This window comes from Pseudomonas citri (genome assembly GCF_025336485.1).
In the GTDB taxonomy this organism is placed as follows: domain Bacteria; phylum Pseudomonadota; class Gammaproteobacteria; order Pseudomonadales; family Pseudomonadaceae; genus Aquipseudomonas; species Aquipseudomonas citri.
This window is the reverse complement of sequence record NZ_JAODAB010000030.1, coordinates 1-54,743: the sequence shown is the minus strand read 5'-3', so window position 1 is coordinate 54,743 and position 54,743 is coordinate 1. Positions and strand designations below refer to the sequence as shown.

At 60.4% G+C, this 54,743-nt stretch carries 54 protein-coding genes, 2 tRNA genes, 1 pseudogene and 1 riboswitch (1 of these 58 running past the window's edge); of the genes and pseudogenes, 34 read left to right on the top strand and 23 right to left on the bottom strand.

Annotated features, from left to right (window positions below):
* From N4Q37_RS24315 to metG, 5 genes are all read right to left on the bottom strand, one after another.
* A protein-coding gene (locus tag N4Q37_RS24315; RefSeq protein WP_260962420.1) for an RnfABCDGE type electron transport complex subunit G crosses the window boundary here: on the bottom strand, nucleotides 1-187 show its beginning. It extends 419 nt beyond the left edge of the window; the window shows 187 of its 606 coding nt (coding positions 1-187); its start codon is at nucleotides 185-187; its stop codon lies beyond the left edge, outside the window.
* A complete protein-coding gene (locus N4Q37_RS24310) occupies nucleotides 184-1,170 on the bottom strand; it encodes an RnfABCDGE type electron transport complex subunit D (protein WP_260962418.1) in 987 nt (328 codons plus the stop codon). Before N4Q37_RS24310 ends, N4Q37_RS24315 begins: the two co-directional genes overlap by 4 nt.
* Nucleotides 1,157-2,170 carry an electron transport complex subunit RsxB gene (gene rsxB / locus N4Q37_RS24305; RefSeq protein ID WP_260962416.1) on the bottom strand — a complete coding sequence of 338 codons (1,014 nt, stop codon included), beginning with the start codon at nucleotides 2,168-2,170 and terminating at the stop codon, nucleotides 1,157-1,159. The genes N4Q37_RS24310 and rsxB overlap by 14 nt, the downstream gene beginning before the upstream one ends.
* A complete protein-coding gene (locus tag N4Q37_RS24300; RefSeq protein ID WP_260962443.1) occupies nucleotides 2,167-2,739 on the bottom strand; it encodes an Rnf-Nqr domain containing protein in 573 nt (190 codons plus the stop codon). Before N4Q37_RS24300 ends, rsxB begins: the two co-directional genes overlap by 4 nt.
* Nucleotides 2,740-2,869: 130 nt before the next feature.
* Nucleotides 2,870-4,915 (bottom strand): methionine--tRNA ligase, encoded by a 2,046-nt coding sequence (gene metG / locus N4Q37_RS24295; protein WP_260962414.1) that lies wholly within the window; start codon nucleotides 4,913-4,915, stop codon nucleotides 2,870-2,872.
* A 314-nt stretch (nucleotides 4,916-5,229) separates the two neighbouring features.
* On the opposite strand from metG, the gene apbC reads away from it, so the two are divergent.
* Nucleotides 5,230-6,324: an iron-sulfur cluster carrier protein ApbC gene (gene apbC, locus N4Q37_RS24290; RefSeq protein WP_260962412.1), complete on the top strand. Its 1,095-nt coding sequence runs from the start codon at nucleotides 5,230-5,232 to the stop codon at nucleotides 6,322-6,324.
* Nucleotides 6,325-6,483: 159 nt separating this feature from the next.
* Here apbC and N4Q37_RS24285 read toward each other — a convergent pair whose 3' ends face one another.
* Nucleotides 6,484-7,242 (bottom strand): SDR family oxidoreductase, encoded by a 759-nt coding sequence (locus tag N4Q37_RS24285; protein ID WP_260962410.1) that lies wholly within the window; start codon nucleotides 7,240-7,242, stop codon nucleotides 6,484-6,486.
* 57 nt (nucleotides 7,243-7,299) lie between these two features.
* Between N4Q37_RS24285 and N4Q37_RS24280 the strand changes: the two genes are divergently transcribed.
* From N4Q37_RS24280 to groL, 4 genes are all read left to right on the top strand, one after another.
* Complete coding sequence (locus N4Q37_RS24280) at nucleotides 7,300-8,031, top strand: HugZ family pyridoxamine 5'-phosphate oxidase (protein ID WP_260962409.1); 732 nt, start codon at nucleotides 7,300-7,302, stop codon at nucleotides 8,029-8,031.
* 66 nt (nucleotides 8,032-8,097) lie between these two features.
* Nucleotides 8,098-8,574: an FxsA family protein gene (locus N4Q37_RS24275; protein ID WP_260962406.1), complete on the top strand. Its 477-nt coding sequence runs from the start codon at nucleotides 8,098-8,100 to the stop codon at nucleotides 8,572-8,574.
* A 243-nt stretch (nucleotides 8,575-8,817) separates the two neighbouring features.
* Nucleotides 8,818-9,111, top strand: a complete 294-nt coding sequence (locus N4Q37_RS24270) for a co-chaperone GroES (protein ID WP_260962404.1) — start codon at nucleotides 8,818-8,820, stop codon at nucleotides 9,109-9,111.
* Between the two features lie 51 nt (nucleotides 9,112-9,162).
* Nucleotides 9,163-10,806: a chaperonin GroEL gene (groL, locus tag N4Q37_RS24265; RefSeq protein WP_260962402.1), complete on the top strand. Its 1,644-nt coding sequence runs from the start codon at nucleotides 9,163-9,165 to the stop codon at nucleotides 10,804-10,806.
* A gap of 103 nt (nucleotides 10,807-10,909) precedes the next feature.
* Here groL and N4Q37_RS24260 read toward each other — a convergent pair whose 3' ends face one another.
* Together N4Q37_RS24260 and N4Q37_RS24255 are read right to left on the bottom strand one after the other, a co-directional pair.
* Nucleotides 10,910-11,875, bottom strand: a complete 966-nt coding sequence (locus N4Q37_RS24260; protein WP_260962400.1) for a leucyl aminopeptidase — start codon at nucleotides 11,873-11,875, stop codon at nucleotides 10,910-10,912.
* A gap of 90 nt (nucleotides 11,876-11,965) precedes the next feature.
* A complete protein-coding gene (locus N4Q37_RS24255; RefSeq protein WP_260962445.1) occupies nucleotides 11,966-12,298 on the bottom strand; it encodes a hypothetical protein in 333 nt (110 codons plus the stop codon).
* A 630-nt stretch (nucleotides 12,299-12,928) separates the two neighbouring features.
* On the opposite strand from N4Q37_RS24255, the gene N4Q37_RS24250 reads away from it, so the two are divergent.
* Complete coding sequence (locus N4Q37_RS24250) at nucleotides 12,929-14,350, top strand: amino acid permease (protein ID WP_260962398.1); 1,422 nt, start codon at nucleotides 12,929-12,931, stop codon at nucleotides 14,348-14,350.
* A gap of 115 nt (nucleotides 14,351-14,465) precedes the next feature.
* Entirely contained in the window at nucleotides 14,466-14,879 is a 414-nt protein-coding gene (gene arfB / locus N4Q37_RS24245; protein WP_260962396.1) for an alternative ribosome rescue aminoacyl-tRNA hydrolase ArfB, read from the top strand.
* On the opposite strand, the gene N4Q37_RS24240 is transcribed toward arfB, so the two are convergent.
* From N4Q37_RS24240 to N4Q37_RS24230, 3 genes are all read right to left on the bottom strand, one after another.
* Complete coding sequence (locus N4Q37_RS24240) at nucleotides 14,876-16,069, bottom strand: MFS transporter (protein WP_260962394.1); 1,194 nt, start codon at nucleotides 16,067-16,069, stop codon at nucleotides 14,876-14,878. The genes arfB and N4Q37_RS24240 overlap by 4 nt on opposite strands.
* Nucleotides 16,070-16,171: 102 nt before the next feature.
* Complete coding sequence (locus N4Q37_RS24235; RefSeq protein WP_260962393.1) at nucleotides 16,172-16,369, bottom strand: hypothetical protein; 198 nt, start codon at nucleotides 16,367-16,369, stop codon at nucleotides 16,172-16,174.
* 74 nt (nucleotides 16,370-16,443) lie between these two features.
* Nucleotides 16,444-16,587 carry a hypothetical protein gene (locus tag N4Q37_RS24230; protein WP_260962391.1) on the bottom strand — a complete coding sequence of 48 codons (144 nt, stop codon included), beginning with the start codon at nucleotides 16,585-16,587 and terminating at the stop codon, nucleotides 16,444-16,446.
* Nucleotides 16,588-16,704: 117 nt separating this feature from the next.
* Between N4Q37_RS24230 and N4Q37_RS27980 the strand changes: the two are divergent.
* Nucleotides 16,705-17,598 (top strand): annotated as a pseudogene (locus N4Q37_RS27980) (hypothetical protein); the annotation flags it as partial.
* 165 nt (nucleotides 17,599-17,763) lie between these two features.
* Nucleotides 17,764-18,531 (top strand): methyl-accepting chemotaxis protein, encoded by a 768-nt coding sequence (locus N4Q37_RS27975; protein WP_390897958.1) that lies wholly within the window; start codon nucleotides 17,764-17,766, stop codon nucleotides 18,529-18,531.
* A 106-nt stretch (nucleotides 18,532-18,637) separates the two neighbouring features.
* On the opposite strand, the gene N4Q37_RS24220 is transcribed toward N4Q37_RS27975, so the two are convergent.
* Complete coding sequence (locus tag N4Q37_RS24220) at nucleotides 18,638-18,943, bottom strand: PepSY domain-containing protein (RefSeq protein WP_236177857.1); 306 nt, start codon at nucleotides 18,941-18,943, stop codon at nucleotides 18,638-18,640.
* A gap of 121 nt (nucleotides 18,944-19,064) precedes the next feature.
* Entirely contained in the window at nucleotides 19,065-20,192 is a 1,128-nt protein-coding gene (locus N4Q37_RS24215) for a glycerophosphodiester phosphodiesterase (protein ID WP_260962387.1), read from the bottom strand.
* 229 nt (nucleotides 20,193-20,421) lie between these two features.
* Between N4Q37_RS24215 and N4Q37_RS24210 the strand changes: the two genes are divergently transcribed.
* Nucleotides 20,422-20,748 carry a DUF2025 family protein gene (locus N4Q37_RS24210; protein ID WP_260962385.1) on the top strand — a complete coding sequence of 109 codons (327 nt, stop codon included), beginning with the start codon at nucleotides 20,422-20,424 and terminating at the stop codon, nucleotides 20,746-20,748.
* 122 nt (nucleotides 20,749-20,870) lie between these two features.
* Here N4Q37_RS24210 and N4Q37_RS24205 read toward each other — a convergent pair whose 3' ends face one another.
* The gene (locus tag N4Q37_RS24205) at nucleotides 20,871-21,581 is read right to left on the bottom strand and encodes a CTP synthase C-terminal region-related (seleno)protein (RefSeq protein WP_260962383.1); all 711 of its coding nucleotides are present in this window, start codon (nucleotides 21,579-21,581) and stop codon (nucleotides 20,871-20,873) included.
* A gap of 14 nt (nucleotides 21,582-21,595) precedes the next feature.
* Here N4Q37_RS24205 and N4Q37_RS24200 point away from each other — a divergent pair, with 14 nt between their 5' ends.
* Together N4Q37_RS24200 and N4Q37_RS24195 are read left to right on the top strand one after the other, a co-directional pair.
* The gene (locus N4Q37_RS24200) at nucleotides 21,596-22,543 is read left to right on the top strand and encodes a LysR family transcriptional regulator (RefSeq protein WP_260962381.1); all 948 of its coding nucleotides are present in this window, start codon (nucleotides 21,596-21,598) and stop codon (nucleotides 22,541-22,543) included.
* Between the two features lie 84 nt (nucleotides 22,544-22,627).
* Nucleotides 22,628-23,161 (top strand): DUF1003 domain-containing protein, encoded by a 534-nt coding sequence (locus N4Q37_RS24195; protein ID WP_260962379.1) that lies wholly within the window; start codon nucleotides 22,628-22,630, stop codon nucleotides 23,159-23,161.
* An 8-nt stretch (nucleotides 23,162-23,169) separates the two neighbouring features.
* On the opposite strand, the gene N4Q37_RS24190 is transcribed toward N4Q37_RS24195, so the two are convergent.
* On the bottom strand, nucleotides 23,170-23,778 hold the full coding sequence (locus N4Q37_RS24190; protein WP_260962377.1) for a TetR/AcrR family transcriptional regulator: 609 nt from the start codon (nucleotides 23,776-23,778) through the stop codon (nucleotides 23,170-23,172).
* 140 nt (nucleotides 23,779-23,918) lie between these two features.
* Between N4Q37_RS24190 and N4Q37_RS24185 the strand changes: the two genes are divergently transcribed.
* Nucleotides 23,919-24,977: an MBL fold metallo-hydrolase gene (locus tag N4Q37_RS24185; protein WP_260962375.1), complete on the top strand. Its 1,059-nt coding sequence runs from the start codon at nucleotides 23,919-23,921 to the stop codon at nucleotides 24,975-24,977.
* Nucleotides 24,978-24,997: 20 nt separating this feature from the next.
* On the opposite strand, the gene N4Q37_RS24180 is transcribed toward N4Q37_RS24185, so the two are convergent.
* A complete protein-coding gene (locus N4Q37_RS24180; RefSeq protein ID WP_260962374.1) occupies nucleotides 24,998-25,315 on the bottom strand; it encodes a helix-turn-helix domain-containing protein in 318 nt (105 codons plus the stop codon).
* A 249-nt stretch (nucleotides 25,316-25,564) separates the two neighbouring features.
* Between N4Q37_RS24180 and N4Q37_RS24175 the strand changes: the two genes are divergently transcribed.
* Entirely contained in the window at nucleotides 25,565-26,737 is a 1,173-nt protein-coding gene (locus N4Q37_RS24175; protein ID WP_260962372.1) for a hypothetical protein, read from the top strand.
* On the opposite strand, the gene N4Q37_RS24170 is transcribed toward N4Q37_RS24175, so the two are convergent.
* Nucleotides 26,734-27,732 carry a hypothetical protein gene (locus tag N4Q37_RS24170; RefSeq protein WP_260962370.1) on the bottom strand — a complete coding sequence of 333 codons (999 nt, stop codon included), beginning with the start codon at nucleotides 27,730-27,732 and terminating at the stop codon, nucleotides 26,734-26,736. The genes N4Q37_RS24175 and N4Q37_RS24170 overlap by 4 nt on opposite strands.
* A gap of 167 nt (nucleotides 27,733-27,899) precedes the next feature.
* Here N4Q37_RS24170 and N4Q37_RS24165 point away from each other — a divergent pair, with 167 nt between their 5' ends.
* Nucleotides 27,900-28,124 carry a type II toxin-antitoxin system Phd/YefM family antitoxin gene (locus tag N4Q37_RS24165; RefSeq protein WP_260962367.1) on the top strand — a complete coding sequence of 75 codons (225 nt, stop codon included), beginning with the start codon at nucleotides 27,900-27,902 and terminating at the stop codon, nucleotides 28,122-28,124.
* A gap of 172 nt (nucleotides 28,125-28,296) precedes the next feature.
* Here N4Q37_RS24165 and N4Q37_RS24160 read toward each other — a convergent pair whose 3' ends face one another.
* From N4Q37_RS24160 to N4Q37_RS24140, 5 genes are all read right to left on the bottom strand, one after another.
* Nucleotides 28,297-29,010 carry an HNH endonuclease gene (locus N4Q37_RS24160; RefSeq protein ID WP_260962365.1) on the bottom strand — a complete coding sequence of 238 codons (714 nt, stop codon included), beginning with the start codon at nucleotides 29,008-29,010 and terminating at the stop codon, nucleotides 28,297-28,299.
* A 102-nt stretch (nucleotides 29,011-29,112) separates the two neighbouring features.
* Complete coding sequence (locus N4Q37_RS24155) at nucleotides 29,113-29,646, bottom strand: BRO-N domain-containing protein (protein ID WP_260962363.1); 534 nt, start codon at nucleotides 29,644-29,646, stop codon at nucleotides 29,113-29,115.
* Between the two features lie 387 nt (nucleotides 29,647-30,033).
* Nucleotides 30,034-31,281, bottom strand: a complete 1,248-nt coding sequence (locus N4Q37_RS24150; RefSeq protein ID WP_260962362.1) for a ribonucleotide-diphosphate reductase subunit beta — start codon at nucleotides 31,279-31,281, stop codon at nucleotides 30,034-30,036.
* 484 nt (nucleotides 31,282-31,765) lie between these two features.
* Nucleotides 31,766-31,981 (bottom strand): hypothetical protein, encoded by a 216-nt coding sequence (locus N4Q37_RS24145; protein ID WP_260962360.1) that lies wholly within the window; start codon nucleotides 31,979-31,981, stop codon nucleotides 31,766-31,768.
* A 31-nt stretch (nucleotides 31,982-32,012) separates the two neighbouring features.
* Nucleotides 32,013-32,276 carry a DUF2790 domain-containing protein gene (locus tag N4Q37_RS24140; protein WP_260962358.1) on the bottom strand — a complete coding sequence of 88 codons (264 nt, stop codon included), beginning with the start codon at nucleotides 32,274-32,276 and terminating at the stop codon, nucleotides 32,013-32,015.
* 446 nt (nucleotides 32,277-32,722) lie between these two features.
* On the opposite strand from N4Q37_RS24140, the gene acs reads away from it, so the two are divergent.
* From acs to astE, 13 genes are all read left to right on the top strand, one after another.
* Nucleotides 32,723-34,678, top strand: coding sequence for an acetate--CoA ligase (acs, locus tag N4Q37_RS24135; RefSeq protein WP_260962356.1), 1,956 nt, complete (start codon nucleotides 32,723-32,725; stop codon nucleotides 34,676-34,678).
* Between the two features lie 733 nt (nucleotides 34,679-35,411).
* On the top strand, nucleotides 35,412-36,185 hold the full coding sequence (locus tag N4Q37_RS24130) for an ABC transporter substrate-binding protein (RefSeq protein WP_260962354.1): 774 nt from the start codon (nucleotides 35,412-35,414) through the stop codon (nucleotides 36,183-36,185).
* 90 nt (nucleotides 36,186-36,275) lie between these two features.
* Nucleotides 36,276-36,965, top strand: coding sequence for an ABC transporter permease (locus tag N4Q37_RS24125; RefSeq protein ID WP_260962352.1), 690 nt, complete (start codon nucleotides 36,276-36,278; stop codon nucleotides 36,963-36,965).
* Nucleotides 36,962-37,660 carry an ABC transporter permease gene (locus tag N4Q37_RS24120; RefSeq protein ID WP_260962350.1) on the top strand — a complete coding sequence of 233 codons (699 nt, stop codon included), beginning with the start codon at nucleotides 36,962-36,964 and terminating at the stop codon, nucleotides 37,658-37,660. The genes N4Q37_RS24125 and N4Q37_RS24120 overlap by 4 nt, the downstream gene beginning before the upstream one ends.
* Nucleotides 37,661-37,716: 56 nt before the next feature.
* The gene (locus N4Q37_RS24115) at nucleotides 37,717-38,481 is read left to right on the top strand and encodes an ABC transporter ATP-binding protein (RefSeq protein ID WP_260962348.1); all 765 of its coding nucleotides are present in this window, start codon (nucleotides 37,717-37,719) and stop codon (nucleotides 38,479-38,481) included.
* A 112-nt stretch (nucleotides 38,482-38,593) separates the two neighbouring features.
* Entirely contained in the window at nucleotides 38,594-39,574 is a 981-nt protein-coding gene (gene argR / locus N4Q37_RS24110) for a transcriptional regulator ArgR (RefSeq protein WP_260962346.1), read from the top strand.
* A gap of 311 nt (nucleotides 39,575-39,885) precedes the next feature.
* The gene (locus N4Q37_RS24105; RefSeq protein WP_260962345.1) at nucleotides 39,886-41,106 is read left to right on the top strand and encodes an aspartate aminotransferase family protein; all 1,221 of its coding nucleotides are present in this window, start codon (nucleotides 39,886-39,888) and stop codon (nucleotides 41,104-41,106) included.
* Between the two features lie 203 nt (nucleotides 41,107-41,309).
* Entirely contained in the window at nucleotides 41,310-42,329 is a 1,020-nt protein-coding gene (gene aruF / locus N4Q37_RS24100) for an arginine/ornithine succinyltransferase subunit alpha (RefSeq protein WP_260962343.1), read from the top strand.
* Nucleotides 42,330-42,389: 60 nt separating this feature from the next.
* On the top strand, nucleotides 42,390-43,415 hold the full coding sequence (gene astA / locus N4Q37_RS24095) for an arginine N-succinyltransferase (RefSeq protein WP_260962341.1): 1,026 nt from the start codon (nucleotides 42,390-42,392) through the stop codon (nucleotides 43,413-43,415).
* Nucleotides 43,412-44,881, top strand: a complete 1,470-nt coding sequence (astD, locus tag N4Q37_RS24090) for a succinylglutamate-semialdehyde dehydrogenase (RefSeq protein ID WP_260962442.1) — start codon at nucleotides 43,412-43,414, stop codon at nucleotides 44,879-44,881. Before astA ends, astD begins: the two co-directional genes overlap by 4 nt.
* A 228-nt stretch (nucleotides 44,882-45,109) precedes the next feature.
* Nucleotides 45,110-46,456, top strand: coding sequence for an N-succinylarginine dihydrolase (astB, locus tag N4Q37_RS24085; RefSeq protein WP_260962339.1), 1,347 nt, complete (start codon nucleotides 45,110-45,112; stop codon nucleotides 46,454-46,456).
* Nucleotides 46,457-46,525: 69 nt separating this feature from the next.
* The gene (locus N4Q37_RS24080) at nucleotides 46,526-46,813 is read left to right on the top strand and encodes a topoisomerase II (protein WP_260962337.1); all 288 of its coding nucleotides are present in this window, start codon (nucleotides 46,526-46,528) and stop codon (nucleotides 46,811-46,813) included.
* A gap of 11 nt (nucleotides 46,814-46,824) precedes the next feature.
* A complete protein-coding gene (gene astE, locus N4Q37_RS24075; RefSeq protein ID WP_260962335.1) occupies nucleotides 46,825-47,832 on the top strand; it encodes a succinylglutamate desuccinylase in 1,008 nt (335 codons plus the stop codon).
* Nucleotides 47,833-47,883: 51 nt separating this feature from the next.
* On the opposite strand, the gene N4Q37_RS24070 is transcribed toward astE, so the two are convergent.
* The gene (locus N4Q37_RS24070; RefSeq protein WP_260962333.1) at nucleotides 47,884-48,393 is read right to left on the bottom strand and encodes a 6,7-dimethyl-8-ribityllumazine synthase; all 510 of its coding nucleotides are present in this window, start codon (nucleotides 48,391-48,393) and stop codon (nucleotides 47,884-47,886) included.
* 101 nt (nucleotides 48,394-48,494) lie between these two features.
* Nucleotides 48,495-48,662: riboswitch (FMN riboswitch) on the bottom strand.
* A gap of 270 nt (nucleotides 48,663-48,932) precedes the next feature.
* Between N4Q37_RS24070 and ltaE the strand changes: the two genes are divergently transcribed.
* The 6 genes from ltaE (at nucleotide 48,933) to N4Q37_RS24040 (ending at nucleotide 54,741) form a co-directional block, all read left to right on the top strand.
* Nucleotides 48,933-49,937: a low-specificity L-threonine aldolase gene (gene ltaE, locus N4Q37_RS24065; protein WP_260962331.1), complete on the top strand. Its 1,005-nt coding sequence runs from the start codon at nucleotides 48,933-48,935 to the stop codon at nucleotides 49,935-49,937.
* Between the two features lie 145 nt (nucleotides 49,938-50,082).
* Entirely contained in the window at nucleotides 50,083-52,704 is a 2,622-nt protein-coding gene (alaS, locus tag N4Q37_RS24060) for an alanine--tRNA ligase (protein WP_260962329.1), read from the top strand.
* An 89-nt stretch (nucleotides 52,705-52,793) separates the two neighbouring features.
* Nucleotides 52,794-54,035, top strand: a complete 1,242-nt coding sequence (locus N4Q37_RS24055; RefSeq protein ID WP_260962327.1) for an aspartate kinase — start codon at nucleotides 52,794-52,796, stop codon at nucleotides 54,033-54,035.
* Nucleotides 54,036-54,219: 184 nt separating this feature from the next.
* Nucleotides 54,220-54,408 carry a carbon storage regulator CsrA gene (gene csrA, locus N4Q37_RS24050; RefSeq protein WP_003178872.1) on the top strand — a complete coding sequence of 63 codons (189 nt, stop codon included), beginning with the start codon at nucleotides 54,220-54,222 and terminating at the stop codon, nucleotides 54,406-54,408.
* Nucleotides 54,409-54,470: 62 nt separating this feature from the next.
* Nucleotides 54,471-54,561 (top strand) — tRNA-Ser (locus N4Q37_RS24045).
* Nucleotides 54,562-54,667: 106 nt separating this feature from the next.
* A tRNA-Arg gene (locus N4Q37_RS24040) sits at nucleotides 54,668-54,741 on the top strand.
* Nucleotides 54,742-54,743 lie beyond the last annotated feature (2 nt).

The following is a 54,743-nucleotide window of genomic DNA, read 5'->3' as shown; positions in this document are numbered from 1 at the left end:
CGGTCGGTTGTGCCAGCGGCTGGTTATCGTAGAGATCGACGGGCAGCACTTCGAGCAAGGCCCGGTTGGCGAGCGCCTGGCGCTGAGCCTCGATGCGCTCGGCCGTACCGAGGTACGTGAAGCAGGTGGCAGCGGTACCGAGGCCGATCAACAGGATCAGGATTGCAACGCCACGAGGATTATTCATGGTGCTTGCCGCCTTTGCCGTGCTTCGGCGAATCGCTCCAGCGCCGGTACACCGAGGTTCATGAGCAACACCGCAAACGCAACGCCGTCCGGGTAACCGCCCCAGGTTCGGATCAGATAGACCAGCAGGCCCACGCCGACACCGAACAGCAGGCGGGCGAGCGGGGCCCTGGCGCCTGACACCGGTTCGGTCACGATAAAAAACGCGCCGAGCATGGTCGCGCCGGTGAACAGGTGAAACAGCGGCGAGCCGTGGGAATCAGAACCTGAGCCGTTCCAGCACAACAGACTGGCTAGGAACAGGCCGGCCAGCATGCCGGCAGGGGCATGCCAACTGAAAACACGTTGTTGTAGCAGGAACAGGCCGCCGGCCAAAAAGGCCAGGTTGATCCATTCCGTGGCACGCCCCCCCACCTGCCCGAACGCCGGGTTGCTGGCGAACAGCTCATCGATGGTCAGGCTCTTGTTGATTCGCAGGCTATCCAGCGCGGTCGCCCCGGCCCAGGCATCGGGCGCGGGATGAACACCGAAGACACGTTGCAGGCCATCAAGTATCTCGACGCCCTGAGGTACGGGCCATTGGCTCATGTGGGAGGGGAACGCCACCAGCATCAGGGCGTAGCCGAGCATCGCCGGGTTGAACGGGTTGCTGCCCACCCCGCCCCACAGGTGCTTGCCCAGCAACAGGGCGCTGGCCGCCGCCGTGACGGTCAGCCACCAGGGACAGTATGCCGGCAAGGCCAGGGCCAACAGTGTGGCGCTGACCAGCGCGCTGCCGTCGTTCAGTCCGGCGGTGAGGGAGCGGCCGCGCGAGCGCAGCGCCAGGGCTTCGACCGCCAGTGCGGTGAGGCCGGATAACAACAGGTTGAGCACTACCCCCCAGCCATAGAACCACAGCGACGCCAGCACGCCAGGCAATGTCGCCAGCAGCACTCGCGTCATCGCCAGTCGCAGCCGGTCGTCCACGGGCTCAAGGCGCGGCATGGGCGTCCACCTGGCGTTCGGCGTCTTTCACCGCTTGTTCCAGGGCTTGCAGTTGTTCGTCCGTAGCGCTGGCGTTGCGGGCTTTGCTGAGCTCGGCCCGGCGCATCGCCAATTGGATCTTGGCCCGCTTCAGTTCGGCATCCTGGGCCGGTGCGGGGGCCGGCGTGGTGGGGGCAGCGCTGCTTTCCAGTTGCGCCAGGACCTGCTCTGCCGCTTCGAACTGGCGTTGCAGTACGATCAACTGCGACTGCTGTTCAAAGGTCGGCGGATGCCCGAACGCCTTCAAGGACTTGTTCAATTGTGCCCGGCTCATGGCCAGGTCAATCTTGGCTTTTTTCAGCGCTGCATCGGCGCTGGCGGCTTTTTGCGCGCGCACCCGCTCCAGCGCGGCTTGCACAGGGTCGAGGGCCTGGGTCTGTGGCTGGGTCTGGGCGGTTCGTTGGCTGCGGGCCAGGCGCTCCGCCTGACGCTGCTCCTCTTCCCGGCGCAGGCGCGCGTTGCGCTGCTCGAAACGTTGCCGGGCGTGATTGCGCTTGGCGGTGCGTGCTTGCAGTTGCTCGACGCTGGCGGCCAGTCCACCCACGACCGGAACAACCGTGGCCGTTGGCAAGGGGCGCATTTCGATGCAATCGACCGGGCAAGGGGCCACACAAAGATCGCAGCCCGTGCATTCCTCGACGAGCACGGTGTGCATCAGCTTCGCCGCACCGACAATGGCGTCCACCGGGCAGGCCTGGATGCACTTGGTGCAACCGATGCACTCGGCTTCGCGGATAAAGGCGAGTTGCGCCGGGGCCTGGCCGCGGCTGGTGTCCAGTTGCAATACCGGTACTTTCATCAGTTCGGCCAGGGCCGCGATGGTTTCGCGGCCGCCCGGCGGGCACTTGTTGATCGGCTCGCCCTGGGCGATGCCTTCGGCGTAGGGCTTGCAACCGGGGTGGCCGCATTTGCCGCATTGGGTTTGTGGCAGCAGGGCGTCGATACGTTGAATAAGCGTCATGTTTTGACCAGCCCGCGCAATCCGAGAAAGGCCACGGCCATCAGTCCGGCACTGATCAACTGAATCGGCAGGCCCCGAAAGGGCAGGGGAATATCGTTATTGAAGGTGCGCTGGCGCAGATCGTCGAACAGGCTCAGCACCAGCCAGAAACCCAGCCCTGCACCCAGGCTTGCAGCGATGGCGTGGCCGAGACCTTGGGCTTGCTGGCTGTTGAGCAGCACGATGCCCAGTACACCGGCATTACCGAGCAACAGTGGCCACAGACCGTCGAACGACTGCCCTGGCAGCAGGCGCGCCAGCAGACGCAGCAACGGCCCGCTCAGCAGCACGCACAAGGGCAGCCACACCAGCAGGCGCAGTGATGCCAGGCTCGCCGTTACCAGTAGCCACTGGTCGATGGCATACCCCAGGCTACCGACGATCAGCATCAAGCTTGCGGTCGCCAAGCCAAGGGCGTGTACCTGTTTCCTGGACTTATTCGCCAGCAGGGGATCGATACCCAGGGGCCAATGCAACACCAGGTTGTTGATCAAGGCTGCACTGAACAGTGTGAGGACGAACTCGGGCATGGGCGTGTGGGTTACAAAGGGGCCTGTTACAAGATTAGGCATTATCCGGCACGCCGGGAGCACGGACCAGATATGAAAATCCCACAGTCACCGGGCAGGCGACTGTGGGATCGGTGCAGCACATGACCGTTTACTTGATCCGCTGACCCGGCTTGGCGCCGCTGTCGGGGCTCAGCAGGTAGATTTCCTCGCCGCCGGGGCCCGCCGCCATCACCATGCCTTCAGAGATACCAAAGCGCATTTTGCGCGGCTTGAGGTTGGCGATCATCATCGTCAACCGGCCTTCGAGCTTGGCTGGGTCCGGGTAGGCACTCTTGATACCGGAGAACACGTTGCGTTGCTCATCGCCGATGTCCAGGGTCAGGCGCAGCAGCTTGTCAGCACCCTCGACGGCCTCGGCCTTGACGATCAGCGCCACGCGCAGGTCGACGGCGGCAAAGGCATCGAATTCGATTTCCGGCGACAGCGGGTCCTTGGTCAGCTCGCCATTACCGGCCGGTGCACCGGTATCGGTCTGGCTGGCGGCCAGGTCTTCCTTGGAGGCGTCGGTCATGGCTTGCACCTTGGCGGCGTCGATGCGGGTCATCAACGGCTTGAACGCGTTCAGTTGATGGTTGCTCAGCAGGGTCTGGTGATCGTTCCAGGTCAGCGGCGCGACGTTGAGGAACGCTTCGGCATCGGCGGCCAGCAGCGGCAGCACCGGTTTGAGGAAAATCACCAGTTGGCGGAACAGGTTGACGCCCAGGGCGCAGATTGCCTGGACTTCCTCCTGCTTGCCTTCCTGCTTGGCCAGCGACCAAGGGGCCTTGTCGGCGATCCAGGCATTGGCGCGGTCGGCCAGGGCCATGATCTCGCGCATGGCTCGGGCAAAGTCGCGGGTCTCGTAAGCTTCGGCGATGCTTGGCGCGGCGGCCAGGAACGCATCGGTCAGTTCCGGCGCGGCGTTGCCTGCCACCAGCACACCGGCGTTGCCTTTATGGATGAAACCGGCGCAACGGCTGGCAATGTTGACGACCTTGCCTACCAGGTCGGAGTTGACCTTCTGCACGAAGTCTTCGAGGTTCAGGTCCAGGTCGTCGACGCCGCGGCTCAGCTTGGCGGCGTAGTAGTAGCGCAGGTATTCCGGCGATAGGTGGTCCAGGTAGGTCCGGGCCTTGATGAACGTGCCACGGGACTTGGACATCTTCTGGCCGTTGACGGTCAGGTAGCCGTGGACGTTGATGCCGGTCGGCTTGCGGAAACCCGCGCCTTCGAGCATGGCGGGCCAGAACAGGGCGTGGAAGTTGACGATGTCCTTGCCGATGAAGTGGTACAGCTCGGCGGTGGAGTCCTTGCCCCAGAACGCGTCGAAGTCCAGATCCGGCGTGCGGTTGCACAGGTTCTTGAAGCTGGCCATGTAGCCGATCGGTGCGTCCAGCCACACGTAGAAATACTTGCCGGGCTCGTCGGGGATCTCGAAGCCGAAGTACGGCGCATCACGGGAAATGTCCCACTGTTGCAGGCCGGCATCGAGCCATTCGGCGATCTTGTTGGCGACGGCGTCCTGCAGGGTGCCGCTGCGGGTCCAGGTTTGCAGCATCTGCTGGAAGTCCGGCAACTTGAAGAAGAAATGCTGGGAGTCCTTGAGCACTGGAGTCGCACCGGAGATCGCCGATTTCGGGTCTTTCAGGTCGGTCGGTGCATAGGTAGCGCCGCATTTCTCGCAGTTATCACCGTACTGGTCCTCGGTGCCGCATTTCGGGCAGGTGCCCTTGATGAAGCGGTCGGCCAGGAACATTTTCTTTTCCGGGTCGAAATACTGGGTGATCGAACGCGTGGCGATGTGCCCGGCGTCACGCAGCTTGAGGTAGATCTGGCTCGACAGCTCACGGTTTTCTTCGGCGTGAGTGGAGTGGAAGTTGTCGAAGTCCACCAGGAACTCGGCAAAGTCGGCGCTGTGTTCGGCCTGGACGTTGGCGATCAGTTGTTCCGGGGTGATGCTTTCCTTTTCCGCACGCAGCATGATGGCCGAGCCGTGGGCGTCATCGGCGCAGACGTAAATGCATTGGTTGCCGCGATGTTTCTGGAAGCGCACCCACATATCGGTCTGGATGTATTCCAGCATATGGCCGAGGTGGATCGAACCATTGGCATAGGGCAGGGCGCTGGTAACGAGGATCTTGCGTGGCTCGGACATGGGGCTCGGCTACTTGATGAAACGGAGGTCGGCCACTATAAAGCGCCGGCGGCTTTTTTTCACCCTTCGGGCCTGTTTCGGGGCTGCGAAAGTATTGCGTCATGCGCGAACCGTGGCGAGGGGATTTATCCCCGCTGGGCTGCGAAGCGGCCCTGAAATTGTCAAACTTGGTGTGCCAGGCTGACCTGCGTTGGCAGGCTTGGGGCGCTTCGCACCCAGCGGGGATAAATCCCCTCGCCACAAAAGTATTCACATATTGGTAATCGGGTCTAGGATAGCGGCCTGTTTTCCAAGCCTTGCTATCGGAGTTGCCCATGAGCGCCGTCAATCGCGCAGCGGTGGAAGCCGTCCTTCGCCAGTACACCGACCCTTACCTGAACCAGGACCCGGTCAGCGCCGGATGCGTGCGCGCCATCGACATCCAGGGCGATCGCGTCAGCGTCCAGTTGGAAATCGGCTACGCCGCCGATCTGTTCAAGAATGGCTGGGCGCAGATGTTGCAGATGGCGATCGAAGGTCTGGACGGCGTGACCGCCGCGACGGTCCAGGTCAGCAGCGTGATCGCCGCCCACAAGGCCCAGGTACAGGTGCCGGGGCTGGCGAACGTCAAGAACGTGATCGCCGTGGCTTCAGGCAAGGGTGGCGTGGGCAAGTCCACCACCGCCGCCAACCTGGCGTTGGCCCTGGCGCGTGAAGGCGCCAAGGTCGGGATCCTCGATGCCGACATCTATGGCCCCAGCCAAGGCATCATGTTCGGCATTGCCGAGGGCACCCGGCCACAAGTCAAGGACCAGAAATGGTTCGTGCCGCTGAAGTCGCATGGTGTGGAAGTCATGTCCATGGCGTTCCTGACCGACGACAACACGCCGATGGTCTGGCGTGGGCCGATGGTCTCCGGTGCCTTGCTGCAACTGGTCACGCAGACCGCCTGGGGCGACCTGGATTACCTGGTGATCGACATGCCGCCGGGCACTGGCGATATCCAACTGACCCTGGCGCAGAAAGTCCCGGTGGCCGGCTCGGTGATCGTCACCACACCTCAGGACCTGGCCCTGCTGGACGCGCGCAAAGGCGTGGAGATGTTCCGCAAGGTGAACATCCCGGTGCTGGGTGTGGTGGAAAACATGGCCGTGCACATCTGCTCGAACTGCGGCCATGCCGAGCACCTGTTCGGTGAAGGCGGCGGGGAAAAACTGGCGTCCCAGTACGGCGTCGAACTGCTGGCCTCGCTGCCGCTGTCGATGCTGATCCGCGAGCAGGCCGATGGCGGCAAGCCGACGGTCATCGCCGAGCCGGACAGCCAGATCGCCATGGTCTACCAGGAACTGGCTCGCCAAGTGGGCGCGCGGATCGTGTTGCAGGAAGCTGCGTCACCTGCGATGCCGAACATCACCATGAGCGACGATTGATCGGCTGAGGGGCAAGCGGATATGAGGGCGAGCCTGTAAGAGCAAAGCTTGCTCGCGATAGCGGTTTCAAAGCCAGCATAGGTGTTGTATGTGGCGATGCCATCGCGAGCAAGCTTTGCTCCCACAGGCCTTGCTCCCACATCTTGTCTGGCGGTGGGTTCAGATCCGCAACCCGCCGTCCAGCTCCAGGATCCGCCCGGTGTAATAGTCGTTCTCGAAGATGTACGCCGCCGAATGAGCGATCTCCTCGGGCTTGCCCATGCGCTTGAGTGGGATGCCCGAGGTCATTTTCTCCAGGGCCTCGGGTTTCATGCCCAGGGTCATCTCGGTTTCGATGAAGCCCGGTGCGATGCCAGCGACACGGATGCCGTAGCGCGCCAGTTCCTTGGCCCAGGTCACGGTGGCTGCTGCCACGCCGGCCTTGGCGGCGGAATAGTTGGTCTGGCCGATATTGCCGGCGCGGGAGATCGAGGAAATATTGATGATGGCGCCGCTGTTCTGCAGCTCGACCATCTTCGCCGCCACTTCGCGGGTGCACAGGAACACGCCGGTAAGGTTGACGTCGATCACCGCTTGCCACTGGGCCAGGCTCATCTTGGTCATTTCACCGTCCTTGACCTTGAGCAGCAGGCCATCGCGCAGGATCCCGGCGTTGTTGATCAGCCCGTTGATCGCGCCGAAATCCCCGGCCACCCGGGCGACCATGTCGATCACCTGATCTTCATTGGCGACGTTGCACAAGTAGGCGCGGGCCTCGACGCCCTTGACCGTGCAAGCGGCCACGGCCTGATCGAGTTTTTCCTGGTTGAGGTCCACCAGGGCAAGCTTCGCGCCTTTCCCTGCCAAGTGCTCGGCCATGGCGCGGCCCAGGCCCTGGCAACCGCCGGTGATAATGATTACTTTGTCTGTGAGTTGCATGTTATGTCCCCAGCTGCCTGACCGTTTTTAGACGAAGCTTACCAAAGGAGTCATAAATTGAGCGTAGCCGCTGCCAAGCATGCCCGAGAATTACTGCTCAAGGAATACCGTGGAGTGCTCTCCACCCATTCCCGATCCATGCCTGGCTTTCCGTTCGGTTCCGTGGTGCCTTATTGCCTGGACGAGCAGGGCCGGCCGTTGATCCTGATCAGCCGCATCGCCCAACACACGCACAACCTGCAAAAAGATCCCAAGTGCTCGATGCTGGTGGGCGAGCGGGGCGCCGAGGACGTACAGGCCGTGGGGCGCCTGACCTACCTGGCCGAGGCGCAGAGGCTGGAAGACAGCGCCGCCATCGAGGCCGCCGCCGAGCGTTATTACCGTTATTTCCCCGACTCGCGGAATTATCACAAGGCCCACGATTTCGATTTCTGGGTGCTCAACCCCGTGCGGCATCGCTACATCGGTGGCTTTGGCGCCATCCACTGGGTTGACCAGCTCACTCTGCCCAATCCCTTCGTCGGCGCGGCCGAAACCAGCATGGTCGACCACATGAACACCGACCACGCCAAGGCCATCGCTCATTACGTGGAACTGACCGGCCTGCCGAAAACCGAACCGGCGCAACTGGTCGGGATCGACAGCGAGGGCATGCACCTGCGCGTTGGCCAAGGGCTATACTGGCTGGCCTTCCAGGCGCCTTGTAACACCCCGACACAAGTGCGCGAGGCCTTGGTTTTCCTGGCCCGCACTGAACAATGGCCGAAAAATACCGACGCCGACGCTTGAATTCACGAAAGGGCGACGTCATTTAAGGTTTCATAGCAAGGCATTCTTGCGTTGAGGAACCCTTTGATGCGCCCTTTTTTGTTGCTCTTTCTGCTGTTCCCGGTGTTGGAGCTGTTCGTATTCGTCAAGGTCAGCGGTGCGATCGGGTTTTTCCCGGCGCTGTTGCTGATCATCCTGGGGTCGATGCTCGGCGTGTTCGTGCTGCGCATCGCCGGGCTCGCCACGGCATTGCGAGCCCGTGACAGCCTGAACCGTGGCGAGCTGCCGGCCCAGACCATGCTCGAAGGTCTGATGCTGGCCTTGGGCGGCGGCCTGTTGATCCTGCCAGGTTTCGTCAGCGACGTGCTGGGCCTGGTCATGTTGTTGCCGTTCACCCGCCGCCTGCTGGCCAACAAGATGCGCCAGCGCGCCGAAGAACAGGCGATGCGCCAACGCGCATTCGCCGATGATCTCCAGCCCCGTGGCGGTCCGGCTCCGCGCCAACCCGTGGGCCGCGAACCCACGGTCATCGAGGGCGAGTTCGAACACCGCGACTCCAAGTGATCCCATCGACACGGCACCTTCGGGTGCCGTGTTCGTTTCTGGCCGCGCGAAGTAAAAAATTTTCTACTCCACCCTTGTAATCGGCTTGCACGCCCCTATGTAACGGTCACCGCAAGGTTTCCGGTGGCGACACCGGACAGACTTCCGCGGTTCGACTGACGAACCGCACCCGGCTCTGCCGGCTTTGTTAAACCCGCCGGGACTACACCGGCCGATGAAAACCAAAATTAGGAGAGATCGACAATGAAGCTTCGTCCTCTGCATGACCGCGTCGTCATCCGTCGCAGCGAAGAAGAGAAGAAAACCGCTGGCGGTATCGTCCTGCCAGGTTCGGCTACCGAGAAAGCCAACAATGGTGAAGTGATCGCTGTAGGTACCGGCCGTGTGCTGGACAACGGTGAAGTCCGTGCGCTGGCCGTGAAAGTGGGTGACAAGGTTGTGTTCGGCCCTTACTCCGGCAGCAACACAGTGAAAGTCGACGGCGAAGACCTGTTGGTAATGAGCGAGAACGAGATCCTCGCTGTTATCGAAGGCTGATTTCCCTCGCGTATTTTCCCGCTACTACAAAGTATTTAAGGAATATCGATCATGGCTGCTAAAGAAGTTAAATTCGGCGATTCCGCCCGCAAGAAAATGCTCGCCGGTGTCAACGTCCTGGCTGACGCAGTAAAAGCGACCCTGGGCCCGAAAGGCCGTAACGTGATCATCGAGAAGAGCTTCGGCGCTCCGACTATCACCAAGGACGGCGTTTCCGTAGCCAAGGAAATCGAGCTGAAGGACCGCTTCGAAAACATGGGCGCGCAACTGGTCAAGGACGTTGCCTCCCGTGCCAACGACGACGCCGGTGACGGCACCACCACCGCCACCGTCCTGGCTCAATCGATCGTCAACGAAGGCCTGAAAGCCGTCGCTGCCGGCATGAACCCGATGGACCTCAAGCGCGGCATCGACAAGGCGACCATCGCCATCGTCAAGGAACTCAAGGGCCTGTCCAAGCCATGCGCCGACTCCAAGGCCATTGCTCAGGTGGGTACCATCTCGGCCAACTCCGACAGCTCCATCGGCGACATCATTGCCGAAGCCATGGAAAAAGTCGGTAAAGAAGGCGTGATCACCGTTGAAGAAGGCTCGGGCCTGGAAAACGAACTGTCGGTCGTGGAAGGCATGCAGTTCGACCGTGGCTACCTGTCCCCATACTTCGTCAACAAGCCGGACACCATGGTCGCCGAGCTCGACGGCCCGCTGATCCTGCTGGTTGACAAGAAGATCTCCAACATCCGCGAAATGCTGCCAGTGCTGGAAGCCGTTGCCAAAGCCGGCCGCCCACTGCTGATCGTGGCTGAAGACGTCGAAGGCGAAGCGCTGGCGACCCTGGTCGTGAACAACATGCGCGGTATCGTCAAGGTTGCAGCCGTCAAGGCTCCTGGCTTCGGCGACCGTCGCAAGGCCATGCTGCAGGACATCGCCGTTCTGACCGGCGGTACCGTCATCTCCGAAGAGATCGGCCTGAGCCTGGAAAGCACCACCCTGGAGCACCTGGGTAACGCCAAGCGCGTGATCCTGTCCAAGGAAAACACCACCGTGATCGACGGTGCTGGCGTTGAGTCCGATATCCAGGCTCGCGTTGCCCAGATCCGCGCACAAGTGGCCGAGACTTCGTCCGACTACGACCGTGAAAAACTGCAAGAGCGTCTGGCCAAGCTGTCGGGCGGCGTTGCGGTGATCAAGGTAGGTGCCGGTTCCGAAGTTGAAATGAAAGAGAAGAAAGCCCGCGTTGAAGACGCCCTGCACGCTACCCGCGCAGCCGTCGAAGAAGGCGTGGTGCCTGGCGGCGGCGTGGCCCTGGTTCGTGCCCTGCAGGCTATCAGCGAGCTGAAAGGCGACAACGCTGACCAGAACGTCGGTATCACCCTGCTGCGTCGCGCTGTTGAAGCACCGCTGCGCCAGATCGTTGCCAACTCCGGCGACGAGCCAAGCGTAGTGGTCGACAAGGTCAAGCAGGGTTCGGGTAACTACGGTTACAACGCTGCCACCGGCGAATACGGCGACATGATCGAAATGGGTATCCTGGACCCAGCCAAAGTGACTCGTTCGGCCCTGCAAGCGGCGGCTTCCGTTGCCAGCCTGATGATCACCACCGAGGCGATGATCGCTGAAATCAAGGAAGACGCTCCAGCGGCTGGCGGCATGCCAGACATGGGCGGCATGGGTGGCATGGGCGGCATGATGTAAGCCAGCCTTACCCCTGTAACGAAAAACCCGCGGGCGAAAGCCGGCGGGTTTTTTTTTGCGGGCTGCTTTACCGGGCTGTGGAACGGCAGCTTCACCGCTATCCCTAAAGCACAAACCGCCCATCGAACATCGGCTTGTGATCCAACGCCAGCACGCCGCCTTCGAATATCAGGTCCAGATGATGGCTGCCTTTGGCCCCGCCCCCCAGTCCCAGGTGCAGGCCACAATGACGCTCCTCGAAACCGGCATTGCGTGCATAGAGGCTCTTGACCCCTTCGTTGGTGCCGATCCCCAGTTCCTCGATACGCCGGTTTGACGGGTTGGCATCCAGGTATTTGGTGAAGTCCTGTTCCAGGCCCGGCACGTCGGTGGCGATTTTCTGGATGGTGGAGTCCTCGATCCACAACTCCAACGGTGACTGCAGCACGCCATATTTGCGCGCGAACGGAATGGTGCCGAGGAAAGTGCCGACGAATTTCACGTGGCCATTGATGGTATCGCTGTGGGTAGCGATTTCGCCGGGGGCCAGGTCGTAGTTGCCGATCCCGTTGATGTCGGTCCACTTCTTGACATTGTCCAGCGTGGTATCGAAGTACGAACCGTGCTCATCCTGAAAGCTTAGCGTCGTCGCCTGGGACATGCGCTGGATCAAGTGGCTGTTGAGCCCGGCGATACGTTGGGGGATGACGCTGAAGGTGTCGTAGAAATAATCCCCATAGTCTTTGAACAGCAGCGATTTCTTCCAGTTCTCTGCCATTACGCTTTGCAGCGCGCGGACAAATTCCGGGCCGTCGGGACGTGGGTTGGGCAGGGTGGAAGAGTCGTAGAAGAAAATATACAGGTCACAGTCGGCAATCGCCTGGGACAGGCGTTGCGTCGGTTCAAGGTCCAGGCGCATGGCGCTGAACCGGAAAGGTGAGCCGCTGCTGGCCTGTTCGGCGATGGCGCCGGCCAATGCTTCGTAGTCAGCGGTATGGCCGAGCAACACCTTGGCGGGCTGGACACCGACCAGGGCGGGATGATGTTCGAGGTAGTAAAGGAAATGCGAGATGGCTCGTTGTGTGTCCATGCTTGTTCTTCCCTGAAAAAAGGTGGTTTCCCTGAAGACCTGCGACGGTGGCGGAGACGACCGGCCGGATCGCCTCCGCCGGGGTGGTGCTTACACAGGCCACATCGCCGTGCCGAATGGAACGACGGCGTCGGCTTGCATCATTTCAACGGCGGCTTCATGGGTTGGCGCTTCAAACCACTCGTCCAGTTGCAGTTCGGTTTCCAAGTCTTTGTCCAGTGTTTGCATAGTGAATCTCCTGATGACTTTTCGACGGATAGCGTTTTCACAAGCGCGCAGCGATCCGGCGGGCGAAAGCTGGCCAGAAGCAGCGCCGCAGAACTTGCCAGCGTGACGCATGGCAAGTCGGTGAAAACCTAGTCGAGGTTGTTTTGCTGTGCAAAAAAATAATTTCATTTTTTCAGCTTGAACTTTTTGTTCCATTTTTAGCGGCCCATTTACTTATTTAAAAACAGCCGCCTGGGGGATTTTTTTAATAGGTAGCTATCTACCGTCAATTTGCAGTCAGCCTACGGAAAATTCCTACATGGAAACTCTACGTGACGGGGTGTAACGAGATGTTGACGATTTCGTGCGGTCTGCAAGGTTGCGCAGCCTGTCAGCGGCAATTGTAAGAAAAAACTTCCGCCGACCCCGTTCCAGCGGGCGTTCGAGGGCTCTGGCATGCTTGTTTCCAATCGGCTGGAAGGGTGAGATGCGCTCCACGCCTGTGTGCAGGTGAATAACAAGAAGGAGGCGCAATGCACGCCGTAACTCAACTCCATTTCTCCTGTGGTGGCGTTTTTCGCGCTATCCACGCCTGGGGCTCGCAAGGGCCTGAACATGTCTTTGCAGCCGCCCGAGACGCTCGAGGCGGCCCCGTGCGATCCCGGCAAACGACACGCTGATCTGGTGGTGTCTGGCAGCAGGGGGGCGGCGGTGTACAATGCGCCGCGTTTTACTGTGACCCTTTGCGTATCCACGCACCTTCAAGGTTATCCGCCTTGTTCACTCCGCCACGCCATAAGCGTGTCGGGTTCGATTTCGTCACAGATAAAAACAAACAGGTGACGCATGACCGTTGTAGATAACACGCTGCCAGGCGAGCTTAAGCGCGGCCTGAAGAATCGACATATTCAATTGATCGCCCTCGGTGGCGCCATCGGCACCGGTCTGTTCCTCGGCTCGGCCGGGGTGCTGAAGTCTGCCGGTCCATCGATGATCCTCGGCTACGCCATTTGCGGCTTCATCGCCTTCATGATCATGCGCCAACTGGGCGAGATGATCGTCGAGGAGCCGGTGGCCGGTTCCTTCAGCCACTTCGCCCACAAGTACTGGGGCGGTTTCGCCGGCTTCCTGTCGGGCTGGAACTGCTGGATCCTCTACATCCTGGTGGGCATGTCCGAGCTGACGGCGGTGGGCAAGTACATCCACTACTGGGCGCCAGACATCCCGACCTGGGTGTCGGCCGCCGCGTTCTTCATCCTGATCAACGCCATCAACCTGGCCAACGTCAAAGTCTTCGGCGAAGCCGAGTTCTGGTTCGCGATCATCAAGGTGGCGGCGATTGTCGGCATGATTGCCCTGGGCAGCTACCTGCTGGTCAGCGGTCATGGCGGGCCGCAAGCGTCGCTGACCAACCTGTGGTCCCACGGTGGCTTCTTCCCCAACGGCGTGAGCGGCCTGGTGATGGCCATGGCGATCATCATGTTCTCCTTCGGCGGCCTGGAAATGCTCGGCTTCACTGCTGCCGAGGCCGACAAACCGAAAACCGTGATTCCCAAGGCCATCAACCAGGTGATCTACCGGATCCTGATTTTCTACATCGGCGCCCTCGTGGTGTTGTTGTCCCTGACCCCGTGGGACAGCCTGCTGACCAGCCTCAATGCCTCCGGCGATGCCTACAGCGGCAGCCCGTTCGTGCAGGTGTTCTCGATGCTGGGCAGCGATACCGCCGCACATATCCTCAACTTCGTGGTGCTGACCGCCGCGCTGTCGGTCTATAACAGCGGCACCTACTGCAACAGCCGCATGTTGCTGGGCATGGCCGAACAGGGCGACGCCCCCAGTGCCTTGGCCAAGATCGACAAGCGTGGCGTGCCAGTGCGTTCGATCCTGGCCTCGGCCGCGGTCACGCTGGTGGCGGTGTTGCTGAACTACCTGATGCCGCAGCATGCGCTGGAGCTGCTGATGTCGCTGGTGGTCGCCACCCTGGTGATCAACTGGGCGATGATCAGCTACTCGCACTTCAAGTTCCGCCAGCACATGAACCAGAGCCGCCAGACCCCGCTGTTCAAGGCCTTGTGGTATCCGTATGGCAACTACGTCTGCCTGGCGTTCGTAGTGTTCATCCTCGGCGTGATGCTGCTGATCCCCGGGATCCAGGTCTCGGTCTATGCGATTCCGGTGTGGGTGGTGTTCATGTGGGTGTGCTACCTGATCAAGAACAAGCGCAGCGCCCGGCATGAACTGGCTGTGGTGGCGACTGCCAAGTAAGTCGTCCTGAAATACCGCAAACCCGGCCAAGTGCCGGGTTTGTTGTTTTAAGACCCCGTGGCTTTTGTCCGGGGGATTCGCGGTATCCTGTGGATCCTGATACCGGACACCTTCCATGCTGGTCATTTCCAACACCGTGCACATTCCGGACGCCGAGATCGAACTGACGGCCATCCGCGCCCAGGGCGCCGGGGGGCAGAATGTCAACAAGGTTTCCAGCGCCGTGCACCTGCGCTTCGACATCCCGGCCTCGTCCTTGCCCGAGTTCTACAAGGAGCGGCTGCTGGCCCTGCGCGACAGCCGCATCACCAGCGACGGCGTGCTGATCATTAAGGCCCAGCAATACCGCACGCAGGAGCAGAACCGCGCCGATGCTTTGGAGCGCCTGGTCGAATTGATCCTCGGCGCCATCAAGGTGGAGAAGAAGCGCCGCCCGACCAAGCCGACCCTGGGTTCGAAAAAGCGTCGTCTGGAGACCAAGGCCAAGCGCGGCTCGATCAAGGCGGGACGTGGCAAGGTGGACTTCTAATCCCGCGCCTGGCGTTGTCTTGGCGCCTGTCGGTACAGGTAGAGGCTCAAGGCCAATCCGCCCAGCGCCGCCAGCGCCGCGAACAGGAAGATCGAGGCAAAACCGAAGCTTGCGGCAACGGCCCCGGCCAGTGGTCCGGTGATCCCCAGCGACAAATCGATGAACAACGAATAGGCACCCACCGCCGCCCCACGGCTGGAGGCCGGCACCAGGTTGACCGCTTCCACGCCCAGGGCCGGGAACACCAGGGAAAAGCCAAAACCGCTCAACGCCGCACCCGCCAGGGCCCAATGGGCATCCGGTGCCAGCCACAACAGCAACAGGCCCAGGGTTTCCACCGACAGGCAGGCGATGGCCACCCGGAAGCCCCCTAGACGATTGATCAGGTTGGCGAACAGCAGGCGGGCGCCGATGAAGCTGCTGCCGAACAGGCTCAGGCACAGCACGGCGTTGTCCCAGTGTTGCGTGGCGTAGTACAGCGTGATGAACGTGGCGATGGTGCCAAAGCCGATGGAGCCCAGGGCCAGGCCGCAGCCGTGGGGCAGGACGCGGCCCAACACGTGCATGAACGGTAACCGTTCGCCAGCGACGATGGGCGCGGCGGTTTTCGGCCATGCCAGGGCCAGGCCGAACAAGCCCAGCAGGATGATGCTGGCGCCCATGCTCCACAGCCCCAGGTGATTGACCAACCACACGCCCAACGGTGCGCCGATCGCCAACGCGCCGTAGCTGGCGATGCCGTTCCAGGAAATCACCTTGGCGGTATTGATCGCGCCGACCCGGCCGATGCCCCAGCCAATCGAGCCCGAGCCCACCAGGCTTTCGGCGCTGCCCAGCACCAGGCGACCGATGAACAGGCTGGTCAGGCTGACGTAGGGCAAATGGGGCGTCCAGGCCGCCAATAGCATGAACACGCCGCTGAGTCCGCAGCCGGCGAGGCCGAACATGACCGCGCGCTTGCTTCCCAGGTTATCGATGATGCGCCCGGCGTAAGGGCGGCTGAGGAGCGTGGCCAGATACTGGACGCTGATCACCAACCCGGCGATCACCGCACCGAAGCCCAGGTCGCCGTGGACGTAGCCGGGCAACACGGCCAGGGGAATGCCGACGTTCAGGTAGCCGATGAATGTGAAAAGGACGATGGAAACGACTTGCAGCGTGACCGCCAGAGGGCGCTCGGAATGTGACATGGGGAGAGGGTCCACGGAACAGCAGGATAGATAGGCTGCTTATGATACCGACGACCGTGGCGGCAGGGTGTGAAAAAGTAAAACTATTTGCCCGGCGGTGGCTCAGCTATCGCTGTTCCCGGCAACCAGTTGCGTGGTGACCAACGCGGCGATGGCGTTTTCTTCGCTGCCGAAACGTGCCAGCAGGGCGGCGCGTTTTTCCGCAGGAAGGCGTGTCCAGACATCAACCATTCTTTCGGCGGTGCCAATGAGCACGCCAGCCTGGGCTTCGCTGAAGGGAGGTGGGGTGTCGTCGGTCATGGTCTGGCTCGGAATTCAGGCGGTGTGGAAAGCGCATATTAGCGCTTTCCACACGGTCTGGTGGTGCGGCTGTATCAGTCTTCGCTGTCGGCCTGGCGGCGTTCAGTGGCTTCTTTGGGCTCGGGTTTGTGGGGCTCAGGTTGCCCGGCGGCCTGTAGCGTGGTCGTCTGCTCAGTGTCGTGCAGGCTTGGGAAGGGGAGATTCGGGATCTCGTGCATTTCGCGCTCCTCGCAAAGTCTGTGGATAGATCTGGTAGATCCGCGCTTTTACAAAGCCTGGGCAGGATACAGCAGGAGAAATGACAAAAAGACGTTTAAATCCCGCCGGGCCGACAGATGGGGTTGTCTGGACAGGTCATGCTAGCTGCCCGACCGAAAGCCGACCGTTCGTCGCGAAGGCTCAAGAGCGGGCTTTTTGCGCCGATGGCGTGGACATATCCCCTGCATTCGGTCGCGACACGGTGCATCACGGACATGGAGGTCGGAACGTGTCGTTCCGTGAGCTTGGCTTTTTTTCTTCCTGAGAGAGCTCCGTCCGTGTTTCTACAAAAGTCCTTGAGAGCCCAGATTCTTGCCTTGTTGAGCGGCAGCCTGCTGGCCATGCTGCTGATCGCACTGGCGTCCTTCCACTTTCTTTCCAATGGTGTGCAGAACTACCGCAACCTGATCGATGGGCCCGTGCAAGCTTCGCAATTGATTGACGAGGCCAACTTGCAATTCAAGGTGCAAGTCCAGGAATGGAAGAACGTCCTGCTGCGTGGCAAGCAGCCGGCGGACCTGGAAAAGTATTGGAAGCAGTTCGAGGAGCGCCAGCACGAGGTTCAGGGCATTCTCGGCGAGTTGGTGGGGCGCAAGGACCTTTCGGCCGGGATCAAGGCGCGCATCGAACGTCTGCGCGACGAGCATCGTCAGTTGGGTTCGGCCTACCAGAAAGGCCGTGACGCGTTCGTGGCTGCCGGTGGCGACGCTGCGGCGGGGGACGCGGCGGTCAAAGGCGTGGACCGCGCGGCCAGTGAGCAGATGAGCGAGCTGGTGGTCGATTTGCACAAATTGGCCAGTGAACAGTCGGTGCTGATCAGTGCCGATGCCGATCGCACTGTCCTGCTGGGTATCGCGGTGATGCTGGTGTCGGGCCTGTTGATCGGCCTGTTCAGCCTGTGGCTGGTCAATCGCAGCCTGGTGCAGCCGATTCGTAACCTGATCGAATACGTGACGCGCCTGAGCCACGGCCGTTTTGCCGAGCGCGTGGTCAGCCACCGTCAGGACGAGTTGGGCGATTTGGCCCTGGCTGCCAATACCCTGCGTGATTTCCTCGCTGAAACCTTCGCGCGTCTGCAACGCAGTGCCACGGAACTGGACAGCGCCAGTGGCGAACTCAACGCCATCGCTGGCTTGATGAGCCAGGGCACCAACGAACAGTTCGAACGTACCGATCAGGTGGCAACGGCGATGAACGAAATGTCCGCCACCGCCCAGGAAGTGGCGCGTCATGCCGCCGATGCGGCGCAGGCGGCTGACGATGCCGATCACTCCGCCCAACAGGGTGAAAAGGTCATGCAAGGGACCATCCACACCATCACCCGCATGCGCGGCGAGATCGCCAATACGGCCACGGTGATCCGTCGGCTGGAAACCGACAGCGGACGCATCGGCAAGGTCCTGGAGGTGATCCGCGGAATCGCCGAGCAGACCAACCTGCTGGCGCTCAACGCGGCTATTGAAGCGGCACGGGCCGGTGAGGCCGGGCGCGGTTTCGCGGTGGTCGCCGATGAAGTGCGCAGCCTGGCCCAGCGCACGGCGTCGTCGATCATCGAGATCAACCAGATCATCCAGACCGTGCAGACTGGTGCGGTGGACGCGGCCCAGGCCATCGAAAGCGGGCAGTCGCGCAGCGAGGAAAGCGTGGAACAGGTCACCCAGGCCGGCGCCATGCTCGAACGCATCACCCAGGCTGTCGAAGCGATTCGTGACATGAACCGTCAGATCGCCACGGCGGCAGAAGAGCAGACCTCCGTCGCCGAAGACATTTCGCGCAACCTCACCGAAATCACCTGCATCGCCAGCACCAACCTGGAAAACGTGCAGCGCACCGAAGCCGCCAGTCGGGACCTGCATGGCTTGTCGGGGCAGTTGAATGACGTGACGGCGCGGTTGAGCGCTTGACGATAGGTAGCGAGGGAGCAGGGACTCCCATGCCTGAAGCCGGGTAATCATGTTAAAAGCCGCGCGACTCGAAAGTTGCGCGGCTTTTATTTAGCTATTTAGCGAATCAAGTGTCTTGCTTGTTGGAGAGCACTTTGCCGGTGGTTGCGTCGAAATCAACATCGAACTCTTTGCCGTCGGCGGTTTTCAGTTCCACTTCATATTCATAACCGTTGAAGTGATTGTCCAGGTCGGTGTCGGTGATGGTCGCACCCGGGTGCAACTTCAGGGCTTGTTCGTTCATCGATTCCAAGGACTTGATCTTGCCTTCCTTGACCAGTTGAGGAATCTGATCGACTCGTACATCGGCCTGGGCCAGGCCAGCGGTAAGGGTCAGGGCGGCAGCGGTAAACAGGGCAGTCAGCGTTTTCATGAGTATTTTCCTTGTCTGATTAAGGGTGAGTCGTTCAAGTGGCCTCAGATTAAATGTGGCAACTTAATTCACCCTTAATTCGCAAAAACCTGAAACACCTGCCCTGTCAGCTGCCTGCGGTTCAATAGCCGTTCTTTACTAATAGTTGTGTCACGCTGCCTGTCTCGGGGCGCTTGAAGTACTTGAGCAGTTCACTGGCGCGGTTGGTGAAGATGCCATCGACGCCGGCATCCATCACTTTCTTGAAGTCCACCGCTTCATCCACGGTGTAGACATGCACCAGCAGGCCCTGGTCATGGGTGTACCGGTTCATCCATGGCTGCACCAGGTCCGAGTAACTCTGGCTGCCGCCGTGGGTCAGGGCCGCGGACGGTCCGGTGCCGATGGCGCCCTGGGCCTTGGCATACTGGACCCATTGTTCGAACGCAGCCTTGTCCTTGGGCTCCTGCTTGGCGTAATAGGCCGCCTTGTCCGTTTCGCCAGACTCGGCAAAAGACACCTTCGACTTGGGCTCGATGTTGCCTTCGCCCACCCACAACAGCAGGACTTTCGGGACACTCGGCATCTCTTTGTGCAGCAATTCCAGGCTGCTCTTTTCGAAGGTCTGCAAGACCACTTTGCCCTTGCCCTGGCCCACACCGGTGGCGCGCTTGGCCAGCTTGGACCCGGCGGGGCTCAGCCAGCCACGGTCCTGCAACTTGTCCTTGAGGTCACGTTCGATGCCGGGAAACAGCTTCGGCTCCTTGGTTTCGATGTAAAGCCCCGGTTTGTGCGATGGGTTGCCTTCGGCAATGTCGATGACTTCATCCAGCGTCAGGATCTTCAAGCCCACGAAGGAAGGGCGCGCGCGGTCCGGGTAGGCGGTGTTGAACCAACTGCCTGCGTCGAGGGTTTTGAGTTCTGCCATGGTGAAGGCGTTGGCGCTGCTGTCCTTGCGCTCGGGAAACTTGACCGCGACATCCGTGGTGCGCAGCAGGCTGTCGTCATGCAGGACGAACAATACGCCGTCCTTGCTGCGTTGCAGGTCCAGTTCCAGGTAATCGGCGCCCAGGTCGCGGGCCAGCCTGTAGGCGGCGGCGGTGGACTCCGGTGCGTCGAACGAGGCGCCCCGGTGGGCGATGACCGCCGGGTGCGGAATGCCCTGGAGGGCTGCCAGGGCCTTGGAACTCGGGGCCTCGGAGGCTTGTGTCTGGCCGAAACCGAGCAACAGGCTCAGCATCAGGGCACTGCGGGTAAAGGTGACAGGCATGCTCGAAATCCTTTCATGGGTGTGTGCAACGCCCTATCTTTTAGCAACTGAACGCTGTCGGCGCTATCGCCAAGCCGACATAAATCTGTGCAAAGAAGATTTTTCCCACGCACCTCCACGCCGCTTTGCAGTACCCTTGGGCGCACCAGTTTCTCCGGCAGAGGGAAACGCTTGCCCTGCGTGTAAACCACTATCAGACGTCCCGAGGGACGCATCCATGAGGTTTACCATGAGCACCACTTCGACATTCATCTGCCAGGCCGCCGACCAGCTCAAGGGTTTCGTTGGCTTGAATCGCAAGACCGGCCAGTACATCGTGCGGTTCAGCGAAGACGCCTTCGGCATGGACGTGGCCGACGACGGCATCATCCCCACCTGCGAATTCGTCTGGACCCCGGCGGCAAACGGCACCATGGCCCTCAAGCGCGAGCGCATCCAGCTGTTGCTGGACCAGAACATCGACGACCGCCTCAACCTCACCGAACCTTTGCGGGTGTACATGGCGCGCAATGACTTGCCGGAAATTCTGGCGGTGCGGCAGTTGGTGGCAGGCTGAGTCCTGCGCAATTGCACACAAAACCCTGTGGGAGCAAGGCTTGCCCGCGATGACGGCGGCACATTCAGCACTGATGCAAGCTGACCCACCGCTATCGCGAGCAAGCTTTGCTCCCACAGGTTTTAGGCCATGGACCTCGCACAGGCTTGGGCAAAGGCGTTGACCAGCGGCGGCACACGACCTTCCAACGCCGCGCGTTCAGGCTGGAATAGCGTGGCGACAAAGAACGGATGATCACGCAACTCCACGGCCCGCAGGTCGCCGGCCGAGTCCCGGGCGACGGCGTGCAGGCGCTGGTTCAGCAAATCCCTCTCAAAATCCGGATTGACCCCAAAGCGGCAATGGTAGCCCTCGAACGCGGTCTGCCGGCCATAGGCCTTGGCAATCAACGAATCCGCATCGAACTGAAGGCTGTCGAAGGTCTCGATCAAGGCACAGCTCAACGGCGTCAGCAGTGCACGTTCGGCGTCGGGGCTCGTCTCGCCATGGGCGGCATCGGTCCAGCCCATCACATTGCGGGCATATTCCAGCAGCGCATGTTGAAAACCGCCGCAGGTGCCCAGGAAAGGGCGACGCTGTTCGCGGGCAAAACGAATGGCTCGCAAGGCGCCGTCTTCATTTCGATAAGGGCTGCCCGGTACACACCAGATGCCATCGAAAGCATTCAGCGCCGTGTCATCGATGATGAGGTCCGTTGCCAGCCATTGAAAATGAATGTCCAGGCCTGTTTGCCTGCCGACCCGCTCGAGGGCGATGGGAATCGCTCGATGGGCGGTGATGTGTGGGTCCTGATCGCCGACCAGGGCGATGCGCAAGGCACGCTGATTTTCCATGTGAGACTCGCCGCTTGTTGATTCCTGGTCGCCACTATAGATTGGCGTTCACGCAAGCCATATGGGCGTTTATCCAAGTGATCAATGCAGCGACGCACTATCGTCTGGACTACTCCGATCTGTCCCTGATCCTCGCGCTGGTTCGTGGCGGTTCGCTGGCCCGGGCTGCGCGACTGCTGCACGTGGACGTGTCCACGGTCTTTCGTTCGGTACGCCGGCTGGAGTCGGCCTTGGGCCTGCCCTTGTTCGAAAAAAGCCGTTCCGGCTACTTGCCCACCAGCCTGGCCCAGGCACTGGCCGAACAGGCCGAGCGCGCCGAGCAAGCCTTGGAGGCAGCGCGGGTGGGGGTGGAGCAGGGCGGTGCGGTCATCAGCGGGACGGTTCGCCTGACGTGCTCCGACTCAGTCCTGCAAGCGTTGTTGTTGCCGGCGCTGGCGCGCTTCATGCCCGCTTATCCGGCGTTGACCCTCGAGCTGAGCACCTCGAACGATTTCGCCAACCTGAGCCGCCGAGATGCCGACATCGCCTTGCGCTTGACCCGCACGCCGCCGGAGCACCTGGTTGGGCGAAACCTGGGCAATGTGGCTTACCGGGTATGTGCCAGCGCCACGTACCTGCATTCGACGAAAGCGGATGACCTGGCTGCCATGAGCTGGATCGCCCCGGACGATTTTCTCCCCGACCACCCCTCCGTGGCCTGGCGCCGTCAGCATCTTCCCGGAGTGATGCCGGCTTACCGCTGTAACAGCATGCTCTCGGTCACCGAACTGGTGCGGGCTGGTTTGGGTGTGGCGGCGCTGCCGGACTTTCTGCTCGGCGACAACCAGGGGCTTGTGCCGCTGGGCGAGCCGTTGGTGGGGTATGACACGGCACTTTGGCTCCTGACCCGGCCGGATTGCCGGGCCTTGCGCTCGGTGGTGACCTTGTTCGATGAACTGGGACGCAACCTGCAGTTGCGCTAACTCTAATCAAGCATCGCTAGATGGGGGATGACTTTCCAGCGGTTATAGTGAGCGTCAGCTCCAGTCCAGGCAGAGAACATTACGATGACGAACTCCTCCCAATCTATCCCCGACGCTCCAGTGGATCACCTGCGTTTTCATCGCCCTCACGCGCATCTGGCACCGACCTTTGGCAATGATCGCTTCGCGTTGCGCGCGGAGGCGTTCGCCCGGTTCTTCGGGACGCCGACATTCCTTGGCGCGCAAACCCTGATCGTGCTGGTGTGGATGGGGTTGAACCTGGCAGGGGTCGTTCATTTCGACGCGTACCCGTTCATTTTGCTCAATCTGGCGTTCAGCCTGCAGGCGGCCTATGCCGCCCCGCTGATCCTGTTGGCGCAAACCCGCCAGGCTGCCCGAGACAAGGCCCAGATGGAAGCCGATGCCCAGCACCGCGAAGCCTTGGCCGTCGCCAACAGTGAGCGCCAGGCCCAAGCGGCGCACAACACGGCGCAGTTGCTCGAATTGTTGGAGCAGAACACTCGCCTGACGGAAATGACCAAGGCATTGACCGAACGGATCGACACCTTGACCACTGAAATGCACCAGAAATTTGTCAGCAAGTCATCATTGCAGTGACGCTTTTCTCAGGCCTGGTAACGGGCCAGAAACATGTCGAGGGCCGATTCGATCACCTGCGCCTGCTCATCCTGAGTCAGGCTCGGTTGGCCCATGGAAACCTGGGGCCAGAACGCGAACGTCTTGAGCAGCCCGTGCACCTGCTGCGCGGCAAACGCCGGGTCCACGGGTTTCAAGCGGCCATCGGCCTGGGCCTGGCGGATCCAGACCGTCAGCCCCTCTTCGCGCTGCCCCATGCGCGCCACCATGTCCTGGGCCCGCTCAGGAGAATGAATCGTTGCGGCGATGGCAATGCGCGCCAGGTCGAGGAAATTTTCGTCTGCCAGCATGTGCAGCTTGGCCTGCAGTAAGGCCTGCAATTGCTCGCGTAAGGGCGTCTGTGAACTGTAGGCCTTGTCCTGCTCCGCGGTAATGCTGTTCCACAACCGGTTCAAGATCTCGGCAAACAGCTCTTCCTTGCTCGGGAAGTGGTTGTACACCGTGCGTTTGGAAACCCCGGCAGTCGCGGCGATCTTGTCCATGCTGGTGATCTCGAAGCCGCTGCTGCGAAATTCGGCAATGGCGGCCTGGAGAATGGCTTCGCGTTTTCGCTCGGTAAGGCGCTGCGGTACGGTCATGGGCATTCGTCGGATGAGAAAGATGAAATTACACTAGGTAGTTTACTTGCTCCGGGCATTGATGCAATCTAGAAACTACACCGTGCGGTGTAGTTTATCCGTCCAGCGGCTTAGCGTGACGTCCTTGGAGTTATCGCACCATGACCATTCCCTCTCTTGCGACCGACAGCTCGCCTGTACCTCGTTCATCCCGGCATGAACAGGGCAAGTATCACAACCATGCCTTTACCCCGCGGGAAAGCTTTGGCGCCACCCTGCGGATCATCTGGAACATGATTTTCCACAAACCGCGCACCACCCGGCCAGCGGGCGTCATCGACGTCCAGCCACTGACTCGCGCCGCGTTGCTGGCGGCGCCCGACCACAGTGTTTTCCGCCTCGGCCATTCCACGGTGTTGCTCAAGCTGCGGGGCAAGTTCTGGCTGACCGACCCGGTTTTTTCCGAGCGTGCGTCACCCGTGCAATGGGCAGGTCCGAAGCGTTTTCATCAGCCGCCCATCAGCCTGGACGACTTGCCGCCCATCGAAGCGGTGATTCTTTCTCACGATCATTACGATCACCTCGACTACCAGGCCATCCTCACGCTCGCCGCCAAGACCCATCACTTCCTGACCCCTCTGGGCGTGGGTGACACCCTGATCAAGTGGGGTGTCGACGCCAGCAAGGTGCGTCAACTGGACTGGTGGCAGGGCACCGAGGTAGACGGCATCGAGTTCATCGCCACCCCGTCCCAGCACTTTTCCGGCCGTGGCCTGTTCGACAGCAACAGCACTTTGTGGGCCTCCTGGGTGATGATCGACGGGGCCACTCGAATTTTCTTCAGCGGCGACACCGGTTACTTCGACGGTTTCAAACGCATCGGTGAGCGACATGGGCCCTTTGACCTGACGCTGATGGAAACCGGTGCCTATAACGTCGATTGGCCCCACGTCCACATGCAGCCGGAGCAAACCCTGCAAGCCCACATCGATCTCAAGGGCCGTTGGCTGCTGCCGATCCACAACGGTACGTTCGACCTGGCGATGCATGCCTGGTACGAACCTTTCGATCGCATCCTGGCCCTGGCCTGGGAGCGCAACGTTTGCATCACCACACCGCAGATGGGCGAAGCGTTCACGCTGGCGCAACCACAACGCGGACGTGCCTGGTGGCTGGATGTGGAGCCCTCGGCTTATCAGAACCAGACCGGCGTGGCCTGACGCCGCAGGTGCGAAAACGCTTACTCGATCATCGCGTAATCGGCCCGCTCCATCGGATTTGGCGTCGCTCCCTTGATGTTCATGCCGCGCCCCGGTGCAAAGCCGGGGAAGAACACCAGGCCTTCGGCTTCCAGGCGAAAAGCGAGGGCCAGGCGGGTTACGTCGCGCAGCTCGCCACCTGCTTCGAAGCGCTGGATGGCCTGGACCGACACGCCGGATTGGTGGGACAACTCCTCGACACTCCAGCCCAGCATGGCGCGGGCCTGTGCGCTGTGGGCAGGGGTGAATTGATAGACAGCGATGCGTTCCAGGGTGGTTTTGATTGCGAGAGAGGCCATGGGGATGCTCCAAAGCTGTTGGGTTCAAAAGTACTGTGTTTTTGTACAGTTGTTTTGAGCCTGGATCAATCGCATTTTTTGGGTCGGTGACCAGTGGTCGTTGCTGGCCATTCACGAGGGGGGGCAGACAGGCGTCAGCGTCATGGCCGCTTCGGTCTATAGTGAAATGTTGGTGATCGTGATGTGACTCGTCATGTTTCGAACCGTTAGTTTCGTGGGCAGATGCTCGCTCTGTTCAAGGATGATTCTATGTTCAAAGGACTGCTACACCTCGTACCCAGTGCCACTTTACTGCTCGCGCTCTGTTCGACAGCTGACGCCGAGGACAGCAAACGTGTCTTCACCGGCACCCTGGGCAAGATACCGATTGTGCTGGAACTCAGTACCCAGCCGGTGAACAGCGTCACGGGTCGCTACTTCTACGAGAAATATCATCGGGATTTGGAGCTCAGTGGCTCGCGGCAAGAGGACACGCTGACACTGACCGAAGGCAATACCCGCTACGGCGACGACAAACCCCAGCCAACCCTGATGTTGCAAGAGACGGGCAATGGCTGGCAGGGTGAATGGAAAAGCCCCGAGGGCAAAGTCCTGCCAATACAGCTGAACGAGGCAAGGCCCCCGGTGCCGGCGGCTGATGCTTTACCCTTTATAGCTGCGTTGGCGCAGAGCGACCCATATGAATATCTCCGCTTGCGAGGCTTGAAGCTCAAGCCGGGCAAGAAAGACTCGTTCATGGGCCATGACCTGCAATGGTGGACACAACCGGAATCCAGCCTCTCCATGTTCAGCATTGAGTCTGGCTACCCACCCGCCTCCCAGCAACGGATCAACCAGCAATTGCTGGGGCGGCTCTGGAGTGAAGTCATCAGCTACCACGAATGTTTACTGCAAAGTAGCGAAAACTCAGAGTTCGATCAGGATGTCAGTCCCCAATTCCTGTCGCCCGAGGTGGTCAGCCTGAACATCTCCACCCGTTACTACTGCGGCGGAGCTCACCCGGATTTTGTCAGTTCGCCCATCAATCTCGACGTTCGAACCGGTCGTAGCTTGTCGCTGGAAGATGTGCTGTGGGTCGGCAAAGGCAAGCCATTGCTGCGCGTCGACAGCGCCTCGAGCGGGGAAGAGGACAGCGCGCAAACCACCTATCAGCGCGAAGTACTCACTCCATGGCTGATCAAGCAATTCACCACGCTGTACCCCAACGAAATGCGCAAACCGACAGACGAGGACGGTTGCGACTACACCGAGGAAAGCATCTGGGATTATTCCAACTGGCACTTCACCGCTGAAGGCTTGCTCCTGCTACCGTCTTTCGGTCGCGTGCAGCGCAATTGCGACGATCCGGGGTGGTCAGTATTGCCTTACGCAGTGGTCAAGCAGTATCCCGGTGCGGTCAAACTGCAATTGCCCGAGGGTTAATCCCGGGTGGCCTGTGCCAACCCCGGCGCTTCCCGAATAATGAAATGATCCAGGTTCTCGATGTTGGCACTGAACACCCCGAACGTCTGTTCGGGGTGTTTCTTGCTGGGCACCTGTTTCAACTCCGGCGTCATACCATAAAAGAAGCAATACAACGGCGCGTCACTGTCGATCGCATGCTTGATTTCTTCCAGGAACGCTTTGCGCTTGCGGTAGCTGTCGATCAGTTTCTTGCTCAGGTAAACGTTGACCGCATAAGGCTTCTTCTTCGCCTCGCCCGGTAGCTGGGTCCAGACCTTTTGCTCGAAATCGACGCGAAAACTGGCGCTGTGATAGTCCTCGATCTTCTTGATCTTGCCCCAGTAGATCAGCCCCTTGTTGTCCAGCAGGTATTCGATCTTCTTGAAGAACGATCCATAGGACGCCGTGTGCTCGCCAATCTTCAGCGGCATGCGCTTGAGCAGATCCTTGTCGGCAAAGTTCGACACGAAACACTCCACCGGATGAGCAAAGACACTGGTTTTGTCCGGCGCCGAATCACGGCTCGTGTGCTCGACATGACTGGCGCCTGAAGGCGCTCGCTCATTGCGCATCACGTCCGCCGCCACCGCCGGGCTGGAAGGCTTGCGCACATACTCACGCCGGGTCAGCAACAACTCCGAAGGAAAATGCTCCTCCCGGCCGTCATCCGCTTCCGCAGCGTCCGCGTCCAGGCCGGTCGCCGGCGTTTTCAGGCTGGCATAAGGACAACCCTCGACATGCCGCGTGCTGGGAATGTTCTTGAAGTGCGGCGTGCGCACGTAATTCACATTCTTGGCGTTGAACGTTCCCAGCACATTCGCTACATCGAACGCCGCCCGACAGGCATCGTTGGGGCACTGGAACTGTTCCTTCGCGGAATCGAAGCCCACCGTCTCGTCGAAATTCAAATCGCGCACGTCATAGATCGACAGTTTTTCGTCGAGGCTGCGGCAGTAGGCGAGGTCGAATTTCATGATGGGGCTCGGGTCCTTGAGTGAGGAGGGTATTAATAGCCGGTGGTGGGGTGGGTTGCACTGATTGTTTTCAATGCAGCGCAAAATGTCAGACGGTCAGCACGAGCGTTCTGCCTGTCGAAAATATCCTGCTCAGGTTAACTTGGCTAATTCGATGGAGGTGTTAGATGAGTGAGCGGGTGCAAGTGAACATGCGCGAAGCTAAGTCCATGCTCTCCCAACTGGCTGAGCGTGCATGGCGTGGCGATAAGGTGGTGATTACCAAGGGCGGCAAGCCTTATCTGGACCTGCTGCCTCATGTCGATTCATCTCGGGCGCGCAAACCTGGGCGGCTGAAGGGGAGGATTTGGATATCTGCTGACTTTGACCAGCCTACCGAAGATAGATGGTAATCGGCATCATAATGCTGGATATGAATGCGAATACGCCGGTAACCGGAATTATATTGCTGGGAACGGATAACTGTTGCTTATGGTTGAACGAGGATTTCGATGAAAGAGAACCCCGGCGAACGGCGCAAGATACTCATCGAAGACATCGCGATGCAGCACGCGATAGGGAGCGTTACTCAACGACCAACCGCCTAACCCTCTCATACAACGACAGAGTAAACGCCTCTCGATCACTGGCAAGATGACAACGCCGATGGCAGTTCGGGCACAACGCAACGGCATTAGTAATACTGTCCGACCCTTGCTGAGCCAAATGCTTCACATGATGCACTTCAAGAAACGGCAACCCATCCACCTCGAACGGTGCTCTCTGACCGCAACCTTCGCAGACGCCTTTAGCCAATTCAGCAACCCACGCCCGAACCTTCGGATCCCGAACGTAAGCCGTCGTAGTCGTGCTGACCTGCGCCGGTTTGGGATTCCCTGATGGTTCGACCTTGAGTCCGTTCTTTTGCAGCTTTGAGGCGCGGCTGATCAAGGTTCGCTGATCAGATGTCGGAGCAACTTCATCTGCGCCCGGTATCACCTTATTGGCGAGCGCTTTGCGGATCCGTTGAGCCACACCCGCCCCGATGTTCTTGGCAGGCATGTAGCCGCTGATGCGCTGCAAACCCATTTGCTCCAACACCGCCGAGATATTTTGCATGCGGTATTCCACCGATGAGGCACTGCGCTTGCTCAGTGGCCCGTCACGCAAAAGCTGGTTCTCAATCGACTTCTTGAATGTCTGACCGCTTAACTCACGGGCGAGCATTCTAAGGTACGCATCGACCGACGCCTCAAGCTCTTTGTCGCTCCAGCCATTTTTTTCCGTTGATGTGTCCATACAGTCGCCGAGGGTTGAAAACCCTCGGACGATACTGACTGGCCACTATCGCTGTCTACGAAAATTCCTACAGAAAAGGCAGCACCTTTCCTCGGAGTCCTCCTAGGAAACCGAATGCCTCGACACGTGAAATACCTCAAGCAACCTACGCCACCACGGCTTGACCGAGGCCGCCCGGCCCCGAGTCCGATTGAGCAACAGACAGGGCATGTCTCGAAGTCGAATCCAGCCATCGTTTTGCCAATGCAACAGACTCATGGACATCTCCGGCCAATCCAAAACACTCAGCATGGGCCGGTCGGTATCGCTTGGTGCCTGCGTGTCTCGCATCGCCGGTACTACCTGATGCGTCAGCCATTCGCGTAACAGGCGATTCCCCGGTGCGTAGTGGTAAACCAGCAGTGCATAGACACCGGATTCGCTGAGCATCAGCCTTTTTTCAGGCTGGCCGTGGTAACGGATTACCAGAACGTGCCGTTGGTCCTCGTCCAGTTTGCTGACCATACGGTCGTTCAGATGCACGCCCATCAACCGCCCAAGGTCGCGAGCGCAGAACCAAGGTTGGTTTTCTAGGAGGAGGGCGTGAAGGTGGCGGTTGTGGCGGGTGAAAACTGCCGGAATGTAGGCTTCATGCATGATCTCCGAGGTATGCGGAGAACAGGAAGGCTTCTTTGTGAGCATAACGACCTCTACGTATGAAGTTAGCGGCGGGAGCCCGACGTAGAGGATGTAAGAAAATCCCAACAAGCTGTTGCTCTGCACAGAATGCATAGGTCTTTAGACCGTACGCGGTTCTCTGTTCGGCGATTAGCTACTACGTTGGGCGTTTCTTAGGCACCTGCGACTAAGATAGGTAACGAGGCGATACGGCGTCAATGCGGAACTATTCTGAGTTTTTCGTAGGGTAAAGGTGGTGTGCCTGCTCCAGAGTTAAACGCGGTTCTGGTTCTGCTGAATGCAAAAAACCCCGTTTTCACGGGGTTTTTGGTAGAGCGTCAACTGACAGGTTCAACTTAGGATTTATCAATCCCAGCTAAGCGCACCACCCGTCTGATACTCAATCACCCGAGTCTCAAAGAAATTCTTCTCTTTCTTCAAGTCCATGATCTCGCTCATCCAAGGGAACGGGTTAGTCGTGCCTGGATACTCTTCTTTAAGACCAATCTGCGACAGGCGACGGTTAGCGATGAACTTCAGATAGTCTTCCATCATTGCCGCGTTCATGCCCAACACCCCTCGAGGCATGGTGTCGCGCGCATATTCGATCTCCAACTGAGTGCCTTGCAGGATCATCTGGGTCGCTTCTTCCTTCATTTCGGCATCCCACAGGTGCGGGTTTTCGATCTTGATCTGGTTGATCACGTCGATGCCGAAGTTCAGGTGCATGGATTCGTCGCGCAGGATGTATTGGAACTGCTCGGCGACGCCGGTCATTTTGTTGCGGCGGCCCATGGAGAGGATCTGGGTGAAGCCGCAGTAGAAGAAGATGCCTTCCAGGACGCAGTAGTAGGCGATCAGGTTGCGCAGCAGTTCTTTGTCGGTTTCCGGGGTGCCGGTTTCGAACTTCGGATCGGAAATCGAGCGGGTGTATTTCAGGCCCCAGGCGGCTTTTTTCGCGACCGATGGGATCTCGTGGTACATGTTGAAGATTTCGCCTTCATCCATGGCCAACGATTCGATGCAGTACTGGTAGGCGTGGGTGTGGATCGCCTCTTCGAAGGCCTGGCGCAGGATGTACTGGCGGCACTCCGGGTTGGTGATCAGGCGGTACACGGCCAGGACCAGGTTGTTGGCGACCAGGGAGTCGGCGGTGGAGAAGAAGCCCAGGTTGCGCATGACGATGCGGCGTTCGTCGTCGGTCAGGCCTTCCGGGTTTTTCCAGAGGGCGATGTCGGCGGTCATGTTGACTTCTTGCGGCATCCAGTGGTTTGCGCAGCCGTCCAGGTACTTTTGCCAGGCCCAGTCGTATTTGAACGGCACGAGCTGGTTGAGGTCGGCGCGGCAGTTGATCATGCGCTTTTCATCGACGGCGACACGGGCGGAGGCGCCTTCGAGCTCGGCAAGGCCTTCGGCGATGTCGAGTTTGTCGAGGGCGGCCTTGGCGCGAATGATCGCGGCCGAGTCGCTGGCCGTCACGGCGCGGGCTTCGAGGGCGGCGGCGCCGCCGGCGCTGTCGAGGCGGTCCATGTTGGCTTCGGCAGCGTGGCCGGCGTTGGCGCCTTTTGCGGCAACTTCGCCGTCTTCTTTGTCGAATTCGTCCCAGCTCAGCATGACGTGTCGTCTCCTGCGTGAGGGCCAGATGCCCGGTGAAGGCCTACTGGCCGCGGTGGATCTTGGAAAAATCGTTTCTTGCAGCTGACGCAGGCAATAAACAGAAAAATGTACGGACGTCCTGAAGCAGCAGCGAGCGCAGGGAGGCAAGGGCCTCTGCGGGGCTTCAGGTTTGGTGCGATCCCTGTAAAGGAATATTGCAGGCCCGTTTAGGGCGGCATTATAAGGAGTTTTTTGCCTACGTGGTGCGGCGAAATAGCTCACGAAGGGGGCGGTGCGCGGTAGATCCGCATGGGAACGCGGGTTTACAGGGCTTTGGTCGCTGAAGATTTTTTTTGCATGAATCGGACGGCTGGCTGTTTTGATCAAAAAACCAGCGTTTTTTGTGCTTTTACACTACATCTTGTGTTTGCTGGCGGTTTTCGGTGGTTTTAGACACAACCAGGCCCGATCGAAATCGGGCCGTGGAAAATACCAGTAATGATCAATCGGTACTGGCCGAGCGGGTGTGATCGCTGCCGTCGCTGGCGACTGCCGTCGGGTCGGCGTGGTCGTGGCGGTCAGTGGCGAGCGGGGTGCTAGCCGCCACGTCCTGGCGGTGGATGGCGGCAGCGGAGCCGGTGCGGTCAAAACCGTCGGCGGCGAAGGCCTGGGCGGTCAGTGCGGACAGCGCAAGGGTGAAGATCAGTTGGGTTTTCATGGGGGTTGCTCCAGGTTCGTTCAGGTGTCGATCAGCCGTTGGAGCAGCCGTTGCCCATGACGCTGTAGCGCAGGATGTGGCGCTGTCCCTTGGAGTCGTCGTACTCCATCTTGGCTGGGACCACTTCGCAGACATTGGGGATTTCGCTCATGGAGATGACTTTGGCGATGTCCAGGTGCGTGGAGTAGGTGTACTCCTCAATGGCTGGTTTTTGCTGTGCGGCATCGGTCGGGGCTTCGTCTGCCATTGCGGTTGCGCAAAGACTGCCGAGGACCAGAACCCATAAAGCTTTCATCTGTTTCACCTTTCTTGAGGTCGAGTGGGGTCACGCAACCTTTTTTCAGGTTGCGTGGGGAGCAGGTTTTGGGAAGTTGGATTAACGGCCTTTCGTGGGGGCTGTGTTGCGTTAATCGTGTTTGCCGGTTGGCGAGGTGGATTCTAGGAGCGGGGGCTGGGCGCAAAAAGCCGCAGTTTTGATAAACACTGTTGGTTGATCTGGTAATAATCGCGACGGTTGGGTGTATCTGTTAGCTCTGTGTTGAATGTGCCGCGGTCATCGCGAGCAAGTTCGGCTCCCGCAGGTTCGGTTCCCACCAGGAAAATGCCCGCGCGCAGGAGCTTGCACGCTAGTACCGACATTTTGTAGGGACTTGTTACTACCATCGTCGAATGGTTCTATAGGCCCGCCCCGGGCTACAACGGGACCATACAAAAACAACTATTGTCACCGAGGTAAGAAAGATGAGTGCGGCTTCTGTGTATCCCGTTCGTCCCGAGGTTGCGGCCAATACGCTGACTGACGAGGCGACCTACAAAGCCATGTACCAGCAGTCGGTCGTCAACCCGGACGGCTTCTGGCGTGAGCAGGCCAAGCGCCTCGATTGGATCAAGCCTTTCACCACGGTGAAGCAGACTTCCTTCGACGATCACCACGTCGACATCAAGTGGTTCGCCGACGGCACCTTGAACGTTTCCTACAACTGCCTCGACCGTCACCTGGCCGAGCGTGGTGATCAGGTGGCGATCATCTGGGAAGGCGATGACCCGTCCGAGAGTCGCAATATCACCTATCGCGAGCTGCACGAAGAAGTCTGCAAGTTCGCCAACGCCCTGCGCGGCCAGGACGTGCACCGTGGCGACGTGGTGACCATCTACATGCCGATGATCCCCGAGGCCGTGGTCGCCATGCTGGCCTGTGCCCGGATCGGTGCGATTCACTCGGTGGTGTTCGGTGGCTTCTCCCCAGAAGCCCTGGCCGGTCGCATCATCGACTGCAAGTCCAAAGTGGTGATCACCGCCGACGAAGGCGTGCGCGCCGGCAAGAAGATCCCGCTCAAGGCCAACGTCGACGATGCGCTGACCAACCCGGAAACCAGCAGCATCCAGAAAGTCATCGTGTGCAAGCGCACGGCGGGCAACATCAAGTGGAACCAGCACCGCGACATCTGGTACGAAGACCTGATGAAAGTGGCCGGCACCGTTTGCGCGCCGAAGGAAATGGGTGCCGAGGAAGCGCTGTTCATCCTCTACACCTCCGGTTCCACCGGCAAGCCCAAGGGCGTGCAGCACACCACGGCCGGCTACTTGCTGTATGCGGCCCTGACCCATGAGCGCGTGTTCGACTACAAGCCGGGCGAAGTCTACTGGTGCACCGCCGACGTGGGTTGGGTCACCGGCCACAGCTATATCGTCTACGGCCCGCTGGCCAATGGCGCGACCACGCTGCTGTTCGAAGGCGTGCCGAACTATCCGGACATCACCCGAGTGGCCAAGGTTGTCGACAAGCACAAGGTCAGCATCCTCTACACCGCGCCGACCGCGATCCGCGCGATGATGGCTTCGGGCACCGCCGCTGTCGAAGGCGCCGATGGCAGCAGTCTGCGCCTGTTGGGTTCGGTGGGTGAGCCGATCAACCCGGAAGCCTGGGACTGGTACTACAAGAATGTCGGCAAGGAGCGTTGCCCGATCGTCGACACCTGGTGGCAGACCGAAACCGGCGGCGTGCTGATCAGCCCGTTGCCTGGGGCTACGGCATTGAAGCCGGGTTCGGCCACCCGTCCATTCTTCGGCGTGGTGCCGGCGTTGGTGGACAACCTGGGCAACCTGATCGAGGGCGCCGCCGAAGGCAATCTGGTGATCCTCGATTCGTGGCCAGGCCAGGCGCGCACCCTGTACGGTGACCATGATCGGTTTGTCGACACCTACTTCAAGACTTTCAGTGGCATGTACTTCACCGGTGACGGTGCGCGTCGCGACGAGGACGGTTACTACTGGATCACCGGTCGGGTGGATGACGTACTCAACGTGTCCGGCCACCGCATGGGCACCGCCGAAATCGAAAGCGCCATGGTTGCCCACCCGAAAGTCGCCGAAGCGGCGGTGGTGGGTGTGCCGCACGACATCAAGGGGCAGGGCATCTATGTCTACGTCACCCTCAATGCCGGCGAAGAAACCAGCGAAGCACTGCGCCTGGAACTGAAGAACTGGGTGCGCAAGGAGATCGGCCCGATCGCCTCGCCAGACGTTATCCAATGGGCGCCGGGGCTGCCGAAAACCCGTTCCGGCAAGATCATGCGCCGCATCTTGCGCAAGATTGCCACGGCGGAGTACGACGGCTTGGGTGATATCTCCACCCTGGCCGACCCAAGCGTGGTGGCGCACCTGATCGAGACGCACAAGACCATGAACGTTGCCTGACCGCAGCGCGTAACACCGAAAAGCCCCGCCCGGTATTTGCCGGGCGGGGCTTTTTCGTTTGTGTGGGGGGCACAGCTTGTGGGAGCAAGGCTGTGAGAGCAAAGCTTGTGGGATACAGCTGTGGGAGCAAAGCTTGCTCGCGATGCAGGCACCTCGGTTTCGGAAAGACCGCATCGTCTGCATCGCGGGCAAGCCTTGCTCCCACAGGTTGCAGCTCACAGTCCTACAGCCCACAGTCCCGCAGGTCACAGCCCAGTCAGCGAATAAATATCGATCTTCAAAGTAAGACGCTTCTGAGCGTTACCCCTGTTTCGAAATGTGTAACCAAAGGCGCCACAACGAGGCAATGGGAAACGTGAAGCCCCGTTTCAGGGCTTTTCCAGGACGTTTGTGAAATAAGCCGACACGCTGTGCTTGCCGGATTAGAAGGGTTTGCGAATAATGGGCCCGCAATTTGCAGAATAGATCGGTTCCCTTTCTTTTGCTCTTGCATGAATTTGCGGAGTTGTCAATGTGCTCGGGCGGCTTTCTCGGTGCTTCTGTAATTTGTTGTCGCATTGAGGAAATATCGGCTTCAGAGCTGTCGTTAGAATGCCGATCACTCGCTCGTCGTGGCCCATGTTGAATTGAACATGGGCTTCCTAGGACGCAGCACCAAAAGTTCGTTCCACTCATTCGCATATTGGGCTGTTGCTCACTCTGCCGTTTTGCCCTTTACCGATGGAGTCCCAAGATGAAGAAACTTGTGCTGCTTGGCGCCCTGGCACTGTCCGTGCTGTCCTTGCCGACATTCGCTGATGAAAAGCCCCTGAAGATCGGTATCGAGGCGGCTTACCCTCCGTTCGCCTCGAAGGCTCCGGATGGCAGCATCGTCGGTTTCGACTACGACATCGGCAATGCGCTGTGCGAAGAAATGAAGGTCAAGTGCCAGTGGGTCGAGCAGGAGTTCGACGGCCTGATCCCGGCGCTCAAGGTTCGCAAGATCGATGCGATCCTGTCGTCGATGTCGATCACCGAAGATCGCAAGAAGTCCGTTGATTTCACCAACAAGTACTACAACACCCCGGCGCGCCTGGTGATGAAGTCCGGCACCCAGGTGGGCGATAGCCTGGCCGAGCTCAAGGGCAAGAACATCGGTGTGCAGCGTGGTTCGATCCACGAGCGTTTCGCCCGTGAAGTCCTGGCGCCAAAAGGTGTCGAGGTCAAGCCATACGGTTCGCAGAACGAGATCTACCTGGACGTGGCCGCTGGCCGCCTCGACGGCACCGTGGCAGACGCTACGCTGCTCGATGACGGCTTCCTGAAGACCGATGCCGGCAAAGGTTTCGCGTTCGTTGGTCCAGCGTTCACCGACCCCGCCTACTTCGGCGACGGCATTGGTATCGCGGTGCGCAAGGGTGATGCGTTGAAGGACAAGATCAACAACGCGATCACCGCGATTCGCGCCAATGGCAAATACAAACAAATCCAGGATAAGTACTTCGCCTTCGACATCTACGGCCAGTAACGACGTTCCGTCATTCCTGCGAAATGGCGCAAGCAACAGGATCCCTGCGGTTTGCGCCATTTTTTCATCCCACTTTCGAGGACCTGAATCATGTTGAAAGGCTATGGGGCTGTCATCCTCGATGGCGCATGGTTGACGCTTCAGCTCGCCTTGTCGTCCATGGCCCTGGCCATCGTCCTGGGGTTGATCGGCGTCGCGTTGCGCCTGTCGCCGGTGCGCTGGCTGGCGTGGCTCGGAGACCTGTATTCCACGGTCATTCGCGGCATTCCCGACCTGGTGCTGATCCTGCTGATTTTCTACGGCGGTCAGGACTTGCTCAACCGCGTGGCGCCGATGCTTGGTTATGACGACTACATCGACCTCAACCCGCTGGCGGCCGGTATCGGCACCCTGGGTTTCATCTTCGGGGCCTACTTGTCGGAGACCTTTCGCGGCGCGTTCATGGCGATCCCCAAGGGGCAGGCCGAGGCGGGCATGGCGTATGGCATGAGTGGGGTCCAGGTGTTTTTCCGGGTGCTGGTGCCGCAGATGATTCGCCTGGCCATTCCGGGCTTCACCAACAACTGGCTGGTATTGACCAAGGCTACCGCGCTGATTTCGGTGGTGGGTCTGCAAGACATGATGTTCAAGGCCAAGCAGGCGGCGGACGCCACCCGCGAACCTTTCACCTTCTTCCTCGCAGTGGCGGCGATGTACCTGGTGATCACCAGCGTCTCGTTGCTGGCATTGCGTCACCTTGAGAAGCGCTACTCGGTAGGCGTAAGGGCGGCTGATCTATGATCTTCGACTACAACGTCATCTATGACGCCTTGCCGCTGTACTTCAGTGGCTTGCTGACCACCCTCAAGCTGTTGGCCTTGTCGCTGTTCTTTGGCCTGCTGGCGGCATTGCCTCTGGCGCTGATGCGGGTGTCCAAGCAGCCGTTGGTCAACATGACCGCCTGGCTCTACACCTACGTCATTCGCGGCACGCCGATGCTGGTGCAATTGTTCCTGATCTACTACGGGTTGGCGCAGTTCCAGGTGGTGCGCGAAAGCTTCCTCTGGCCGTGGCTGTCCAGCGCGACGTTCTGTGCGTGCCTGGCCTTCGCCATCAACACCAGCGCCTACACTGCCGAAATCATCGCCGGCAGCCTGCGTGCCACGCCCAATGGTGAGATCGAGGCGGCCAAGGCCATGGGTATGTCCCGCGCCAAGCTGTACCGGCGGATCCTGTTGCCATCGGCCCTGCGCCGGGCGCTGCCGCAATACAGCAACGAAGTGATCATGATGTTGCAGACCACCAGTCTGGCTTCCATCGTGACGCTGATCGATATCACCGGCGCTGCGCGTACGGTAAATGCCCAGTATTACCTGCCGTTCGAGGCCTACATCACGGCCGGTGTTTTCTACCTGTGCCTGACCTTCATCCTGGTGCGCCTGTTCAAACTGGCCGAGCGCCGCTGGCTGGGTTACCTGGCTCCGCGCAAGCACTGATAACGCATCGACCCGATCGACTGCCCAACGACTGACGTTTTGTGAGAATCGACCGCATGTACAAGCTTGAAGTCCAAGACCTGCATAAACGCTATGGCAGTCATGAAGTGCTCAAGGGCGTGTCCCTGAAGGCCGCCGCTGGCGATGTGATCAGCATCATCGGCTCCAGTGGCTCCGGCAAGAGTACGTTCCTGCGTTGCATCAACCTGCTCGAACAACCTCATGCCGGCAAGATCCTGCTCAACAACGAAGAGCTGAAACTGGTCGCTGGCAAGGACGGTGCCTTGAAGGCCGCCGATCCCAAGCAGCTGCAACGCATGCGTTCGCGGTTGTCGATGGTGTTCCAGCATTTCAACCTGTGGTCCCACATGACCGCGCTGGAAAACATCATGGAAGCGCCCGTGCATGTACTGGGCGTGGCCAAGGCTGAAGCGCGGGAGAAGGCCGAGCACTACCTGAACAAGGTCGGCGTGGCCCATCGCAAGGACGCCTACCCGGGCCACATGTCCGGCGGTGAGCAACAGCGCGTGGCGATTGCCCGTGCGCTGGCGATGGAGCCGGAAGTGATGTTGTTCGACGAGCCGACTTCAGCCCTCGACCCTGAGTTGGTGGGCGATGTGCTCAAGGTCATGCAGGCCCTGGCCCAGGAAGGCCGGACCATGGTGGTAGTGACTCACGAAATGGGCTTTGCCCGTGAGGTGTCGAACCAGTTGGTGTTCCTGCACAAGGGCATTGTCGAGGAAAGCGGTAACCCGCGCGAAGTGCTGGTCAACCCGCAGTCAGAACGCTTGCAACAATTTTTGTCGGGCAGCCTGAAGTAATCGCTCCCGTTCATACCTGATTCAGGTCATTCTGCGCGGCGTGCGCCAGATGGTCTAATTTGGTTGCAGCCGCTTTTGGCTTTAACACTGTTTTCGCTTCGGATCGCCCGCCATGACTGCCCATCGAATTGGTTTCCTGATTTGGCCCAGCACTAAAGCCCTGACGCTGGCGCTGGCCGAGGAGGCCTTGCGTGTCGCTCAGCGCGTGCACCCGGAGGTGGTCTACGAGTTGTCGTTCTTGCAGGCCGAGCCCCCGGCCGAAGGTGCCTGGCAATTACCGGGCGAACCCTGGGCCGGCAAGCTCGAAGGCTTGCAGAAGCTGTTCCTGCTGGCCGATGAGCCGCCGACGACACTGGCGTCGCCCCTCAGCAGCGCGCTCAAGCAACTGGTGCGTGCCGGTTGTGTGATCGGTGGTTTGTCCGCCGGCGTCTATCCGCTGGCCCAGTTGGGTTTGCTCGACGGTTACCGTGCCGCGGTGCACTGGCGCTGGCAGGACGATTTCGCGGAGCGCTTTCCCAAGGTCATCGCCACCAGCCATTTGTTCGATTGGGATCGTGATCGCCTGACCGCGTGTGGCGGCATGTCGGTGCTCGACCTGTTGCTGGCGGTGCTGGCCCGCGATCACGGCGCGGAGCTGTCCGGCGCGGTGTCGGAGGAGTTGGTGGTCGAGCGTATTCGCGAAGGCGGCGAGCGCCAGCGTATCCCGTTGCAAAATCGTCTCGGCTCCAGCCACCCGAAGCTCACCCAAGCGGTGCTGTTGATGGAAGCCAACATCGAAGAACCGCTGACCACCGATGAAATCGCCCAGCATGTGTGCGTATCGCGCCGGCAGTTGGAGCGGATCTTCAAGCAATACCTCAACCGCGTGCCCAGTCAGTATTACCTCGAACTGCGCTTGAACAAGGCCCGGCAGATGCTGATGCAGACCAGCAAGTCCATCATCCAGATCGGCCTGTCCTGCGGTTTTTCCTCGGGGCCACACTTCTCCAGTGCCTATCGCAACTTCTTCGGCGCCACGCCGCGGGAAGACCGCAACCAACGCCGCAGCAGCAGCCCGTTCGAATTGTCTTCGGTGCCGTCCGAGCGCGGCTAGGGCCGGCACAACACCTTCTCCCTGTTGGCGAGGAAATCTGTGGGAGCAAGTTTTGCTCCCACAGATAAATCCCCGCGCCACAAGTGATAGGTCCGGCCAGGGAAATGTAGAAGCCGCTGCCTAAAATCCTGCCGCAACGTTTAAACTGCGCCTTTGCGACGGTATTTGTCGCATTGCCGTAAACCCGCGCAAAACGTGGGTTGGCGCTATAAGAAGTTGTCGCTTGGCGGCAAGGCCGGGCTGAAAACTGTCCTTACAATCCTTTCATCGCTCGCCAGTTTCAGGCGGGTGTTCCTCTTCAGGAGACTCCGATGTCCGTTGAGCAAGCCGCGGTACAACGCGCCGATTTCGACCAGGTTATGGTTCCCAACTATGCGCCTGCAGCCTTCATTCCAGTGCGTGGCGCCGGTTCCCGCGTGTGGGATCAATCCGGTCGTGAGCTGATCGATTTCGCTGGCGGCATCGCAGTCAACGTACTGGGCCATGCCCATCCGGCACTGGTGGGCGCCTTGACCGAGCAAGCCAACAAGCTGTGGCATGTGTCGAACGTGTTCACCAACGAACCGGCCTTGCGCCTGGCCCATAAACTGGTCAACGCCACCTTTGCCGAGCGTGCATTCTTCTGCAACTCCGGCGCTGAAGCCAACGAGGCGGCCTTCAAGCTGGCCCGTCGCGTCGCGTTCGACCGTTTCGGCAGCGAGAAATACGAAATCATCGCCGCGCTCAACAGCTTCCACGGCCGCACCCTGTTCACCGTCAATGTCGGCGGGCAATCGAAATACTCCGACGGCTTCGGTCCTAAAATTACCGGCATCACCCACGTTCCCTATAACGACCTGGCGGCGTTGAAAGCGGCGATCTCGGACAAAACCTGCGCCGTGGTGCTGGAGCCGATCCAGGGCGAGGGCGGTGTGTTGCCGGCCGAGAAGGGCTACCTGCAAGGCGCCCGCGACCTGTGCGATGCGCACAATGCATTGTTGGTGTTCGACGAAGTACAGACTGGCATGGGCCGCACCGGCGAACTGTTCGCCTACATGCACTACGGCGTGGTCCCGGACATCCTCACCAGCGCCAAGAGCCTGGGCGGCGGTTTCCCGATTGCCGCGATGCTCACCACCGAAGCACTGGCCAAGCATCTGGTAGTCGGCACCCACGGCACCACGTACGGCGGCAACCCGCTGGCCTGTGCAGTGGGCGAGGCGGTGATCGACGTGGTCAACACCCCTGAAGTGCTCGGTGGGGTCAAGGCCAAGCATCGCAAGTTCAAGGCACGCCTGGAGCAGATCGGCGAGAAGTACGGCCTGTTCACCCAAGTGCGAGGCATGGGGCTGTTGCTCGGTTGCGTGCTGAACGACGCCTGGAAAGGCAAGGCCAAGGACATCTTCAACGCCGCCGAACAGGAAGGCCTGATGATCCTGCAAGCCGGCCCGGACGTGGTTCGTTTCGCCCCGAGCCTGGTGGTGGAAGACGCTGACATCGACGCTGGCCTGGACCGCTTCGAGCGGGCAGTGGCGAAGCTGACCCAAGCCTGATTTCAGGCACTTGCCCGGCTCTCCTGTGGGAGCTGGGTATGTGTGGGAGCAAAGCTTGCTCGCGATGGAATCGCCTCGGTGTGACAGGTAAACCCCTTGTCTGTATCGCGAGCAAGCTTTGCTCCTACAGGGAACCGCTATTTTTTCTATGTGTATCGATCTTTTTGGGTCGAACCCTTTATTTCAAGTTAAGGAGTGACACCATGCTGGTGATGCGCCCCGCGCAAATGGCTGATCTGGGCGAGGTACAGCGTCTGGCTGCGGACAGTCCGATTGGTGTCACTTCCTTGCCGGATGACGTGGAACGCCTGAGCGACAAGATCGCCGCGAGCGAAGCCTCGTTTGCCGCCGAGGTCAGCTTCAACGGCGAAGAAAGCTATTTCTTCGTTCTCGAAGACACCGAGACCGGCAAGCTGGCGGGCTGTTCGGCCATCGTCGCGTCAGCCGGTTACTCCGAACCGTTCTACAGCTTTCGCAACGAGACCTTCGTTCACGCCTCCCGTGAACTGAAGATCCACAACAAGATCCACGTGCTCTCCCAGTGCCACGACCTGACCGGCAACAGCCTGCTCACCAGCTTCTATGTGGTGCCGGAACTGGTAGGGTCGCCGTGGTCGGAACTCAATTCCCGCGGGCGGCTGCTGTTCGTCGCCAGCCACCCGGAGCGCTTCGCCGATTCGGTGGTGACCGAGATCGTCGGTTACAGCGATGAGCATGGCGACTCGCCGTTCTGGGACGCCATCGGTCGCAACTTCTTCGACCTCAACTACGCCGCCGCCGAGCGCTTGTGCGGGCTGAAAAGCCGTACGTTCCTTGCCGAGCTGATGCCCCATTACCCGATCTACGTGCCGCTGCTGCCGGACGCCGCGCAAGAAGCCATGGGCCAGGTCCATCCGCGTGCGCAGATCACCTTCGACATCCTGATGCGCGAAGGCTTCGAGACCGATCACTACATCGACATCTTCGACGGTGGTCCGACCCTGCATGCCCGGGTCTCGGGTATCCGCTCGATTGCCCAGAGCCGCGTGGTGCCGGTGAAAATCGGTGAAGCCGTGAAGGGTGCCGGCCGGCAATACCTGGTGGCCAACGGCTTGTTGCAGGATTACCGCGCGGTGCTGCTGGAGCTCGATTACGCGCCCGGCAAGCCAGTGACCCTGGACATGGCAGCGGCCGAAGCCCTGGGCGTCGGCGAAGGCGCCAGTGTTCGCCTGGTCGCGGTTTGATGGCCCCGCCTTACAGTTGAGTTTCGCGGGTGGCGTGAGCGACCCGTTTGAGGAGATAGCATGATCGTTCGTCCCGTACGCAGCAGCGATTTACCCGCTCTGATCGACCTGGCCCGCAGCACCGGTACCGGCTTGACCACCCTGCCGGCCAACGAACAGCGCCTGGCCCATCGCGTCGGCTGGGCCGAGAAGACCTTTCGTGGCGAAGCCGGGCGCGGTGATGCGGACTACCTGTTCGTGCTCGAAGACGACGATGGTCGCGTGGTGGGCATCTCGGCCATCGCCGGTGCCGTGGGGCTGCGCGAGCCCTGGTACAACTTCCGGGTCGGCCTGACGGTCAGCGCCTCCCAGGAGTTGAACATCTACCGGGAAATCCCGACCCTGTTCCTGGCCAACGACCTGACCGGCAATTCCGAACTGTGCTCGTTGTTCCTGCACGCCGACTACCGCACCGGCCTCAATGGCCGCATGCTGGCCAAGGCGCGGTTGCTGTTCATCGCTGAATTCAAGCAATTGTTCGGCAACAAGATCATTGCCGAAATGCGCGGCATGTCCGATGACCAGGGCCGTTCACCGTTCTGGGAAAGCCTGGGCCGGCATTTTTTCAAGATGGAATTCAGCCAGGCCGACTACCTGACCGGCGTGGGCAACAAGGCATTCATTGCCGAACTGATGCCCAAGTTCCCGCTGTACACCTGTTTCTTGTCCGAAGACGCCCGTGCCGTGATTGCCCAGGTGCACCCGGATACCGAGCCGGCGTTGGCGATGCTCAAGAGCGAAGGCTTCAGCTACCAGGGTTACGTCGACATCTTCGACGCCGGCCCGGCCGTGGAATGCGAAACCAGCAAGATCCGCGCGGTTCGCGACAGCCAGGCGCTGGTGCTGGCCATCGGCACGCCCGGCGATGACGCCACGCCATTCCTCATTCATAACCGCAAGTGCCTGGAGTGCCGCATCACTGCGGCGCCGGCGCGCCTCGCCGCAGGCACCCTGGTGGTCGATCCGCTGACCGCCAAACGTCTTCAACTCAATGCCGGCGACCAGGTGCGTGCCGTCGCGTTGTCCCCCGCTCGGGAGTCGAAATAATGAAATCGCTGTACATCGCAGGAAGCTGGCTGGAAGGCCAGGGCGACGTCTTCGAGTCGTTGAACCCGGTGACCCAGCACGTGCTGTGGTCGGGCAAAGGCGCGACGGCGGCACAAGTCGAGTCGGCGGTGCAGGCCGCGCGCCAGGCATTCCCGGAGTGGGCTCGGCGCCCGCTGGAGGAACGCATCCAGGTGCTGGAAGCTTTTGCCACAACCCTGAAGAAACACGCTGACGAATTGGCTTATTGCATCGGCGAGGAAACCGGCAAGCCGTTGTGGGAAGCGGCCACCGAAGTCACCAGCATGATCAACAAGGTTGCCATTTCGGTGCAGAGCTACCGCGAGCGGACCGGCGAAAAGAGCGGCCCCCTGGGCGATGCCACTGCCGTGTTGCGCCACAAGCCCCACGGCGTGGTGGCGGTGTTCGGCCCTTACAACTTCCCCGGCCACCTGCCCAACGGTCACATCGTACCGGCGCTGTTGGCGGGCAACAGTGTGCTGTTCAAGCCGAGTGAGCTGACGCCCAAAGTCGCCGAGCTGACGGTCAAGTGCTGGGTCGAGGCCGGCCTGCCGGCGGGTGTGTTGAACCTGCTGCAAGGGGCTCGGGAAACCGGCATCGCCCTGGCGGCGAACCCGGGAATCGACGGCTTGTTCTTCACCGGCTCCAGCCGCACCGGCAATCTGTTGCATCAACAATTCTCCGGTCGCCCGGACAAGATCCTGGCGCTGGAAATGGGCGGTAATAATCCACTGGTGGTGGACCAGGTGGTGGACGTCGATGCGGCGGTCTACACCATTATTCAGTCCGCGTTCATTTCCGCCGGGCAGCGCTGCACTTGCGCACGCCGCCTGCTGGTGCCGGAAGGTGCGTGGGGCGATGCCTTGCTGGCGCGCCTGGTGGCGGTCAGCTCGACCCTCGAGGTCGGTGCCTTCGACCAGCAACCGGCGCCGTTCATGGGCTCGGTGATTTCCCTGGGCGCGGCCAAGGCGTTGATGGATGCGCAAAACCATTTGCTTGGCCTGGGTGCGGTAGCGCTGCTGGCCATGACCCAGCCCCTGGCCCAGGCGGCGTTACTGACACCGGGCATCCTGGACGTGACGGCGGTGGCCGAGCGTCCCGACGAGGAATTGTTCGGGCCGTTGCTGCAAGTGATCCGCTATACGGATTTTCCGGCGGCCATCGCCGAAGCCAACAACACCCAATATGGCCTGGCTGCCGGGTTGCTGTCGGATTCGCAAGAGCGTTACCAGCAGTTCTGGCTGCAAAGCCGCGCCGGTATCGTCAACTGGAACAAGCAACTGACGGGTGCAGCGAGCAGCGCGCCGTTTGGTGGTGTCGGGGCTTCGGGCAACCATCGCGCCAGTGCCTACTACGCGGCCGACTACTGCGCGTACCCGGTGGCGTCCCTGGAGACCCCGAGCCTGGCGATGCCAGCCAGCCTGACGCCTGGTGTGCGAATGGCGTAAACCCATCGCGGGCAAGCCTTGCTCCCACAGGTTCCGTGCAGTTCCTGTGGAGGGCTGACCTTGTCCCCACAGGCTTGATGCAATCCCCTGTGGGAGCAAGACTTGATGCAGTCCCCTGTGGGAGCAAGGCTTGATGCAACCCCCCTGTGGGAGCAAGGCTTGCCCGCGATGGCCGCGCCGCCGTTATTACTGATGCCTATAAAAACAGATCCTCGTGGAGCCTCGCTGATGAAATCCTTTGAAGTCAACTTTGACGGTCTAGTGGGGCCGACCCACAACTATGGCGGGCTCTCCTACGGCAACGTCGCCTCCCAGAGCAACAGCCAGCAGTCCTCCAACCCCAAGGAAGCGGCGCTGCAAGGCCTGGCGAAAATGAAAGCGCTGATGGACATGGGTTTCCAGCAAGGTGTCCTGGCGCCACAGGAGCGCCCGGACGTGGCGGCGTTGCGTCGGTTGGGCTTTGCCGGCAGCGACGCCCAGGTCATCCAGCAGGCGGCGAAGGAAGCGATGCCGCTGCTGGTCGCCAGTTGCTCGGCTTCCAGCATGTGGGTGGCCAACGCCGCCACCGTCAGCCCAAGCGCCGACACCGCCGACGGGCGCGTGCATTTCACCGCCGCCAACCTGAACTGCAAATACCACCGCAGCATCGAGCACCCGACCACCAGTCGTGTGCTGGGCGCGATGTTCGCTGATCAGCAACACTTCGCCCACCACGCCGCATTGCCGGCCGTGGCGCAGTTCGGCGACGAAGGAGCGGCCAACCACACCCGTTTCTGCCGCAGTTACGGCGAAGTCGGCGTGGAATTCTTCGTGTTCGGTCGCAGCGCCTTCGACACCCGCTACCCCTCGCCGCAGAAATACCCGGCGCGCCAGACCCTCGAAGCTTCCCAGGCCGTTGCCCGCCTGCACGGGTTGAAGGAAGAGGGCGTGGTGTACGCCCAGCAGAACCCGTCGGTGATCGACCAGGGCGTATTCCACAACGATGTGATCGCGGTGGGTAACGGCGAAGTGCTGTTCTACCACGAGGATGCCTTCCTCGAGACCGACAAGATGCTGGCCGAACTGGGCAGCAAGCTCGCCAAGGTCGGTGGTAAATTTCAAGCGGTGTGCGTGCCGCGTTCGGCGGTGACCGTGGACGACGCGGTGCGTTCCTACCTGTTCAATAGCCAGCTGCTGTCGCGTCCCGACGGCACGATGTTATTGATCGTGCCGCAAGAGTGCCGCGCCAACGAACGCGTCTGGCAATACCTGCAAGGCCTGACGAGCTCCGGCGGGGTGATTCGCGAAGTGAAGGTCTTCGACCTCAAGCAAAGCATGCAGAACGGTGGAGGCCCGGCGTGCCTGCGCTTGCGCGTGGCGCTCAATGAAACCGAACTGGCGGCCGTCAACCCAGGGGTTATCATGACCGCGCCGTTGTACGATTCACTGACCCAATGGGTCGAACGGCACTACCGCGACCGCCTGGCCGAAAACGACCTGGCAGACCCGCAATTGCTGCTCGAATGCCGCACGGCACTGGATGAACTGACACAAATCCTTAAACTTGGCGCGGTTTATCCTTTCCAGATCAATTGAAAGCGCGCGCGACCTGACTACAGTCAATGCAGGGCGCGTTGCCTTATTTCCAGACGAGAACGTAAAGACATGAGCGATACCCTGCAACTGATCCTCGAAGACAGCGACGGCACCCAACTGGAAACCTCCTGCACCCGCGTCGCGGTGATGTGGCAAGGCAAGGAGTTGTGGATCCAGCAGGACGGCCGTGGCCAGTTGCTGATCGGTGTCGACGTCGAGGAAGACGACGAGGAATACGCCAACCTGCTGCTGCGTCCATTGGCCACCAACCTGGTCAGCCTGCAACTGGAGATGGAACCGGCCGACCTCGGCGACGACGGGCACGTCCATGGCCCGGATTGCGGCCACGACCATTAAGGAACCGCGCTATGCTCGCCCTCGGCAAACTGCTTGAACTGACCCTCGCCGGTCGTGAACCGGCGGAGAAGACTCAACTGACTGTCGAAGGCGTACGGATGCGCTGGCTGAGCGAGGGCGCGCTGGAGGTCAAGCCGCCCGAGGCCCGGGACAACGGCCTGGACCTGTTGCTGTCGGCCGGTATCCATGGCAACGAAACCGCACCGATCGAGCTGCTCGATCGCCTGCTGCATGACATCGCCCGTGGGGATTTGAAGCCACGGGCACGCATTCTGTTCCTGTTTGGCAACCCCGAGGCCATACGCCGTGGGGAGCGTTTCGTCGAGCAGGACGTCAACCGCTTGTTCAATGGTCGCCACGAGCTGAGCGGCGGCCCCGAGGCGCTTCGAGCGTGCGAACTGGAGCGATTGGCCGCCAGTTTCTTCAGCCTGCCGGACCGCAGCCGCTTGCATTACGACCTGCACACCGCCATCCGTGGTTCGAAGATCGAGCAGTTCGCCCTCTACCCGTGGAAGGAAGACCGTCCGCACTCGCGCCGTGAGCTGGCGCGCCTGCGGGCTGCCGGCATGGAGGCGGTGCTGTTGCAGAACAAACCGTCCATCGTGTTCAGCGCCTACACCTATGAACAACTCGGCGCCGAGTCCTTCACACTGGAACTGGGCAAGGCCCGGCCGTTCGGGCAGAACGACGGCGTCAACGTCAGCTTGTTGGAAAAGCGCCTGCAACAGATCATCGAAGGCAATGAGCCGGAGCTGGACGAAGGGCTGGATGGCCTGCAGCTGTTCAGTGTGGCGCGGGAAATCATCAAGCACAGCGACAGCTTCCGCCTGAACCTGCCGGCGGACATCGAGAACTTCTCGGAGCTGGGTAAAGGCTACGTCCTGGCCGAAGACATCGCCCAGACCCGCTGGGTGATCGAAGAAGAGGGCGCCCGGATCATTTTCCCCAATCCCAAGGTCAGGAATGGCTTGCGGGCCGGCATTCTGATTGTGCCGGCTACGGATGAGAGCCTGATATAGAACCCGGACAGAACCATTGTGGGAGCGAGCAAGCTCACTCCCACAGTTTCTTCAGACCGCTATCGCCCGCTGCTCAACATGACGCAACATCCGGGTCTTGTGCAGCGTATCGACGCAGGTCTTCGCTGCTTCCTGGCCCTTGTGCACGAAGTGATCGAAGAAAAACTTCTGGTGTTCTTCCCCGGCATGGAAGTGATGGGGCGTGAGCACCACGGAGAACACCGGCACTTCGGTTTCCAGTTGGACCTGCATCAGGCCGCTGATCACCGACTGGGCGACGAATTCGTGACGATAGATGCCGCCGTCCACCACCAGGCCCGCGGCGACGATACCGGCGTAGCGGCCTGACTTGGCCAGCAGCTTGGCGTGCAGCGGGATCTCGAAAGCGCCGCCGACTTCGAAGAAGTCGATATCACTCTCCTGGTAGCCTTGGGCGATCATTTCGGCGACGAAACCTTTACGGCTCTGGTCGACGATTTCCTTATGCCAGCAGGCCTGGATGAACGCGACGCGCTCGCTCGGGTGGTGTTTGGTCTTGCTGTCGATTGCAGTGGGTTGCATGTTCTGGTTCCTGTTTGTTTGAAAAACAGGGCGTCATGAATCGAAGGGGATTCGAGGGTACGCCGCGCACAAGACAGTCGCAGGCGGCCCTTGGGTGCCAATCCCGTTCTCTCTTCATCCGGACTATGACCGTCGGCCCCGGAATCACACCGGGTCTGCTGACCTTGTCGCTACACCGCAACAGCCGTGTACCGCCAAGCGCTCGCGGGCTATGCACGTTGCGTGCAATTACCGCCGGTGGGGAATTACACCCCGCCCTGAGAACGTTTGTGCCGCCACGCTTCGTGACGGCGAACGATTTTTAACACACAACCCCCTGTGGGCGCGAGCCGTGGGAGCAAAGCTTGCTCGCGATAGCTGCGGGTCAGTCAACATCAGCACAACCTGACCCGACGCCATCGCGAGCAAGCTTTGCTCCCACGGCGCACACTGGGGTTTTGTTGCCCTTTTCGTCGCCCCGTCTTGATTATTTCCCGCCATGACCGCAGTAATTACCCTTCGAAAGGGAATTCCCGCCACCAGAACCCGAGGCCAGATTCATGAGTGTTATCGATCTTCGTAGCGACACGGTCACCCAACCTTCCGCCGGCATGCTCGACGCCATGGCCAGCGCACCGACCGGCGACGACGTGTATGGCGAAGACCCGACGGTCAATCGTCTCGAAGCCGAGTTGGCTGCGCGCCTGGGGTTCTCGGCGGCGCTGTTCGTACCCTCGGGCACCATGAGTAACCTGCTGGGGTTGATGGCCCACTGCGAGCGCGGCGATGAATACATCGTCGGCCAGCAAGCCCACACCTACAAATACGAAGGGGGCGGGGCGGCGGTGCTCGGATCGATCCAACCCCAGCCCCTTGACGTGCAGGCGGACGGTTCTCTGGATCTGGCGCACGTCGCCGCCGCGATCAAACCCGATGACTTCCATTTCGCCCGCACCCGCCTGCTGGCCCTGGAAAACACCATGCAAGGCAAGGTGCTGCCGCTGGACTACCTGGCCCGGGCCCGGCGCTTTACCCAGGAGCATGGCCTGGCGCTGCACCTGGACGGCGCGCGGTTATACAACGCGGCGGTCAAGTTGAATGTCGATGCCCGGCAGATCACGCAACATTTCGATTCGGTCTCGGTGTGCCTGTCCAAGGGCCTTGGTGCTCCGGTGGGTTCGGTCCTGTGCGGCAGCGCGCCATTGATCGCCAAGGCGCGTCGATTGCGCAAGATGGTCGGCGGCGGCATGCGCCAGGCCGGGATCCTCGCGGCGGCGGGGCTGTATGCCCTGGAGCATCAGGTCCAGCGCCTGGCCGACGACCACGCCAACGCCGAGCGGCTCGCCGACGGCTTGCGGGCGGTGGGTTATGAGGTCGAGCCGGTGCAGAGCAACATGGTCTATGTGCAAATGGGCGAGCGGGCCGAGTCGCTCAAGGCGTTCGCCGACGAACGGGGCATCAGGCTCAGCGCGGCGTCACGCTTGCGGATGGTGACGCACATGGACGTGAGCGCGGCGCAAATAGACCAAGTGATCGCCGCTTTCGTCGAATTTTCCCGTCAATGACCCGCCAATCGGGCCAATTGGCAGTTTCTATCATATAAACACGCTGTACCCCGCGCGCAGGGCCGATATAATGCGGCCCTTTGCCGTTGCTTCGTCTGTGACGTTTTGCACAGGCCTTTGGCCGCAGCCTCCGTGGAAGAACCTAATGAAAAGCGCAGAAATCCGTGAAGCCTTCCTTCGCTTCTTCGAAGAGCAAGGCCACACCCGAGTAGCCTCCAGCTCTTTGATCCCTGGCAATGACCCGACCCTGTTGTTCACCAATGCGGGGATGAACCAGTTCAAGGATTGCTTCCTGGGCCAGGAAAAACGTGCGTATACCCGTGCAGTGAGCAGCCAGAAATGCGTGCGTGCCGGTGGCAAGCACAACGACCTGGAAAACGTCGGCTATACCGCTCGTCACCACACCTTCTTCGAAATGCTGGGTAACTTCAGCTTCGGTGACTATTTCAAGCGCGACGCCATTACCTTCGCCTGGACCTTCCTGACGTCCGACAAGTGGCTGAACCTGCCCAAGGAAAAACTCTGGGTCACGGTCTACGCCTCCGACGACGAAGCCTATGACATCTGGACCAAGGAAGTCGGCGTCCCGGCTGAGCGCATGGTGCGTATCGGTGACAACAAGGGCGCACCCTACGCCTCCGACAACTTCTGGACCATGGGCGATACCGGCCCGTGCGGCCCTTGCACCGAGATCTTCTACGACCACGGCGCCGATATCTGGGGCGGCCCACCCGGCTCGCCGGAAGAAGACGGTGACCGCTACATCGAGATCTGGAACAACGTGTTCATGCAGTTCAACCGCACCGCCGATGGCGTGTTGCATCCGCTGCCGGCGCCGTCGGTGGATACCGGCATGGGCCTGGAACGGATCAGTGCGGTGTTGCAGCACGTTCACTCCAACTACGAAATCGACTTGTTCCAAAGCCTGCTGAGCGCATCCGCACAGGCCATCGGTTGCACCAACGACAACCAGGCTTCTCTGAAAGTGGTGGCCGACCACATTCGCTCGTGCGGCTTCCTGATCGCCGACGGCGTGTTGCCGTCCAACGAAGGCCGCGGCTATGTGCTGCGCCGGATCATCCGTCGCGCCTGCCGCCACGGTAACAAGTTGGGTGCCAAGGGCAGTTTCTTCTATCAGATCGTCGCCGCATTGGCGGCCGAGATGGGCGATGCGTTCCCGGAACTCAAATCCCAGCAGGCGCACATCGAGCGCGTGCTCAAGGCTGAGGAAGAGCAGTTCGCCAAGACCCTGGAGCAGGGCCTGAAGATCCTCGAGCAGGACCTGGCCGAACTCAAGGGTGATGTGGTTCCCGGTGACGTGGTGTTCAAGCTCTACGACACCTACGGTTTCCCGATGGACCTGACGGGCGACATTGCCCGCGAACGCAATCTGACCCTCGACGAGGAAGGTTTTGAGCGCGAGATGGAAGCCCAGCGGGTGCGCGCGCGTTCCGCCAGTTCCTTCGGCATGGACTACAACAGCCTGGTCAAGGTTGACGTGGCCACCGAATTCACCGGTTACGCCGGCACCACCGGTTCGGCCAAGATCGTTGCCATCTACAAGGACGGTCAGTCGGTCGACATCCTGAGCGAAGGCCAGGAAGGGGTGATCGTGCTGGACACGACGCCGTTCTACGCCGAGTCCGGCGGCCAGGTCGGTGACTGTGGCTACCTGCAGGCCGGCAATTCGCGCTTCGACGTGCGCGACACCACCAAGACCGGTGGCGCGTTCCTGCACCATGGCGTGCTGGTCTCGGGCAGCCTGATGATCGCCGCTCCGGTGGCGGCGCACGTCGACGCCGACGTTCGTCACGCCACGTCGCTGAACCACTCCGCCACGCACTTGCTGCATGAAGCGTTGCGCCGTGTGCTGGGCGAGCATGTCCAGCAAAAGGGCTCGTTGGTGGACAGTCAGCGCCTGCGCTTTGACTTCAGCCATTTCGAAGCCATCAAGCCGGAGCAGATCAAGGCACTGGAAGACATCGTCAACGCCGAGATCCGCAGGAACTCCCCGGTCGAGACCGAAGAAACCGACATCGAGACCGCCAAGCGCAAAGGCGCGATGGCGTTGTTCGGCGAGAAGTACGGCGACAGCGTGCGCGTGCTGAGCATGGGCGACTTCTCCGTGGAACTGTGCGGTGGTATCCATGCCAACCGTACCGGTGACATCGGCTTGCTCAAGATCGTCAGCGAAGGTGGCGTGGCCTCCGGCGTTCGCCGCATCGAAGCGGTGACCGGCGCGGCGGCCCTGGCATACCTCAATGCCGCCGAAGAACAACTCAAGGAAGCGGCCAGCCTGATCAAGGGCAGCCGCGACAACCTGATCGACAAGCTGTCGGCTGTGCTGGAGCGCAACCGCCTGCTGGAAAAACAACTGGAACAGTTGCAGGCCAAGGCCGCCAGCGCAGCAGGTGACGATCTGTCGGCCCAGGCCGTGGACGTCAAGGGCGTGAAGGTGCTGGCCGCGCGTCTGGATGGCCAGGATGGCAAGGCGCTGCTGGCGCTGGTCGATCAACTGAAGAACAAACTCGGCCGCGCAGTGATCCTGCTCGGCAGTGTCCATGAGGAAAAGGTCGTTCTCGTCGCAGGCGTGACCAAAGACCTGACTGGCCAACTCAAAGCCGGTGATTTGATGAAGCAGGCTGCTGCCGCAGTGGGCGGCAAGGGCGGTGGTCGTCCGGACATGGCGCAAGGCGGCGGTACCGACGCAGGCGCACTGGACGCAGCACTGGCCCAGACCGTGGCATTTGTGGAGCAGGGTATTTAAGGCAGTGCCGCGGGCTCGTGGTCTAGTCACGAGCCCGAGCGCTGTTGGTTGATTATTGGGCGCCCTTCATGGGCAGAGGCGGCTTTGAAATGGCTTTGATCGTACAGAAATTTGGAGGCACCTCGGTCGGCACTGTCGAGAGAATCGAACAAGTCGCCGACAAGGTTAAGAAATTCCGTGATGCGGGCGATGACCTGGTGGTTGTGCTGTCGGCAATGAGCGGCGAGACCAACCGTCTGATCGATCTGGCCAAGCAAATCAGCGGCGACCAGCAACCGGTTCCCCGTGAACTGGATGTGATCGTTTCCACTGGCGAGCAGGTGACCATTGCCTTGCTGGCCATGGCGCTGATCAAGCGTGGCGTGCCGGCGGTCTCCTATACCGGTAACCAGGTGCGTATCCTGACGGACAGCGCGCACAACAAAGCGCGTATCCTGCAGATCGACGACCAGAAGATCCGTGGCGACCTGAAGGCTGGCCGCGTGGTAGTGGTCGCCGGTTTCCAGGGCGTGGACGAGCACGGCAATATCACGACCCTCGGTCGTGGTGGTTCCGACACGACGGGTGTGGCATTGGCCGCAGCCCTCAAGGCGGACGAATGCCAGATCTACACCGATGTGGACGGTGTCTACACCACCGACCCGCGCGTGGTGTCCGTGGCGCAGCGCCTGGACAAGATCACGTTCGAAGAAATGCTGGAAATGGCCAGCCTGGGCTCGAAAGTGTTGCAGATCCGCGCCGTCGAGTTTGCTGGCAAGTACAACGTTCCGCTGCGCGTCCTGCACAGCTTCAAAGAGGGTCCGGGCACCCTCATTACTATTGATGAAGAGGAATCCATGGAACAGCCGATCATTTCCGGCATCGCTTTCAACCGCGATGAAGCCAAGCTGACCATCCGTGGCGTGCCAGACACCCCCGGCGTGGCGTTCAAGATTCTCGGCCCGATCAGTGCCGCGAACATCGAAGTCGATATGATCGTGCAGAACGTCGCGCACGATAACACCACCGACTTCACCTTCACCGTGCACCGCAACGACTATCCAGCGGCTGAAGCCGTGTTGAAAAAGACCGCTGGCGAAATCGGTGCCCGGGAAGTGGTGGGCGATACCAAGATTGCCAAGGTCTCGATCGTCGGTGTCGGCATGCGTTCCCACGCAGGCGTGGCCAGCCGCATGTTCGAAGCCCTGGCCAAGGAGGGTATCAACATCCAGATGATCTCCACCTCCGAAATCAAGGTTTCCGTGGTGATCGAAGAGAAATACCTGGAACTGGCCGTGCGCGCCCTGCACACGGCTTTCGAACTCGACGCGGCTGCCCGACAGGGCGAGTAAGCGTTGTCTGAAGGGCGCGGCTGGACCGCGCCCTTTGTTTTTTTGAATGGCGCGCCCCAAAACTGTTCTTTTGCCCGCGCTGGTCAATACTAAGGCCTGTAGGCTTCGACCGTTCCGGTTGTAGGTCCAGTGCCTTTTTTTTGCAGACTGTTGTCCCTGAACTGAATTGCGTGAGGAGAAAGGTATGCTGATTCTGACTCGTCGGTGCGCAGAAAGCCTGATTATTGGCGATGGCGAAATCACCGTGACCGTACTCGGCGTCAAAGGAAACCAAGTGCGTATCGGCGTCAATGCACCGAAAGAGGTTGCTGTGCATCGGGAGGAAATTTACCTGCGTATCAAGAAAGAGAAGGACGACGAACCAAGCCATTAATTTTTATCGATTTTTATGTTTGCAAACGGGGATGAAGCTGGTTAATATACGCCCCGTGTTGCGGAGAGCTGGCCGAGTGGCCGAAGGCGCTCCCCTGCTAAGGGAGTACACCTCACAAGGGTGTCGGGGGTTCGAATCCCCCGTTCTCCGCCATTATTCGTTTAGTGCGTCAGATCTGGCTTGTTCAGTAAGTGATTGAAATTACTGAAAAAAGCGCTTTACAAAAAGATTCGACGACCTATAATGCGCGGCAACAAATGCACTCGTAGCTCAGCTGGATAGAGTACTCGGCTACGAACCGAGCGGTCACAGGTTCGAATCCTGTCGAGTGCACC

What these genes read in the sequence shown, in the direction of transcription:
- N4Q37_RS24310 (WP_260962418.1), bottom strand. Translation starts at nt 1,170, where the DNA reads ATGCCGCGCCTTGAGCCCGTGGACGACCGGCTGCGACTGGCGATGACG.
- rsxB (WP_260962416.1), bottom strand. Translation starts at nt 2,170, where the DNA reads ATGACGCTTATTCAACGTATCGACGCCCTGCTGCCACAAACCCAATGC.
- N4Q37_RS24300 (WP_260962443.1), bottom strand. Translation starts at nt 2,739, where the DNA reads ATGCCCGAGTTCGTCCTCACACTGTTCAGTGCAGCCTTGATCAACAAC.
- metG (WP_260962414.1), bottom strand. Translation starts at nt 4,915, where the DNA reads ATGTCCGAGCCACGCAAGATCCTCGTTACCAGCGCCCTGCCCTATGCC.
- apbC (WP_260962412.1), top strand. Translation starts at nt 5,230, where the DNA reads ATGAGCGCCGTCAATCGCGCAGCGGTGGAAGCCGTCCTTCGCCAGTAC.
- N4Q37_RS24285 (WP_260962410.1), bottom strand. Translation starts at nt 7,242, where the DNA reads ATGCAACTCACAGACAAAGTAATCATTATCACCGGCGGTTGCCAGGGC.
- N4Q37_RS24275 (WP_260962406.1), top strand. Translation starts at nt 8,098, where the DNA reads ATGCGCCCTTTTTTGTTGCTCTTTCTGCTGTTCCCGGTGTTGGAGCTG.
- N4Q37_RS24270 (WP_260962404.1), top strand. Translation starts at nt 8,818, where the DNA reads ATGAAGCTTCGTCCTCTGCATGACCGCGTCGTCATCCGTCGCAGCGAA.
- groL (WP_260962402.1), top strand. Translation starts at nt 9,163, where the DNA reads ATGGCTGCTAAAGAAGTTAAATTCGGCGATTCCGCCCGCAAGAAAATG.
- N4Q37_RS24260 (WP_260962400.1), bottom strand. Translation starts at nt 11,875, where the DNA reads ATGGACACACAACGAGCCATCTCGCATTTCCTTTACTACCTCGAACAT.
- N4Q37_RS24255 (WP_260962445.1), bottom strand. Translation starts at nt 12,298, where the DNA reads ATGGAACAAAAAGTTCAAGCTGAAAAAATGAAATTATTTTTTTGCACA.
- N4Q37_RS24250 (WP_260962398.1), top strand. Translation starts at nt 12,929, where the DNA reads ATGACCGTTGTAGATAACACGCTGCCAGGCGAGCTTAAGCGCGGCCTG.
- arfB (WP_260962396.1), top strand. Translation starts at nt 14,466, where the DNA reads ATGCTGGTCATTTCCAACACCGTGCACATTCCGGACGCCGAGATCGAA.
- N4Q37_RS24240 (WP_260962394.1), bottom strand. Translation starts at nt 16,069, where the DNA reads ATGTCACATTCCGAGCGCCCTCTGGCGGTCACGCTGCAAGTCGTTTCC.
- N4Q37_RS24235 (WP_260962393.1), bottom strand. Translation starts at nt 16,369, where the DNA reads ATGACCGACGACACCCCACCTCCCTTCAGCGAAGCCCAGGCTGGCGTG.
- N4Q37_RS24230 (WP_260962391.1), bottom strand. Translation starts at nt 16,587, where the DNA reads ATGCACGAGATCCCGAATCTCCCCTTCCCAAGCCTGCACGACACTGAG.
- N4Q37_RS27975 (WP_390897958.1), top strand. Translation starts at nt 17,764, where the DNA reads ATGAGCCAGGGCACCAACGAACAGTTCGAACGTACCGATCAGGTGGCA.
- N4Q37_RS24220 (WP_236177857.1), bottom strand. Translation starts at nt 18,943, where the DNA reads ATGAAAACGCTGACTGCCCTGTTTACCGCTGCCGCCCTGACCCTTACC.
- N4Q37_RS24215 (WP_260962387.1), bottom strand. Translation starts at nt 20,192, where the DNA reads ATGCCTGTCACCTTTACCCGCAGTGCCCTGATGCTGAGCCTGTTGCTC.
- N4Q37_RS24210 (WP_260962385.1), top strand. Translation starts at nt 20,422, where the DNA reads ATGAGCACCACTTCGACATTCATCTGCCAGGCCGCCGACCAGCTCAAG.
- N4Q37_RS24205 (WP_260962383.1), bottom strand. Translation starts at nt 21,581, where the DNA reads ATGGAAAATCAGCGTGCCTTGCGCATCGCCCTGGTCGGCGATCAGGAC.
- N4Q37_RS24195 (WP_260962379.1), top strand. Translation starts at nt 22,628, where the DNA reads ATGACGAACTCCTCCCAATCTATCCCCGACGCTCCAGTGGATCACCTG.
- N4Q37_RS24190 (WP_260962377.1), bottom strand. Translation starts at nt 23,778, where the DNA reads ATGACCGTACCGCAGCGCCTTACCGAGCGAAAACGCGAAGCCATTCTC.
- N4Q37_RS24185 (WP_260962375.1), top strand. Translation starts at nt 23,919, where the DNA reads ATGACCATTCCCTCTCTTGCGACCGACAGCTCGCCTGTACCTCGTTCA.
- N4Q37_RS24180 (WP_260962374.1), bottom strand. Translation starts at nt 25,315, where the DNA reads ATGGCCTCTCTCGCAATCAAAACCACCCTGGAACGCATCGCTGTCTAT.
- N4Q37_RS24175 (WP_260962372.1), top strand. Translation starts at nt 25,565, where the DNA reads ATGTTCAAAGGACTGCTACACCTCGTACCCAGTGCCACTTTACTGCTC.
- N4Q37_RS24170 (WP_260962370.1), bottom strand. Translation starts at nt 27,732, where the DNA reads ATGAAATTCGACCTCGCCTACTGCCGCAGCCTCGACGAAAAACTGTCG.
- N4Q37_RS24165 (WP_260962367.1), top strand. Translation starts at nt 27,900, where the DNA reads ATGAGTGAGCGGGTGCAAGTGAACATGCGCGAAGCTAAGTCCATGCTC.
- N4Q37_RS24160 (WP_260962365.1), bottom strand. Translation starts at nt 29,010, where the DNA reads ATGGACACATCAACGGAAAAAAATGGCTGGAGCGACAAAGAGCTTGAG.
- N4Q37_RS24155 (WP_260962363.1), bottom strand. Translation starts at nt 29,646, where the DNA reads ATGCATGAAGCCTACATTCCGGCAGTTTTCACCCGCCACAACCGCCAC.
- N4Q37_RS24150 (WP_260962362.1), bottom strand. Translation starts at nt 31,281, where the DNA reads ATGCTGAGCTGGGACGAATTCGACAAAGAAGACGGCGAAGTTGCCGCA.
- N4Q37_RS24145 (WP_260962360.1), bottom strand. Translation starts at nt 31,981, where the DNA reads ATGAAAACCCAACTGATCTTCACCCTTGCGCTGTCCGCACTGACCGCC.
- N4Q37_RS24140 (WP_260962358.1), bottom strand. Translation starts at nt 32,276, where the DNA reads ATGAAAGCTTTATGGGTTCTGGTCCTCGGCAGTCTTTGCGCAACCGCA.
- acs (WP_260962356.1), top strand. Translation starts at nt 32,723, where the DNA reads ATGAGTGCGGCTTCTGTGTATCCCGTTCGTCCCGAGGTTGCGGCCAAT.
- N4Q37_RS24130 (WP_260962354.1), top strand. Translation starts at nt 35,412, where the DNA reads ATGAAGAAACTTGTGCTGCTTGGCGCCCTGGCACTGTCCGTGCTGTCC.
- N4Q37_RS24125 (WP_260962352.1), top strand. Translation starts at nt 36,276, where the DNA reads ATGTTGAAAGGCTATGGGGCTGTCATCCTCGATGGCGCATGGTTGACG.
- N4Q37_RS24120 (WP_260962350.1), top strand. Translation starts at nt 36,962, where the DNA reads ATGATCTTCGACTACAACGTCATCTATGACGCCTTGCCGCTGTACTTC.
- N4Q37_RS24115 (WP_260962348.1), top strand. Translation starts at nt 37,717, where the DNA reads ATGTACAAGCTTGAAGTCCAAGACCTGCATAAACGCTATGGCAGTCAT.
- argR (WP_260962346.1), top strand. Translation starts at nt 38,594, where the DNA reads ATGACTGCCCATCGAATTGGTTTCCTGATTTGGCCCAGCACTAAAGCC.
- N4Q37_RS24105 (WP_260962345.1), top strand. Translation starts at nt 39,886, where the DNA reads ATGTCCGTTGAGCAAGCCGCGGTACAACGCGCCGATTTCGACCAGGTT.
- aruF (WP_260962343.1), top strand. Translation starts at nt 41,310, where the DNA reads ATGCTGGTGATGCGCCCCGCGCAAATGGCTGATCTGGGCGAGGTACAG.
- astA (WP_260962341.1), top strand. Translation starts at nt 42,390, where the DNA reads ATGATCGTTCGTCCCGTACGCAGCAGCGATTTACCCGCTCTGATCGAC.
- astB (WP_260962339.1), top strand. Translation starts at nt 45,110, where the DNA reads ATGAAATCCTTTGAAGTCAACTTTGACGGTCTAGTGGGGCCGACCCAC.
- N4Q37_RS24080 (WP_260962337.1), top strand. Translation starts at nt 46,526, where the DNA reads ATGAGCGATACCCTGCAACTGATCCTCGAAGACAGCGACGGCACCCAA.
- astE (WP_260962335.1), top strand. Translation starts at nt 46,825, where the DNA reads ATGCTCGCCCTCGGCAAACTGCTTGAACTGACCCTCGCCGGTCGTGAA.
- N4Q37_RS24070 (WP_260962333.1), bottom strand. Translation starts at nt 48,393, where the DNA reads ATGCAACCCACTGCAATCGACAGCAAGACCAAACACCACCCGAGCGAG.
- ltaE (WP_260962331.1), top strand. Translation starts at nt 48,933, where the DNA reads ATGAGTGTTATCGATCTTCGTAGCGACACGGTCACCCAACCTTCCGCC.
- alaS (WP_260962329.1), top strand. Translation starts at nt 50,083, where the DNA reads ATGAAAAGCGCAGAAATCCGTGAAGCCTTCCTTCGCTTCTTCGAAGAG.
- N4Q37_RS24055 (WP_260962327.1), top strand. Translation starts at nt 52,794, where the DNA reads ATGGCTTTGATCGTACAGAAATTTGGAGGCACCTCGGTCGGCACTGTC.
- csrA (WP_003178872.1), top strand. Translation starts at nt 54,220, where the DNA reads ATGCTGATTCTGACTCGTCGGTGCGCAGAAAGCCTGATTATTGGCGAT.